A 56,322-nucleotide genomic window follows, 5' to 3' on the forward strand; every position below is an offset into this window, starting at 1 on the left:
CATGGCGTGCGGCCCGCTGCTGGGCGCGCTGCTCGGTGACGCCAGCTGGCGCTACCCGTTCTTCGGCACGGCGTTCCTGATGGCCGTCGGCTTCCTGTGCATCACGGTGTTCCTGAAGGAGCAGCCGAAGCCGGCCCGCAAGACCTCGGTGCTGGACCCGATCAAGGCCCTCGGCCACGGCGGCCTGGCCTCCGCGGCGGTCTCGGCGTTCTTCTACAACTACACGTTCTTCACCGTGCTGGCCTTCACCCCGTTCGTGCTGAACATGAGCCCGTACCGGTCGGGTGCGGTGTTCTTCGCCTGGGGCGTGCTGCTCGCCGTGTTCTCGGTGATCGTGGCACCGCGCCTGCAGAAGCGGTTCGGCTCGCTGAAGGTGCTCGGCGGTTCGCTGGTGCTGCTCGCGGCCGACGTGCTCGTGCTCGGCTACGGCTCGCACACCACGGCCGTCGTCTGCACGATCCTGTCCGGCGCCTTCATCGGCGTGAACAACACCGTCTACACCGAGCTGGCCCTCGGCGTCTCGGACGCGCCCCGGCCGGTGGCGAGCGCGGGCTACAACTTCGTCCGCTGGTTCGCGGCGGCGGCCGCCCCGTACTTCGCGCCGAAGATCGAGGAGTGGACCGACCTCCACATCCCGTTCGTGGTGGCGGCGGTCACCGCGCTCGTGGGCGCCGGCGTGGTCGTCGTACGGCGCAGGGCACTCACGCTCCCCCAAGCTCTCGACTCCGCTCGAGCAGGGGGGACCCCCACCCCGGAGGAGACGGAGCCGAGGCACGCCACCGAGGACAGCGTCACCGTCTTCGCCAACTGAGGCTTTCCGGCCTGGTGTTGGTGAGCTTCCTCACTCCAGCGGGACGGACTTCCGGGACGGATCCCGAAGGTCCGTCCCCTGGTTCAGCCACCGTTCCTGGAGCGCCTGGGCGCCGTGCACGCGCTTCCACGCGGCCTCGTTCGGGGTCATGGGAAGCAGCGGCAGGAACCGTACGGGGTCGAGGGGTTCGTCGAGCTCCAGGTCCTCGACCAGGCCGCCCGGCTCGGCCACCAGGACCGAGGTGAACGGCGCGCCGGGCCACAGGGGCTCACCGACGTCGAGGGAGGCACCGGGGGCCACGACCAGCCCCTCCACCTGCGGAGACGCGGCGAGCACGGCGAGCGGGCGGAGCACCTTGCCGGTGTCGGCGAGCCCGGCGCGCACGGAGAGGACCAGCTCGGCGCGCGGGCCCTTGACCGGGTCGGCGACGACCGCCGTGGGGTCCGTCATGGGGTGCGCGGACATACCGAGCGTGGCGTAGCGGACGATGTCGCCCTCCTGGAAACGGAGCACCTCGATGCGGTCCGTGCCCAGGAAGGTGACCGCCGCGCGCGCGTCCGGTTCGCCCAGCGCGGTACGCAACCGGGCCTCGACCAGAGGAAGAACATCTGCCATGCGGCGAGCATAGAACTCGCCAGTAGCGGGCAAAGCAGCGCCTTGACACGTCGGGCGGCTGTTACTCTTACCCGGTGGTTCGGGGCAGCACGCATCAGCGTCGCGATCAGGCCCCGACGCCGATGGAACTCCCTTACGAGGGACCGGCCGGAGGAGGTGGGACTGCAATGGATCGAAGTCGACCGTGCAGTAGCACCACGCTCTTCCCGCCGCTGACGTAGCTGTTCTGGCTCCGGCTGACTGCCACCTCTCGCACTCGCTCCACCGCGGAAGAGCGCTTCGTTTCGCTTTGCCTGATCTGCCTCAGTAGCTGAATCAGTAACGAGACTCGCCACCATGACGGTGCGGTGCTCCCCGCTTTGTGGACGTGCCAAACATCCTCGGTCCCAACGTCCTCATTCCGGGTAGTTCCACCCGTCGCCGGCGCCTTTCGTTGCACGCCCGCGAAGGAGCCCGCCATGTCGATGATCCGCGACCTGCGCGCCGTCGTCCGTCCGTCCCGCGTGTCGCTGCGCAAGGACGGCGGGACCTACGACGCCACCCGCAGCCCCGCGACCCCCTCGGCCGTCGTCGACTGCGCCGTCTACCGGGACGGCCGCCGCATCGAGACCGAGACGCCGCTGACCCCGCACGAGGCGGTGCTTCTCGCGCGCCGTGACGGGGGCTTCGTGTGGATCGGCCTGCACGAGCCGACCGAGGCCGAATTCGCCGGGATCGCCGGGGAGTTCGGGCTGCACCCGCTGGCCGTCGAGGACGCCGTCCAGGCCCACCAGCGCCCCAAGCTGGAGCGGTACGACGACTCCCTGTTCACCGTGTTCAAGACCATCCACTACGTGGAGCACGACCAGCTCGACGCCAACAGCGAGGTCGTCGAGTCCGGCGAGGTCATGTGCTTCACCGGACGGGACTTCTTCATCACCGTCCGGCACGGCGGAAAGGGCTCCCTGCGGGCGCTCAGGCACCGCCTCCAGGACGACCCCGAGCTGCTGGCCAAAGGCCCCTCGGCCGTGCTGCACGCCATCGCCGACCACGTCGTCGACGGGTACATCGCCGTCGCAGACGCGGTGCAGGACGACATCGACGAGGTGGAGACCGAGGTCTTCTCCCCGGGCCGCCGCAAGGGCACACCGCGCGGCACGGACGCCGGCCGGATCTACCAACTCAAGCGCGAGGTACTGGAGTTCAAGCGGGCCGTGTCGCCGCTGCTGCGGCCCATGCAACTGCTGAGCGAGCGGCCGATGCGGCTGATCGACCCGGACATCCAGAAGTACTTCCGGGACGTGGCCGACCACCTGGCCCGCGTGCAGGAGCAGGTCCTCGGCTTCGACGAACTGCTCAACTCCATCCTCCAGGCCAACCTCGCGCAGGCCTCCGTGGCCCAGAACGAGGACATGCGGAAGATCACCTCGTGGGCCGCGATCATCGCCGTGCCGACGATGGTGTGCGGGGTGTACGGCATGAACTTCGACTACATGCCGGAGACGCACATGAAGTACGGCTACCCGGTGATCATGGGCATCACGGTGACCATCTGTGTGGGCATCCACCGCATGCTGAAGCGGAACGGGTGGCTGTGAGCAGCCTGGATAGGCTGGACCCCATGACGGATGAGCTGCTCGGCCGCGCCCTCGTCGAGGAGGCCACGAAGAAGTCCGGCCTCGTCTGGGTCCAGGGCCCCGACGGCCCGGCGCGTGCGCTGTGGCACGTGTGGCACGAGGGCGCCGCGTGCCTGGTCGGCGACGGGCCCGGCGAGCAGCCGCTGCCCGGTCTGGCCGACGGGGCCGAGGCCCGGGTGACGGTCCGCAGCAAGGACAAGGGCGGCCGGCTGGTCTCCTGGACCGCGCGGGTCACGCAGCTCGAACCGGGCTCCGAGGCGTGGGACGCGGCGGTCGCCGAGCTCAAGGGCAAACGGCTGAACGCGCCCGACGGCGAGGCCATGCCCGACCGCTGGGCCCGCGAGTGCCGGGTGCTGCGGCTGGAGCCGACCGGCGCGAGGGCACCGATGCCCGACGGCTCCCTGGCCGAGGCCCCGCTGCCGTCCCCGGCGATCACCCGCCGCCCGGTCCCGGCAGGGCTGCACCGGCTGCTGCTGAAGAAGCGCAAACGCCCGTGACACGCGACGGGCGCGCGGCGGCCGAACGCGCGTAGCGGGCGCTACGACGTCGGCAGCTGCTTGCCGTAGTCCACCGTCTCGTTCCGCTCCGGCTCACGCAGGCCGAAGTCCTCCCCCCAGGCGGAGAACGTGAGGGTGCCCGCGCCGCCGGCCCGCTCCAGGCGCAGCGGATACGGCTTGCCCTCCAGGGAGACCTCCAGGGCCCCGCCGGAGCCCTTGTCACCGGTGATGCGGATGGTGCGGACGCCCGCCTGCTCGTCGTGGCCGTCCGTCGCGAGTGTGCCGTGCAGGGTCAGCAGACCGTCGAGGAGGACTCCCTTGTCCGTGAAACCGCTGAACTTCTGGTACGAAGGGTCGCCCTGCGGCACCTTCACGAACTTGCCGCCGAGCTTGGAGGCCGCGGCCGCGTCCGCCTTGCCCTCGCCCTGGCCCTCACCGTGACTCCAGAACTCCGCGTCGGCCTTGACGAAGAGCTGCTCGCCCACGCGCAGCAGCTGGAAGGTCGTGCCCTCCGTGGTGACCGACCCCTCGCCGCCGTCGTCCTTCAGACGCATGTCGAGCGCGTACGTACGCTCGCCGCTGACGACGTTGCCGTGCACCCGGACCGCCCCGGCGGACTCGGCGGCCGTGCGGGTCTTGGCCTGGATCTTCGCGGCGGGGAGTCTGCCGACCCCGTTGGTGCCCTCGTTCGGATCCTCCGAGCAGCCCGTGAGCACCGTTCCCGTCACGAGCAGTGCGCACATCGCGCTCGCGAGTGCGGCACTGCGGCTACGGACCTGGCGAATCGGAGTCACAGGTGGGGCTGCCTCTCTGACGGGAGACCTGAATGGCGTACCGCAGGGTACCGGGGTCGTAGAGGCCGGTCGGAGCCAGTCCTTCCGGACCGTCCGCCGACGCACCCCCGATCGGGACGGGCTAGCCTGAAGCCCACCCGAGCGGGCAATTCGGAAACAACAGGCACGCAGACAGGCACAGAGACAGGCAGCACGGAACACCCCGCACGAAAAGGAGCCGCGGCCATGGCAGCGGGCGCCCCCCGGATCTTCGTATCGCACCTCTCCGGTGTCGCCGTCTTCGACCCCACCGGCGACCAGGTGGGGCGGGTGCGCGATCTGGTCGTCATGCTGCGAGTGGGACAGCGACCGCCGAGGCTGCTCGGCCTGGTCGTGGAACTCGCCACCCGCCGCCGCATCTTCCTGCCCATGACCCGGGTCACCGCGATCCAGTCCGGGCAGCTCATCACCACCGGCGTGCTCAACGTCCGGCGCTTCGAGCAGCGGCCCACCGAGCGGCTGGTCTTCGGGGAACTGCTGGACCGGCGGGTCACGCTCACCGAGACCGGCGAGGAGGTCACCGTCCTCGACCTGTCGGTGCATCAGCTGCCGGCCCGCCGGGAGTGGGAGATCGACCGGGTCTTCGTCCGCAAGGGCAGGAAGGGCAGCGCCTTCCGGCGGGCCAAGGGCGAGGCGCTCACCGTCGAGTGGACCGCCGTCACCGGCTTCTCGCTGGAGGAGCAGGGGCAGGGCGCCGAGAACCTGCTCGCCACGTTCGAGCAGCTGCGCCCCGCCGACCTGGCCAACGTCCTGCACCACCTCTCCGCCAAGCGCCGGGCCGAGGTCGCCGCCGCCCTGGACGACGACCGGCTGGCCGACGTCCTGGAGGAGCTCCCGGAGGACGACCAGATCGAGATCCTCGGCAAGCTGAAGGAGGAGCGCGCCGCCGACGTCCTGGAGGCCATGGACCCGGACGACGCGGCCGACCTGCTGGGCGAGCTGCCGACGGACGAGCAGGAGCGGCTGCTGAGCCTGATGCAGCCGGGCGACGCGGCGGACATGCGGCGCCTGATGTCGTACGAGGAGCGCACGGCGGGCGGTCTGATGACCACCGAGCCGATCGTGCTGCGCCCGGACGCCACGGTCGCCGACGCCCTCGCCCACATCCGCAACCCCGACCTCTCCCCCGCCCTCGCCGCCCAGGTCTACGTCTGCCGGCCACCCGACGAGACGCCGACCGGGAAGTACCTGGGCACGGTCCACTTCCAGCGCCTGCTGCGGGAGCCACCCCCGTCCCTGGTCAGCTCGATCCTGGACAGCGACCTGCAACCGCTCGATCCCGAGGCGGAGCTGCCCGCCATCGCCGGGTTCTTCGCCACGTACGACATGGTCGCGGCCCCCGTGGTCGACGAGGCCGGGGCGCTGCTCGGCGCGGTGACCGTGGACGACGTGCTGGACCACATGCTCCCCGAGGACTGGCGGGAGTCCGAGTTCCACCTGGACGAGGAGGTGACCACTGATGGTTCCTGAGCGCGAGAACTCGCGGGAACGCACGCCGTCCGGCGCCACGGCCGCCTCCCGGCCGCGCACCCGCCTCGACCAGCCGCTGCCGCCCCGGCGCCGGTTCCTGCCCGAGTACGACCCGGAGGCCTTCGGACGGCTCTCGGAGCGCATCGCGCGCTTCCTGGGCACCGGGCGGTTCATCGTCTGGATGACGGTCGTCATCATCGTGTGGGTCGCCTGGAACAGCCTCGCCCCGGGCCACCTGCGCTTCGACGAGTACCCGTTCATCTTCCTGACCCTGATGCTGTCCCTCCAGGCCTCCTACGCCGCCCCGCTGATCCTGCTCGCGCAGAACCGGCAGGACGACCGCGACCGGGTCAACCTCGAACAGGACCGCAAGCAGAACGAGCGGTCGATCGCCGACACCGAGTACCTGACCCGCGAGATCGCCGCCCTGCGCATCGGCCTGGGCGAGGTCGCCACCCGCGACTGGATCCGCTCGGAGCTCCAGGACACGATCAAGGAGCTGGAGGAACGGCAGAACGGTCACCGTCACGACCCCGTCGTATTCCCGGCGGAACGGTCACGGGGACGTGACGCAGACGACCGCTGAGACGCTTTCCTACGCACCGGTACGGCGCCGTACCATCGTCCTTATGGCTACGGAAGACGCGGTGCGCGAGGCACTGGCGACGGTGAACGACCCCGAGATCCACAAGCCCATCACCGAACTCGGGATGGTCAAGTCCGTCGAGATCGGTGCTGACGGGGCCGTCGCGGTCACCGTGTACCTGACGGTCTCGGGCTGCCCGATGCGGGACACGATCACGCAGCGCGTGACCGAGGCGGTCTCCGGCGTCGAGGGCGTCACCAGCGTCGACGTCACACTCGACGTGATGAGCGACAAACAGCGCAAGGAGCTGGCGTCCGCCCTGCGCGGCGGCCAGACCGAGCGCGAGGTCCCCTTCGCCAAGCCCGGCAGCCTCACCCGCGTCTACGCCGTCGCCTCCGGCAAGGGCGGCGTGGGCAAGTCCTCGGTCACGGTGAACCTGGCGGCCGCGATGGCGGCGGACGGCCTCAAGGTCGGTGTCGTCGACGCCGACATCTACGGCCACTCCGTGCCGCGCATGCTGGGCGCCGACGGCCGTCCGACCCAGGTCGAGAACATGATCATGCCGCCGTCGGCGAACGGCGTGAAGGTCATCTCCATCGGCATGTTCACCCCGGGCAACGCCCCGGTCGTCTGGCGCGGCCCGATGCTGCACCGCGCCCTCCAGCAGTTCCTGGCGGACGTGTACTGGGGCGACCTGGACGTCCTGCTGCTGGACCTCCCGCCGGGCACCGGCGACATCGCGATCTCCGTGGCCCAGCTGGTCCCGAACGCCGAGATCCTGGTCGTGACGACCCCGCAGCAGGCCGCCGCCGAGGTCGCCGAGCGGGCGGGGTCCATCGCCGTGCAGACCCACCAGAAGATCGTCGGCGTGGTCGAGAACATGTCCGGCCTGCCCTGCCCGCACTGCGACGAGATGGTCGACGTGTTCGGCACCGGCGGCGGCCAGGTGGTGGCCGACGGCCTGACCCGCACGACGGGCACGTCCGTCCCCGTCCTGGGCAACATCCCGATCGACGTCCGCCTCCGCGAGGGCGGCGACGACGGCAAGCCGGTGGTCCTGACCGACCCGGACTCCCCGGCGGGCTCCGCACTCCGCGCCATCGCCGGCAAGCTGGGAGGCCGCCAGCGCGGCCTGTCGGGCCTGTCCCTGGGAATCACCCCGAAGAACAAGTTCTAGCCCTGACGTCCCTGGGGGCAGCGTCCCCCAAGGGGCGCGGGGAACTGCGCGAACAACCACGAACGACCCGCGGCCGCCGGACGGCATGAATCGCTACGACGAAGGGGCGCCGAAAATCAACCGGCGCCCCACAACTCACGCGTACGCGGCGATGTCCTTCACCACGGCGAACCCGAGACCATACGCACTCATACCTCTGCCGTACGCCCCGACATGCACCCCGGCCGAGGTGGACCCGGCCAGCACCCACCCGAACTCAGACTCGCGGTAGTGAAACGCCGTCGGCACACCGTCCACGGGAAGCGACAACGTCGACCAGTCCGCCCCGTCGAGGTCGTCCGCCAGCACCCACGCCGTCTCCGTCTGCTGCTCCAGCCAGTCGTCCCGCAGGGAGTGGTCCATCTGCCCGGGCCAGGTGAAGGACAGCAGCCCCACGCCCGCGAGCCACGCCGCCGAGGACACCGACGTCGCCTCCAGCAGTCCCGTGCCGTCCGCGCTGCGCCGTGAGGGACTCGCCGCCACGGTCACCACGACCGCGAACTTCTCCTTGGCGTCCTGATCGGCCCCGGCGGCATACTCGTTGCGCACCGTGGGCTCGTCACCGTGCCCGATCGACCCGTGCTCCACGACCCCGTCGGCCGTCGTGCCCACCTGCATCAGCCAGCGCGGCCCCGTGAAGGCCTCGTCGAGGCCGTACCACGGGAAGGGCGCGCGCAGGTAGCCGTCGACCGTACGCCGGGCGGAAGGGACCTGTTGTCCTCCCTTCGCGGTCGGCGCCTGCGCGACTCCCCGACTCGTCGTCTCCATGTTCCCGGACGCCTCCTCGCTCTAGTCGGACCGGGACGGCCCGCCCCCCTTCGGGCGGTGCCGCTGGTTCAGTACGGCCCGCCCAACAACTCGGCAGCATAGCCACACCGCTGCGAGCAGCAGGGAAAACGCCCGGCGCGTGGGCCGCACGGGCGCCTGGATCAGGCCGTACGCAGCCCGACCGGAGTATGAAACGCGTCACGCCCGCCGGAGGCGTGCGCCCCGGCGGGTGTCGCTCGGCCGAATGTCGCTCAGGTGGCGTCCGCGTCGAAGGGCGGACGGTCGTCCCGGTCGGGGGTCTCGGGCTTCTTCGTCATGTCGACGCGGCCGCCGGAGGAGCCGGAGGACGACGAGGACGACGTGTCGGAGTCACGGCTGTGGACGGCGTCGGTGACCTCGGCCATCTCCTTCTTCAGGTCGAAGCCGTTGCGGATCTCCTTGAGCCCCAGGTCCTCGTTGTCCAGCTGCTTGCGGATGAACGTCTTGGGGTTGAGGTCCTCGAACTCGAAGTCCTTGAACTCCGGGCCGAGTTCCTCCCGGATGTCGTTCTTGGCGCTCTCCGAGAACTCACGGATCTTCCGGATCGTGCGCGTCACGTCCTGGATGACCTTGGGGAGCTTGTCCGGACCGAAGACGAGCACGGCAAGGACGATGAGCGTCACCAGCTCGAGCGGTCCTATGTCATTGAACACCTGAAGCTCCTTGCGATGTCCTCGGTCCTCGGCCCTCGGTGGTCATGGGGTCTTGCCGTGGTCCGGGCCGGCTCCACGGTACCCGGCGATCCTGTCCGACCGGTACCGTCCCGAGACTTCCGAGTGCGGGGAGTGGGAGCGCTTTCCCGATTGTTTGCCTTCTTCGTCCTGTACATCCCGGACCTCACGTCTCATCCGCCGGAGGACCCGAGGACGAGCGTGACCGTCCGTTCCTTGCCACCGCGCTCCAGGGTCAGTTCCAGGCGGTCGCCGGGGCGGTGGGCGCGGGTCTTGACGATCAGTTCCTCGCCGGAGTGGACGCGCTGCCCGTCGACCTCGGTGATGACGTCACCGGACTTGATCCCGGCCTTGGCGCCCGGCCCGGCCACGGTGACCGGCGGTCCGCCCTCACCGCCCTCGGCGGCGACTCGGGCGCCGTCGCCCGTGTAGTCCATGTCCAGGGTGATGCCGATCACCGGGTGGGTGGCCTTGCCGGTGTTGATCAGCTCCTCGGCGACGCGTTTGCCCTGGTTGATGGGTATGGCGAAGCCGAGGCCTATCGAGCCGGCCTGGCTGCCGCCGTCCGGGTCGGAGCCGCTGTCCGCCGACCGGATGGCCGAGTTGATGCCGATGACCCGGGCCCTGGCGTCGAGCAGGGGCCCGCCGGAGTTGCCCGGGTTGATGGGCGCGTCGGTCTGGAGCGCGTCGACGTACGAGACGTCGCTGCCGTCGCCCTTCTCACCGCCGGCCGTGATGGGCCGCTGCTTGGCACTGATGATGCCGGAGGTGACGGTACCGGCCAGGTCGAAGGGCGCGCCGATGGCCACGACCGGGTCGCCGACCTGGACGTTGTCCGAGTTGCCCAGGGGCAGGGGGGTGAGTCCGCGCACGCCCTTCACCTTCACGACGGCGAGGTCGTAGCCGCTGTCGCGGCCCACGAGTTCGGCCTGGGCGGTCTCTCCGCCGTCGAAGGTCACGGTGATCTCGCCGCCGGAGCCGGCGGACTGCACGACGTGGTTGTTGGTGAGGATGTGACCCCGGGTGTCGAGCACGAAGCCGGTGCCGGTGCCCTGCTCGCCGGAGCCGCTCACATGCAGGGTGACCACGCTGGGCAGTGCGTGTCCGGCGATCCCGGCCACGCTGTCCGCGTCCCGGGCGGCGGGCTCCTTCCCGGCCTGCGGCAACTCGACGGTCCCGACGCCTCCGTTCCGCTCCAGATACGTCCCCATGAGCCCGCCGACGCCCCCGGAGACCAGCGCGATCAGCACGGCACCGACGACCAGCGTCGTCCTGCCCCGCCGTCGCCGCTGCTCCGTGCTGAGCACACCGGCGCCGTTCTGCTGGAGCGGGCCGACGGCGCCGGGAACCGCCGGAGCGGCCCAGGGGTCGTACCGCTGCCACGGGTCGGCGGCCGGGGCGGGAGCAGGTATCGAGGCACCGGGGGACGGCACCAGTACCGCCGGCGCCGGCGCCGCAGGAGGCGGAACGGGCCCGGCCGGCGTGGCCTGCGGTGCCGGTGCCGCCACGCCGTGCGCGGGGGTCGCCGCCGGATGCTGGACGGGCGGCGCGGGCGCCCAGGGCCCCGGTTCGCCGTAGGGCGGGGTGCTGTAGGGGTCGGGGTCGTGCAGCGGCTTGGGCCCACTCTCGACCGGCGCACCGGCCGCGACCGTCACACCGTCCCCGGCCCCCGCGTCACCGGAAGCCGACCCCAGCGCACCCTGCGCACCGGCTCCGCCGACACTCGGCACCGCCGACACGACGGTCCCCTCGTCGACGGCCTGCCGGGCTACGGGCACCAGGTCGTGGGCCTGCCCGGCAGGTGCGCCTGCGGCGCCGACGGTCTCGCCGGCCGTCGGCGCCGGCTCGGGGCGCCTCAGCTCGTAGTCGCCCTCGTCGTCGATCCGCCGGGCGGCGGGCCGTGCCAGCTCGAAGTCGCCGTCGTCGGTGGCGGACGGCCCTGCGATCTGCCCCGCCGGCACCCGGGCCTCGTCCACGCCCTGCCCCGCCTCCGCGGCACCTGCCGTCTCCTCCGGTTCCCCGGAGGGGCCCTGCGGCCGAGGACGGCTCCACCACTTGGCCTTCGTGGGCTTCCCCTCGTTCATGCTCTCCCCACAGCCGCGGCACGGCTCGACGACGTGGCCGCAGTTCGTCGAATCGGCGCCCGGCCACACCTAGGCCGCGGGCGCCACCCCCGGATTCAATCAGGTTCGCGCGCCGCTGCGCAGAGGCCGGTCAGCGGGCCGTACGCGAGGAGGCGGATGGAGAGGCGGACGCGGTCGTCTCCGGGAGCGGCACGGCCAGCAGGGGCGCCGTGATCTCGGGGATGGCGGACCACGAGGTCAGGGCTGCCGACGGGGCCGTCTCGAGCGGACGTACCAGCGGGGACACGGCCGCGGCACCCGCCAGCACCGGGGCGGTCAGCGCATGCACCGCGGTCTGCTGCGCGGCGGGGTGCGCGACCCCGGGCAGCAGCGGTGCGGACACCTCGGTCGGGGCTGCCGGGGTGCTGCCGAGTGTGCTCTGCCCCTGCAACTGCCCGAGCAGCGGTCCGGTACCGCGGCGCCGCTGGGTTTCGGGCTGTGTCGCCGCGCCCGCGCCCTGCGTGCGCATCGGCGTCACGTTGCTCCCCGTGCCGGAGCCGCCGCGGGCCTCCGTGTCGGCCGGGGTGCCGACGGTGACGCCGCCCAGCGCGACCGCGGCCAGGGACACGGCCCCGGCGGCCGCGAACGCGAACCGCAGCCGCGAGGAGGACCGGTCGCCCTCGTGCCGGCTGACGTCATGGATGCGGAAGCCCCGGCCGGCCGCGGGAAGGCCACGCTCGCCGGAGGGCAGGATCCGGTTGCCGGAAGGCGGCAGCACGGGGACGTGCGACCGGGACGGTGCGTACCCGAACTCGAACCGGTCGCCGCGCTTCATCCCGAAGGCCCCGGACGATCCGAACCGTCCGGACAGCCCCCCGGGCAGCCCTCCCCCACCCAGCGGCGTGCCATCACCGTCCGGGTCACCTCCGCCGGGTAGTCCCTGCAAGCGGGCCAGGAAACTCTCGGACGGGGGCGGCGGGGCCGCCTCGGCGAAGACGTTCTTCAGCCGGCGCTGGGCGTCCACCTCCGCCTTGCACTTCGGGCAGGTGGCCACGTGCGCCAGTACGCGTTCACGCGCGTCATGACCGAGCTCTCCGTCCACCAGGGCGGAGAGTCGGTCTCCCAGGTGCTGCTCTGCGAGGTGTCCCTCGGAAGGCTTCGGCCGTGATCCGCTCACGCGCTCGCGCCCCCTCCTCCCAAGGCGGGAACACGAGGCACGAAGGAGCGGCGCTCGGCGCGTGCCTCCGGGGAGCGGTGCGCGAGGGCCTTGCGCAGCTGGGAGCGGCCACGGTGGATCCGCGAGCGGACCGTGCCGAGCTTCACTCCGAGGGTCGCGGCGATCTCCTCGTACGACAGTCCTTCGATGTCGCACAGGACGACCGCGGCGCGGAACTCGGGGGCGAGGGTGTCGAGGGCCTGCTGGACGTCCGCGTCGAAGTGGGCGTCGTTGAAGACCTGCTGCGGGGTGGGCTCCTTGCTGGGCAGCCGCTCGGCCGCGTCCTCGCCGAGCGCGTCGAAGCGGATGCGCTGCTTGCGGCGGACCATGTCCAGGAACAGGTTCGTGGTGATGCGGTGCAGCCAGCCCTCGAACGTGCCCGGCGTGTAGGTCGACAGGGAGCGGAAGACGCGGACGAAGACCTCCTGCGTGAGGTCCTCGGCGTCGTGCTGGTTGCCGGTGAGGCGGTAGGCGAGCCGGTAGACCCGGCCGCTGTGCGTGCTGACGATCTCCTCCCAGGTGGGCGGAGTCCACGCCTGCCCGTCCGCGTCGGTGGTGAAGGTCGCGGTCTGGGCGAAGTCAGCGGCGTGACTGTGGTCAGCAGCGGTGTCGTTCACGGATGTCGGCCTGCCCGCTGATCCGAAGAAGCGCCGGAGCACTCCTCCTCGATCCACAGGCGCAGCCGCACCTCCCCTGTCAGCTCTGGTGGTGTCCAGTGGAGCCCCTACCATAGCCACCTCGCCCGTTAGGACCGGATAAGCGGTTTTACGAGAAATTGATCTGTGCTGATACGCCTCGTACTGCTGCGTCGGCACTTGCTCGGCATCCTGGCCCACTGCCTGCCCCCCGTCCCGGCCCGCGCCTCTTGCTCACCCCTTTAAACGACCGGTCCCATCTGCGGGTTCCCGCGCCCAACGGATACAGTCACGCCCAGGCATTCACGGGGACAGGAGAGGGTCATTACCGGCAACCGGCAGACGAGCTGGGCGTTCGCCGACGCCTATGTCGCCGAGGACGAAGCGCTGCGCTGGGCCCGTGACCGGGCCCGCGACGCAGGGCTGCGCTCGGTGTCGCCCGGCACGGGCGCCGCGCTGCGGCTGCTGGCCGCCTCCGTCGACGCGAAGGCCGTCGCGGAGATCGGCACCGGCTGCGGTGTCTCCGGGATCCACCTCCTGCACGGTATGCGCCCCGACGGTGTCCTCACGACCGTGGACTCCGAGCCGGAGCACCAGCAGTTCGCCCGCCAGGCCTTCCGCGCCTGCGACTTCGCCAGCAACCGGGCCCGTTTCATCCCGGGGCGCGCCCTGGACGTGCTGCCCCGCCTCGCGGACTCGGGCTACGACCTGGTGTTCTGCGACGGTGACCGTCTGGAGGTCATGGAGTACCTCGCTGAATCGTTGCGGCTGCTGCGCCCCGGCGGGCTCGTGGTCTTCGAGGGCACCTTCGCGAACGGCCGGACCGTGGACTCCGGTCCGCAGCCCACGGAGGTGCTGCGGCTCCGGGAACTGCTGCGCGCGGTGCGCGAGAGCCCGGAGCTGGTGTCGTCCCTGCTGCCGGTCGGCGACGGTCTGCTGTGCGCGGTGAAGCGGTAGCCGGGTGGCACGTTAGCGGAATGCCGGCCGGGGCAGACGGAGGACAGCGGTGAGAAAACAGCCGCCCCGGCATCTCATGTGATGCCGGGGCAGCTGAAAGGGTATGGTCGCTTGCGCGTCAGCCGACGACCTTCTTGAGGGCGTCGCCCAGCGCGTCGGCCTCGTCCGGGGTCAGCTCGACGACGAGCCGACCGCCGCCTTCGAGCGGAACGCGCATGACGATGCCCCGCCCCTCCTTGGTCACCTCGAGCGGGCCATCACCCGTCCGCGGCTTCATGGCCGCCATGCTCGTTCCCCTTCCTGAAACCCAGCTCATCGTCAAAGCCGCCGGCCCTGAGAAGGACACACGTGCGGTCCATGAGACAGGACACGCGCCACCGGCATCGAACACATTGCTTCCAGGCCATTATCCCGCATCCCAGGACCCGATGACCAACATCAGTAGGCATCGCTTGGGCAACGCACGCGAGCAAAACCACTCAATTCGGCGATGAGACTGCGATACTCCGCCACCGCACACACATCCGCCGGACGGATCCGGACGGGATTTGTTTGACGCAGGTCACACGTCAGGTCCGGTCCCCCGTCGGCGATCTCCGTCATGCTGTGCTCCAGAGCGGGACCTACCGACCGGTACGCCCCGGAGCCGCGACGCGGAGGGGATACGCCATGGCCGACACCGTGCTCTACGAGGTGAGCGACGGACTCGCGACGATCACGCTCAACCGCCCGGAGGCGATGAACGCGCTGAACGTGGAGACCAAGGTCGCTCTGCGGGAGGCGGTCGAGTCCGCGGCGGGCGACACCGCCGTGCGGGCGGTGCTGCTGACCGCCGCCGGCGACCGGGCGTTCTGCGTGGGGCAGGACCTCAAGGAGCACATCGGGCTGCTGGTCCAGGACCGGGAGACCGGCTCGGGGCAGACCATGAACACGGTCCGGGAGCACTACAACCCGATCGTGCGGGCGCTGGCCGGGGCGGCCAAGCCGGTCGTCGCCGCCGTGAACGGGGTGGCGGCCGGGGCGGGCTTCGGTTTCGCGCTCGCCGCGGACTACCGGATCGTGGCGGACACGGCCGCCTTCAACAGCTCGTTCGCCGGGGTGGCGCTGACGGCCGACTCGGGGATCTCGTGGACGCTGCCTCGGGTGGTCGGACCGGGTCGGGCCGCTGACCTGCTGCTCTTCCCGCGGAGCATCAGCGCCCAGGAGGCGTACGAGCTGGGTATCGCGAACCGGCTGGTGCCTGCCGGTGAGCTGCGGGCGGAGGCCGAGAAGGTGGCGCGGGGGTTGGCCGAGGGGCCGACGGTGGCGTATGCGGCGTTGAAGGAGTCGGTCGCGTTCGGGCTGACGCACTCCCTGGAGGAGACCCTGGAGAAGGAGGACGAGCTGCAGACCCGGGCCGGGTCCTCCGAGGATCACGCCATCGCGGTGCAGGCCTTCGTGAACAAGGAGAAGCCGAAGTACCTGGGCCGGTGAGCTCGGGGGTGTAGCGCCGTCGGGGGCTGCGGGTTCTCTGTGGTTGATCGCGCCCCCCGCGGCGGAGCCGCACATCGGCTCAGCCCCGCGCCCCTTACGGGGCGCTTCTCGCCACGCAGGTTGCCAGGTGATCGTCCACCAGGCCGCATGCCTGCATCAGGGCGTACGCCGTCGTCGGGCCCACGAAGCGCAGGCCCCGTTTCTTCAGGGCCTTGGACAGGGCCGTCGACTCGGGTGTGACGGCGGGGACGTCGGAGAGCGCCTTCGGGACCGGGCGGGTGCCCGGCTCGGGGGCGTGGGACCAGATCAGGGCGTCCAGTTCGCCCGGGGCCCACTCGGTCAGCACGCGCGCGTTGGCGAGGGTCGCGTCGATCTTGGCGCGGTTGCGGATGATGCCGGTGTCGGCCAGGAGGCGCTCGCGGTCCTCGTCGGTGAAGGCGGCCACGGACGCGATCTTGAAGTCGGCGAAGGCGGCGCGGAAGCCCGGGCGGCGGCGCAGGATCGTGATCCAGGACAGGCCGGACTGGAAGGCCTCCAGGCTGAGGCGTTCGTAGAGCGCGTCGTCGCCGTGGACCGGGCGGCCCCACTCCTCGTCGTGGTAGGTCACGTACTCGGGGGCGGACAGCGCCCAGGGGCAGCGCAGCGCCCCGTCCGGGCCGGCGAGGGCGGTGCCGTCACTCACGGCCGGTCCTCCGGGCGCGGGGCGGGCTTGTCCATGGACACATGGTGCTCCGGAGAATGCGTGGCTGCCGCTCGGGCGCCGGCCAGGGCCGACTCCAGGTCGGTGATACGGGCGTCGCGCTCGGCGAGCTCGGCGCCCAGGCGGCTGAGGGCCTCGTCCACGTCCGCCATGCGGTAGCCGCGCGCCGCGAGGGGAAAGCGCAGGGCCTCCACGTCGGCTCGGTCGACCGGGCGGTCCGGGGGCAGCGGGTCCCGCAGCCGCTCGGGGGCGGCCTCGGGCAGCGGGCCGTTCTCGCCGCCGCCCACCACGGCGAGGGTCACCGCGGCGACCACGACGGCTAGCGCGACGACCAGGAACAGGAACATAACCATCGCGGAGCCCCCACGGTCGGATGTGTCGGTGTCTTCGAAGGCCAGGAGTCTGCATCATCCCCGGAGCCCTCGGAGTCGGATGTTGTCAGGCTCCGATCGTGCCATGCGAGTCCGACCGTTAGGGTCGCAGGCGGCGGAAGACGGGTCGTATCAGGAAAGGTCACAGGGGATGCTCAGGCTGGGCAGGCGGGAATTCGAGCCGCACGAGCCGGTGATCATGGCGATCGTGAACCGGACGCCGGACTCCTTCTACGACCAGGGGGCCACCTTCCGTGACGAACCGGCCCTCGCGCGCGTGGAGCAGGCGGTGGCCGACGGGGCCGCGATCATCGACGTCGGCGGGGTCAAGGCCGGGCCGGGCGAGGAGGTCACGGCCGAGGAGGAGGTCCGGCGGACGGTCGGCTTCGTGGCGGAGGTGCGGCGGCGCTTCCCGGACGTGATCATCAGTGTGGACACCTGGCGGGCCGAGGTCGGGGCGGCCGTGTGCGAGGTGGGGGCGGACCTGCTGAACGATGCGTGGGGCGGGGTGGATCCGGGGCTCGCCGAGGTCGCCGCGCGCTATGGAGTCGGGCTGGTGTGCACGCACGCCGGGGGCGCGGAGCCGCGCACCCGGCCGCATCGGGTGCGGTACGACGATGTCATGGCCGACATTCTGGATGTGACGGTCGGGCTGGCCGAGCGCGCGGTGGAGCTGGGGGTGCCGCGGGAGTCCGTGCTGATCGATCCCGGGCACGACTTCGGGAAGAACACGCGGCACAGTCTGGAGGCGACCCGGCGGCTGGACGAGATGGTCGCCACCGGGTGGCCCGTGCTGGTGTCCCTGTCCAACAAGGACTTCGTGGGAGAGACGCTGGACAAGCCCGTCAAGGAGCGAGTGGTGGGGACGCTGGCGACGACCGCGGTGTCCGCGTGGCTGGGGGCGCAGGTGTACCGGGTGCATGAGGTCGCCGAGACGCGGCAGGTGCTGGACATGGTCGCGGCGATCGCGGGGTGGCGGGAGCCTGCCGTTGCCCGGCGTGGGCTGGCCTAGGGCGTTGACCTGAGGTACCAGGGGGCTCCGCTCCGCCCCCTGGACCCCCGGGCCTGTGCCCACCCGCCACCCGAAGCTGTCGGACAGGAGGCTGAGCTCGAAAGGCCTCCTACCGCCCCGCCTCCTTCGACACCAGGGCCACCGCCTCGTCCACGTCGTCCGTGACGTGGAACAGGAGGAGGTCCCTTTCCGCGGCCTTGCGCTGGGCGATGACCGTGTCGCGGAGCCAGTCGACCAGGCCGCCCCAGTACTCGCTGCCGAAGAGGACGATGGGGAAGCGGGTGACCTTCTGGGTCTGGACGAGGGTGAGGGCCTCGAAGAGCTCGTCGAGGGTGCCGAGACCGCCGGGCAGGACCACGAAGCCCTGGGCGTACTTGACGAACATCATCTTCCGGACGAAGAAGTAGCGGAAGTTCAGGCCGATGTCGACGTACGGGTTCAGGCCCTGCTCGAACGGCAGCTCGATGCCGAGGCCGACCGAGATGCCGCTCGCCTCGACGGCACCCTTGTTGGCCGCCTCCATCGCGCCAGGGCCGCCGCCCGTGATGACCGCGAAGCCCGCCTCCACCAGACCCTTCCCCAGCCGGACACCCGCCTCGTACTCGGGTGAGTCCGGCGAGGTCCTGGCCGAGCCGAAGACGCTGATCGCCGGGGGGAGTTCCGCGAGCGTGCCGAAGCCCTCGATGAACTCCGACTGGATACGCAGCACGCGCCAGGGGTCGGTGTGCACCCAGTCGGAGGGGGCCCGCTCGTCCAGCAGCCGCTGGTCGGTCGTGCTGGCCTGCACCTGGTCCCGCCGCTGAAGGACCGGGCCCAGGCGCTTTTCCTCCGGCGGCTGCTTCTTCCCCTCGGGGTTGCCGGTCGCCATGTGCGCTCCCTCCGTCGTGCGGGTCGTTCCACCTCAGCGTAGATCTACGCGGGTTACGAACGAGGGACGTGAGCATGTCCGCGATGGAGCGGCGTAAACACGACGGTGTCCCGGAGGGGTCAGGCGGTCAGCCAGTTCCGCAGCCGCTCCTCGCCCGCGAGGATCTTCGCGATCTCCACGCGCTCGTCCCGCTTGTGCGCCAAGTGGGGGTTGCCCGGGCCGTAGTTGACGGCCGGGACGCCGAGGGCCGAGAAGCGGGAGACGTCGGTCCAGCCGTACTTCGGCATCGGGGTGCCGCCCACCGCCTCGATGAACGCCTTCGCCGCCGGGTGGGACAGGCCGGGCATCGCCGCGGAGCTGTGGTCGACGACCTCGAACTCCTCCACCCCGCAGTCCGCGAAGACCTCACGGACGTGGGCGACGGCCTCCTCCGGTGTGCGGTCGGGGGCGTAGCGGAAGTTGACGGTGACGACGCACTCGTCGGGGATCACGTTGCCGGCCACTCCCCCGGTGATGCCCACCGCGTTCAGGCCCTCGCGGTATTCCAGGCCGTCGATGACCGGCCAACGGGGTTCGTAGGAGGCGAGGCGGGCGAGGATCGGGGCGGCCTTGTGGATCGCGTTGGAGCCCATCCAGCCGCGTGCCGAGTGGGCCCGCTCGCCCGTGGTCTTCAGCAGCACCCGCAGGGTGCCCTGGCAGCCGCCCTCGACCTGGCCGTCGGACGGTTCCAGGAGCACCGCGAAGTCGCCCTGGAGCCACTCGGGATGCGCCTCGGAGACGTGCTTGAGGCCGTTCAGCTCCGCGGCGACCTCCTCGTTGTCGTAGAAGACGAAGGTCAGGTCGCGGTTGGGTGCGGGGACCGTGGCCGCGATGCGCAGCTGCACCGCGACGCCGGACTTCATGTCACAGGTGCCGCAGCCCCACAGCACACCGTCCTCGTCGAGCCGCGAGGGGACGTTGTCGGCGATCGGGACCGTGTCGATGTGGCCGGCCAGGATCACCCGCTCCGAGCGGCCCAGGTTCGTCCGGGCCACGACGTTGTTGCCGTACCGGTCGACCGTCAGGTGGGGCAGCGCGCGCAGCGCGGTCTCGACCGCGTCCGCGAGCGGCTTCTCGGTGCCGCTCTCGGAGCGGAAGTCGACGAGCCGGGCGGTGAGCTGCGCGGCGTCCAGCGTGAGGTCGAGCGAGGTGTGCGCCATGCCGTCGACCCTAACGCGCCAGGTCCGGTGCCCAGTGTCCCCATCCGGCCCAAGGCACTCAGTACTCTCCAGTATTTTGTACGACGTGCCAGAGCCGTCCCCCACCCCCAAGCGCCGTGGCCGTCTCCTCCGATGCGGATCCGCTTTCGTGATCCTGCTCGCGGTCGCCGGTTACCTCGTCGTGCAGTACGTCACCGGAGGCACGGGCGAACCGGGCTGCAAAGTCGTCTCCGGCAAGGGAGACGGGGCGTCGTACGAGTTCTCGCCCGAGCAGGCGGTGAACGCGGCGACGATCACCGCCGTGGGCACCGGCCGGGGTCTGCCGGAGCGGGCCGTGACCATCGCGCTGGCGACCGCGCTGCAGGAGTCGGCCCTGCGCAACATCAAGCACGGCGACCGGGATTCGCTCGGCCTGTTCCAGCAGCGGCCCTCGCAGGGCTGGGGCACGCCGGAGGAGATCCTGGACCCGGCGTACTCGGCCGGCGAGTTCTACGACCACCTGGTCAAGGTGCCCGGCTACACGCGGCTGCCTCTCACCGTCGCCGCGCAGCGCGTGCAGCGCAGCGGCTTCCCCCAGGCCTACGCCAAGCACGAGCCGGACGCCGCACTGCTCGCCGCGGCCCTCACCGGGCAGTCCGCGGCCACGCTGACCTGCGAGGGCCGTCCGGCCGCGACCCGGGCGACGGGCCCCGACGGGGTGCGGGCCGCGCTCGTGCGGGACTTCGGGCGGGACGTCCTGGAGCCGGCCGGCGCCCAGGTGGGTGACGCGCCGACGCCCACCCCGACGCCGTCCCCGGGCGGCACCGACGGCCGGACCGTGACGCTGCCCGTGACCGCCGACGCCGGTTCCGCCACGGGGCGGAACACCGAGCGGCGCGGCTGGCAGCTGGCGCACTGGTCCGTGGCCAACGCCTCCGAGCTGCACATCGCGCGCGTCACGTACGCGGGGCGGGAGTGGGTCGCCGGGAACACCGCCAGCGAGTGGCGGGCCTCCACGGCGAAGGGCGGCTCGGGTGCGGAACGGGACGTGAACGCCGTCCGTATCGTCACGATGCGCTAGCTCGCGCAGGGGTACGGGGCCTCACCCCTGGGGGTTACGCGCGCGGCTCGGCCGTGACGGTGGGCGCAGGTTTTCGCGTCCTCACCCGGGACTCCACGAGACCCTTGGGAGCAAAGGGCGGGAAGGATTCGGCGGGCTTTCTCCCGCTGGTCTTTTCGCCCGTATGCCCGCAACCGATTATGCGACGCATTACCAATTCTTTACGTTACGCCACCGCAACCTTCGCGGGCTTCGAGCGGTAGTCACTGCGCCCGAGCCGGGCCGATCGGCAACCAGCCGATCAAGTCCCGGACCCGGCCGGACACTTCACGAAGCTCACCGTTCTCTCCCGTCGAAGGAGCACCATGTCCCTCCCCCTGACCCGCCGGATCGCCCGTGCCGCGCTGATCGTCGCTGCGGGGGCGGCTGCCGGGGTCGGTGCGGCCGGCTCCGCCAGCGCGGCCCCCGAGCTGCCGGCCTCCCCGAACCTCGGCGGCCTGACCGCCCTGGACGGGGCGAGCGTCGGCAACACCGTCGACAGTGCGGCGCAGGAGGTCACCAAGTCCGCGGGTGACACCGGCGGCAAGTCCGTGAAGAAGGCCGTGCCGACCGCGGGCAAGCTCGGCGGCGGAGTGGTCAAGAAGGCCACCCCCGTCGCGCAGAAGGCGGCGGGTGACGCCGCGGGCTCCGCCGGGCAGCTCGTCGGTGACACGGCCGGTTCCGCGAAGGGGGGCCTGCCGACGGGCGCCCTGACGAAGGGCGGAGTGCCGGCCGCGGGCTCGCTGCCGACGAAGGGGCTGCCCATCGGCTGAGGCCGGGCTCGAACACCGACGGGGTCCAGGGAGCTTCCCTGGACCCCGTCGCCGTGTGCCTGCGGGCCTGTGGGGGCCGGTGCGGCCGGTCGGAAGCCGCCGCCCCCGGGCGGTCACAGCCGGCGTACCGCCGCCATCCCCGGCGGTCACAACCGGCGTACCGCCGCCGCGATCCGCTCGTCCGTCGCCGTCAGGGCCACGCGGACGAACTCCGCGCCCGCCGGGCCGTAGAAGTCGCCGGGAGCCACGAGGACGCCGCGTTCCGCGAGGTGGGCGACCGTGTCCCAGCAGGACTCGCCCCGGGTGGCCCACAGGTAGAGGCTGGCCTCGCTGTGCTCGATGCGGAAGCCGTGGGTGAGCAGGGCCTCGCGCAGGAGCTCGCGCCGGGAGGCGTAACGCGCGCGCTGGACGCGGACGTGGTCGTCGTCGCCCAGGGCCGCCACCACCGCCGCCTGCGTCGGCGCGGACGTCATCATGCCGCCGTGCTTGCGGATCTCCAGGAGCGGGCCGAGGACGGCCGGATCGCCCGCCAGGAAGGCCGCGCGGTAGCCGGCGAGGTTCGAGCGCTTGGAGAGGGAGTGGACGGACACGATGCCGTCGTACGAGCCGCCGTTGACGTCCGGATGCAGCACCGAGACCGGGTCGGCCTCCCAGCCCAGCTCCAGGTAGCACTCGTCGGAGAAGACCAGGACGCCGTGCTCGCGGGCCCACGCCACGATCCGGGTGAGGTCCGCCTTCGACAGGACCTTGCCGGTCGGGTTCGACGGGGAGTTCAGCCAGAGCAGCCTCAGGCCCTCGGGGTCCAGCTCCGTCGGGTCGTCGTAGACCTCGTACTCCGCACGGGCCAGGCGGGCGCCGACCTCGTACGTCGGGTAGGCCAGGCGCGGGTAGGCCACCCGGTCGCCGGGGCCGAGGCCCAGCTGGGTCGGGAGCCAGGCGACGAGCTCCTTGGAGCCGACGATCGGCAGGACGTGGCGGTGGGTGACGTCCCGGGCGCCGAGGCGGCGCTCCACCCAGCCGGTGATCGCGTCGCGCAGCTCGGGCGTGCCCCAGACGGTCGGATAGCCCGGCGAGTCCGCCGCGGCAACCAGTGCTTTCTGGATCAGCTCGGGGACCGGGTCGACCGGGGTACCGACGGACAGGTCCACGATGCCGTCCGGGTGGGCGGCGGCCGTGGCCTTGTACGGCGTCAGCTTGTCCCAGGGGAAAGTGGGGAGACGGTCGGAGACTGCGGACACGGGATCTGGCTCACTTTCTGGTACGCACGAGCCGGTGGCGGGAAACGCCTCGGTCCCGTACGGCGATCAGGGCGTGATCGGGCCGTACGGGACCGAGGCGGCACGCTGTGCGGGCCGCTTGCGGTGACTAGGCCTGCGGCGGCAGCGCGGCGATGAAGGGGTGGTCGCGCTCGATCAGTCCCAGCTTGCTGGCGCCGCCGGGCGAGCCGAGCTCGTCGAAGAACTCGACGTTCGCCTTGTAGTAGTCCTTCCACTCCTCCGGGGTGTCGTCCTCGTAGAAGATCGCCTCGACCGGGCAGACCGGCTCGCAGGCACCACAGTCGACGCATTCGTCCGGGTGGATGTACAAGGACCGGGAGCCCTCGTAGATGCAGTCGACCGGGCACTCCTCGATGCACGCCTTGTCCTTCACGTCGACACAAGGCTGCGCGATGACGTAGGTCACGCTGTCGTTCCTCCTCGATAGGGCGCTGGCGGGCCTCCTCAGGCTCCGCCGCCTGGCGCGCGGGAGCGCGGCGTCGTCGATGCCCGCCCCTAGTATCTCCGTTCTTGGGCATGATCCGAACAGGAGGGGTGAACTGACCTGTGGAAATCTCTGCCGCCGGGCGACTCGAGGTCCGTATCACCGCTGCTGACGTGGGCAAACGGGTTTCAGTGCGGAGCTTGATCGAACATCCGGCTCCGGGTGAGAAGTTCACCGACACGGTCGGTGTTCTCACATCATGGGACAAGGGTGTGCTGCTGATCACACGGAAGGACGGCCAAAGCGTCCGCATCGCGGAATCCGCGCTGGTCGCGGGCAAGGTCGTGCCGTCCGTCCCGGCGCGTCGCCGTGGTCCGGCCGCTTCCTACGACGAACTGGCCCGGGTCGCCGCCCGCGCCTGGCGGCCCGTGGAGAGCGAGCGGCTCGGAGAGTGGGAGCTGCGGGCCGCCTCCGGGTTCACCCGGCGGGCCAATTCGGTGCTGCCGCTCGGCGACCCCGGAGTGCCGCTCGACGAGGCGCTGGGGGCGGTGCGGCGGTGGTACGCCGACCGCGGCCTGCCCGCCTACGTCCAGACCGCGACCGGCGCCGAGGGCACGCAGGAGTCGCTGTGCGCCGAACTCGAGGCGCGGGGCTGGGTGCGGGAGGTGACCGCCGAGATGTGGATCGGACCGCTCGCGCCGATCGCCGACCGTGCCGATCCGTCGGAGGTCGTGCTGTCCCGGACCGCCGACGAGGCGTGGCTGGCCCGGTATCAGCGCAAGGGCGTGAGCGAGGTGGCGCTGCGGGTGCTGGGGAGCGGTCCGTCGGTGTGGTTCGCGACCGTGCCGGGTGCCACCGAGGGGGCCGCTCCGGCCGCCGTCGGGCGGTGTGTCGTCGACGGGCGGTGGGCCGGGTTCGCCGCCGTGGAGGTCGATCCGGCGCTGCGGAGGCAGGGGCTGGGCACGGCCGTGATGGCGGCACTGGCCCGGCAGGCCCTCGACGAGGGGGCGTCGGCCGCGTGGCTCCAGGTCGAGGACGAGAATGAGGGAGCGCGGGCGTTGTACGCCGGCATGGGCTTCGCCGCGCACCACGCTTACCACCACTACCGGGCGCCGGAGGCCGGCGGCACGGGCCGCCGGTGACGGATCGCGATGTCAGATCGCGATGTGGGATTGCGATGTCGGATCGCGATGTCGGATCTCGATGACGGATCGTTGTGAGAGGGCACGAGTCAGTTATGCGTCCCCCGTATCCCCCTTCCCCGGAGCGTTCCGCCGAGCTGCGGCGGAGGTTCTCCGAAGAGGCCCGGTCCGAGCGGCCCGACCTGTCGACGCTGTGCCTGCTGGTGGGCGCGGAGGCGGACCGGGAGCTGGACGAGGGCGGTCTGGACGAAGCGCAGGTCGAGCTCGACCGGCTGGCCGGGCTGCTGCCGCACCGGCCCGGAGGGCCGCGCGCGTGGGCCGTCGCCCTGCGGGAGCTGCTCGGCGAGCGCATGGGGTTCCACGGCACTCCGGCCGACTACCAGCGGCTGGAGTCCTCGCTGTTGCACGAGGTGCTGGTGCGGCGCAGGGGGCTCCCGATCCTGCTGTCCGTGGTGTGGATGGAGGTGGCCCGGCGGGCCGGTGCGCCGGTGTGCGGGGTGGCTCTGCCGGGGCACTTCGTGGTCGGGTTCGGGTCCGGTGCGGAGCAGGTGCTCGCCGATCCGTTCGACGGGGGGCGGGTGCTGACCGGGGCGGACGCCGAGTTGCTCGTCGTGGGGGCGACCGGGGCACGGCTGGATCCGGCGATGTTGCGGCCGGCCGATCCGCTGGACGTGGTGCTGCGGATCCTGAACAACGTACGGGCGTGGGCGGTCGCTCGGCCGGAGCGGTCGGATGTGGCGTTGTGGGCGGTCGAGTTGTCGCTGCTGCTGCCGTCGCATCCGGCACGGTTGCGGTACGAGCGGGCGCAGTTGCTCGTTCAGCGGGGGGATTTCGTCGGCGGAGCCGTGGAGTTGGAGGCGTACGCGGACGTCGTCTCGGCGGTGGATGAGGCCGCCTCGAAGCGGGTGCGGGGGGAGGCTGCGGCGGCCCGGGCGATGCTCAACTGACGCCTTCTCGCCGTATGGCTTCGCATCGTGGCGCGAGTGCCGGTGCGTTGTGGCTGGTCGCGCCCACGCGGCGGAGCCGCATATCGATAACAGCCCCGCGCCCCTTCGGGGCCCGTTCTACAACCAGCCTTTTTCGCGCGCCACTCGGACCGCCTCCGCGCGGTTGCGGACCGCCAGCTTCTGGATCGCCGTGGAGAGGTAGTTGCGGACCGTGCCCTGGGAGAGGTGCAGGGTCGCCGCCAGTTCCGCGTTCGTGGAGCCGTCGGCGGCCGCTCGCAGGACTTCTCGTTCCCGGTCCGTCAGCGGGTTGGCGCCCTCCGCCAGGGCCGCTGCCGCGAGGGTGGGGTCGATGACGCGTTCGCCGGTGAGGACCTTGCGGACCGCCTCGGCGAGCTGGGCGGCGGGGGCGTCCTTGACCAGGAAGGCGTCGGCGCCGGACTCCATGGCGCTGCGGAGATAGCCGGGGCGGCCGAAGGTGGTGAGGATGACCAGCTTCACGGCCGGGAGTTCGGCGTGCAGCAGGGCCGCGGCCTCTATGCCCGTCGCACCGGGCATCTCGATGTCCAGCAGGGCCACGTCGACGGCGTGTGCCCGGGCCGCCGGCAGGACCTCGTCGCCGCGGGCCACCTGGGCGACGACCTCGATGTCCTCCTCAAGGCCGAGCAGGGCGGCCAGGGCCTCGCGGACCATCGACTGGTCCTCGGCGAGCAGGACCTTGATCGTGCGGCTCATGCCGGGGATCCTACGTCCGCCGGTCCGGCCGTGGGCACGCGGGCGACCAGGCGGAAGCCGTGCTTGAGCGGAGCGGCCTCCAGGGTGCCGCCCGCCTTCGTCAGGCGTTCGGTGAGGCCCGTGAGGCCGTTGCCGTGGCCGCCCCGGCCGCCCGAGCCGTTGTCCTCGACGGTGAGTTCGAGCACAGGGCCGTCGAGGGTCTGGCGGCGCAGCAGCTCGACCGTGCAGCGGCGGGCCCCGCTGTGCCGTACGACGTTGGTGACCGCCTCGCGCAGCGCCCAGGCCAGGGCGGACTCGCTCTCCTCGCCGACGTCGGCGAGGTCGGTGCCGGCGGGCAGCTCGGCGGTGACACCGGCGGCGGTGAGGGCGACCCGGGCACCGGCGAGTTCGGCGCTCATCCGGGGGCGGCGGTAGCCGGTGACGGCCTCGCGGACGTCGACCAGGGCCTGTCGGCTGACCTGTTCGATGTCGGCGACCTGCTGGGCGGCCTTGCCGGGATGGTCGGGGAGCATCCGGCCGGCCAGCTCGCTCTTGAGGGTGATCAGGGAGAGCGAGTGACCGAGCAGGTCGTGCAGGTCCCTGGCCAGGCGCAGCCGTTCCTCGTTGGCGGCGAGCTGGGCGACGGTGGCGCGGGCCTCTCGCAGCGCGATGGTCGTCCGGACGAGTTCGCGTACCCCGGTCATCGCGAAGCCGCCCAGCAGGGCCGGTATGAGCAGGCCGGCCAGGAAGGAGTGGCCGTCCGGCACCGCGAGCGCCACGGCGGTCAGCAGCGCGCAGGTGGCCGGGATCGTCCAGCGCGCCATGCGCAGCGGCAGGGCCGCCCCGGACGCGATCGAGACGTACACGAAGAGCACCAGCCACTCGCGGCCCAGGGTGAGGGCGAGGAGGGTGGACTGGGCCGCGAGGACCCCGAGGGAGCCGAGCACCAGGCGCTCGCGCTCGCCCCGGCCGGTACGGAAGACCAGCGCCATGTACCAGGCGACGAACGCGGCCAGGCCGAGCCAGCCGAGGATGCTCACCCCCGTGCTGTGGCCACCGTGCAGCAGGTCGGTCACGGGTGCGCTCAGGTAGACCAGCCAGATGCCGGTCCACAGCGACTTCACCGCCCGCTGCTTGCGGTTGACCGGGCGCTGCCCGATGCCGATCCTCACGCCGCTCACGCCTTCAAGGTGTCCTTCCGGTACAGCCAGGCCGCGCCGCCCGCGAACAGGGCGAAGGACACGACGAGGACCGCGAGGTCCTGGACGTGCGGGGCGCGGCTCTGCTCGATGGCCTGCCCCAGGGCAGCGTACGCGTGCGTGGGCAGCCATTCGGCGATGTTCTGGAGCCAGTCGGGGAACGTCGTCGTCGGCATCCACAGGCCGCCGAGCATCGACAGGCCGAAGTAGGTGATCATCGTGATCGGGCGGACCGCGTCGCCGCTCGCCAGGTAGCCGAGGGCGACGCCGAGCGCGGCGAAGACCAGGCTGCCGGCCCAGATCGCGCCGGTGAGGGCGAGCCACTGCCAGGCGTCCAGGGTCACGTCCTTCACGGCCGCCGCGACGACGAAGACGATGACGATGGACGGCAGGCTGACGACGGCGGCGCTCGCGGTCTTGGCGAGGACGTATCCACGGCCCGGCAGGGTGGTCAGGCGCAGTTGCCGTACCCAGCCGCCCTCGCGCTCCTTGGCGATGCGCTCGGCGTTGCCCATGAGGACGGCCGTGAGGGCGCCGAAGGAGGCCATGGAGACCATCATGTAGGTCGGCAGGGTCAGGGCGCTGCCGGGCACCTTCGTGGTGCTGTCGGCGTTGCCCGCGATGATCAGGAACAGCACCGACGGGTAGATCACGGAGAAGAACAGGAACTTGCGGTTGCGCAGGGCGCGCGCGAGTTCCAGCTTGATCAGGCTGTTCACTTCGACTTCGCCTCCTCGGCGGCCGTGATGGCGACGAAGGCCTGCTCGAGGCCGAGTCCGGCGACTTCGAGATTGCGGGGGTGGACACCGAGGCCGTACAGGGCGTGGACGGTGGCGTCGGCGTCGGTGGACTGGATGCGGACGGTCCGGCCGGAGACGGCCAGGGAGGTCAGGAAGGGCAGGCCGCGCAGGGCCGCCTCGTCCACGGGGTCCGCCAGGTCGAAGGAGACGCGGCGGGCGCCGGCCTTGGCCTTGATCTCGGCGGCGGTGCCGTCGGCGAGGAGCCGGCCGCGGTGCAGGACCAGGACCCGGTCGGCGACGGCGTCGGCCTCTTCGAGGTAGTGGGTGGCGAACAGCACGGTCCGGCCCTGGCCGGCCTGCTCGCGCATGGTGGCCCAGAAGGCCTGGCGGGTGGTGACGTCCATGCCGGTGGTGGGCTCGTCCAGGACGATGAGGTCGCTGTCGCCGGCGGTGGCGAGGGCGAAGCGGACGCGCTGGGCCTGGCCGCCGGAGAGCTTGTCGACCTTGCGGTCGGCGAGCTGCGTGATGCCCGCGCGGGACAGCACCTCGGAGGGCCGGTACGGCTTCGGGTGCAGATCGCAGGCGAGCCGCACCAGTTCGGCGACGGTGACCTCGTCCATCAGCCCGCCGCTCTGCAGCATGGCTCCCACCCGCCCGGCGACGATGGCGTCCCGGGGGCTGGTGCCGAACAGGCGGACCGTGCCGCGGTCCGGATTCTTGAGGCCGAGGAGCAGGTCGAGGGTGGTGGACTTGCCGGCGCCGTTGGGGCCCAGCAGCGCCACCGTCTCGCCGGGGCGGAGGGCGAGGGTCAGTCCGTCCACGGCCCGGACGGTGCCGTACGCCTTGCTCACCTGGTCGAACGCGACCACCGAGGCTGTCGTTGTCATGCGGTCATGGTGGCTTCCAAGGCGCCGGCGGAGGCAGTGTCGGGCGTCCCGAGTGCCGCGTGACAGTTGTCATGCCGGGGTCGCGCGGGGGTGGCCGACGGGTCGCGCGGTGCCGACGGCCCGTTCGCCAAGTCGACCAGCTCGGCCTCCCTCGGGCCCGGTACTGCGTCACGCGTCCGTGACGGCAGCACGCCCGTGACGACGAAGCCCCTGCCCGGTCCGGGCAGGGGCTTCGTCGTCCACGCCGGGATCAGTTCGGGGTGGTGTCGATGACCGCGGTGCGCTCCGCCGTCGTCTTGCCGCGCAGCGCCTTGCGCAGCGCGGTGACGACGTCCTGGGGCAGCACGTCACGCTTGCCCGTGGCGGTCTCGATCTGCACGCCGTCGAAGGTCTTGCCGTACGCCTCCTTGAGCGCTTCCAGGTCGTACGTCTCCACGAGCTTGCCGTCGACGGCCTTGAACCCGAGGATCTTCGGCAGTGACAGCGCTCCGAACGGGATGCTGTGCGCCGCGTCGGTCTGCACGATGGCCTTGGCCGACATCGCGGGCTGGGCGAAGTCCTTCAGCACCCGGTCGACCTCGGCGTTCGAGACGGTCGGCTGCCGGGTGGTGGTCGGGAGGTTCACCGGGCCGGCCGTGCCCGTCTCCACCTGCGTGCGGTAGGCCTCCTCGATCGCCGCGGTCGACTTGGCGACGTCGATGCCCTTGCCCGTCTTGCCGTACACGGGGACGGCCTTGCCGCCCTGGAACTTGATGGTGCCGTCGGACGCCGAGCCGGAGCCGCCGGCGGCACCCTCCAGGGACGCGTGCAGCTTCTCCTCGTCCACGGGCATGACGGGCGTGACGACACGGTGGTTGCCGAAGAGCGAGCCGATCACGGAGACCGGGTTGTAGTCGCTCTTCGCCGCCGCGTCGGCCGTGGCGTCCATGTCGAACTGGAGTCCGGCCTTGTCGGGGTCGAGGGACACGGTCTTGCCCTCCACCGAGAGCTTCAGCGGCTTGCCCGCGTTGGCGTCGAAGGCCTCGTCGAGCTTCTTGACCGCGCCGTCACGGGTGGTGCCGCCGATGTCGACGCCGAGCACACTGGTGCCCTTGGGCACGTCGGTGCGGTTCATCAGCAGCCCGGCGCCGTAGACGCCACCGGCGACGACCACCACACCGGCCGCGAGCAGCACGAGCTTGTTGCGGCCCTTCTTCTTCGGCGCCTTCGAGGAGTTCGCCGGGGGCGGGGAGACCGGCTCGGGCAGCTTCGGGGCCGTGTGGGGCACCGGGCCGTCGCCGGGCGCGCCCGGGCCGTACTGCGAGGCCGCGCCGGGCGGTACGACGGGGATGCCGCTGGTGACGGTGTGCCCGGAGACGTTGTCGTGGCGTGCGCCGGCGTAACCCTGGCCCTCCGGGGGTTCGGGGGCAGGCTTCTGCGGGGTCAGGATGGCGGTGTCGTCGCTCATACCGCCGCCGGGGCCATGACCCGGAGCGCCCGGGGCGCCGGGGGTGGCGGGTGCGCCGGGGGCGGCCGGAGAAGCGGCGTTACGGGCTCCGGTGGGGCCGCCCGGGGCGCCGCCCCTCGGACCGGGACCGCCAGGACCGCCGGGACCGCCGGGACCGCCAGGACCGCCGGGACCGCCGGGACCGCCGAGGCCGCCTGGACCGCCGGGGCCGGTCGGGGCGCCGGGGCCTCCGGGGCCGGAGGGCGCGCCGGGGCCGCCAGGGCGGCCGGGGTCGTTGAAGCCGCCGGGGGCACCGGGCGCACCGGGCCTGCCCTGCTCGGCGAAGCCGCCGGGCCCACCGGGACCGCCCGGGCGACCGGGCTCGTCGATACCGCCGGGACCGCCAGGACCGCCGGGACCACCGGGTCGCCCGGAGTCGCGGAAAGCACCGGGTCCGCCGGACGGCGGGAGCATCGGGCTGTCACCGGTGACCGGACCGCCGGTGGGGCCCGCCGGGCCCGGAGTGCCCTGCCCGCCCCGGCCGCCGGGTCCACCGGCGCCGTTGGGCGCGCCCGGGCCCCCCTGACCACCGTAGGCGCCTTGTCCGTTCTGCCCGTTCTGCCCTCGGTCGTTCTCCGAGAAGAACGGCAGGTCGTCCCGGCGCGGTTCGCCACTGCCCGGGGCGGGACGCGAACCGTTGCCCAGCGGGCCCGCCGCCAGAGCCTCGGTGACGTCGAAGGAGCCGGTACCGCCGCCGTGCCCGGGAGCGACGGGTCCGCCGGTCGCACCGCCCGGCAGCCCGGAGCCGTTGGTGCCGCCGGGCCGGGAACCGCCCGGAGCGCTCATGGAGCCGACCACGCCGCCCGGACGCCCGGCACCCGACGCGCCGGTACCGGGAGCGGCCGTACCCGGTCCGCCCGTTCCGGAACCGCCCGCAGCGGGGCCCGAACCGCCCGGCAGACCGGCGCCGTTGGTGGAGCCGCTCTGCTGGCCCGGCTTGCCCGAGCCGGACTTGCGGGGCGCGAACCAGTCGCTGGTGGGCTTGTCGTCGCCCGGCCGGGCAGGCTCGGCGGGAGGCTCGGCCGTGGCCGCACCCGGGCCCGTGGACGTGGCGGCACCCGGCGCCGTGGCTTCGTCGCCGGGCCCGGCACTCGCACCGGCCCCGGTGTCGTCCGCGCCCTGTGCCCCGGTGACGGGCTTGCGCACCACCACCGGCGGAATGGGCCGCGACCCGGGGATGTTGATCCGGATCCGGGTCGTCAGCGTGGTCTCGGTCTTGCGTTCCTCCGGCCGCGTGGACGAACGGGCCGCGTCCGCACCGGCGTCGGAGACCGTCGGGGTCCCGTACGGCGGCGTACCCGACGGGTAGGCGGCTCCGCCGCGCCCGTTGGGCCCGGAGGACGGAGTGTCAGTTTCACGACTCAAGGCAGGTTCTCCCGGTTGGCTCCGCCGCCCGTCACAACCTCACGCGGGCAGCTCGGCGGCGCGCACCACCATACTGGCCACTTCTCGCCCGTATCCCGTGACCGCCGGGGAAACCCACACCGGACCCCCACGCCCACGTTCTGGCGAAGTGGTACGTCACTTGCCAAGTCGGACGGGGTGGCCGTCCGGTTGCCGCCCCGGACCGAGGGTGGCACACATCACAGCCACGGCGATGCCGCCGAGCAGGAAGAGGTAGGAGCCGCTCCCGGCGGCGAAGAGGAAGTCTCCCTCGGGGCGGCCGGCGGTGAGCAGGGTGACGGCGAGGATCCAGCCTCCGGCGGCCGCGACGCCCCCGACCCGGCTGCGGGTGAGGCGCGCGGCACCGAGGACGAGACCGGCCTCACCGGCGAGCGCGAGCAGCAGTCCGCCCGGGAACCACCCGGGCTGCACCAGCGCCCCGGCCACGCAGACCACGGCTCCCAGCACGAAGAGCCCGAGGAAGGCGGCGGCCCGTGAGACGGACGGCGGCCGCAGCGGCTGGGCGAGCATCGGGGTCCGGTCGTTCATGAGGCCTCCTCGACGCCGGCGAACAGGTCCGTCTCCCGCTCCCCGGGGCCCCCTTCACCCCGCACCAGCTCGTAGTACTCCGTGGTGAGGATCGGCTGGGCGAGCTCGTTGGACAGCACGAAGTACGGCGCGGCCACGGTGATCTGGGTGGCGTGGGCGCGCATCGCGGCGGCCTTGGCGGCGGCGTGGGCGGTGCCGTCCACGGCGGTGGTGACGCGCTCGTCGGCCACGACGCCCGGCACGTCGTCGACGGCGGCCGACTTGGCGAAGGGCAGCCCGGGCAGGTCCTCCTGGAGCCGGGCGAAGGACTGCTCCACAACGGACCGGGGGACCCGGTTCCAGTAGACCTTCGGGATCTTCCAACCGGCCTCGGCGGACAGTTCCGCTGCGCGCATGGCGACGCGGTGCGCCTGGATGTGGTCGGGGTGGCCGTAGCCGCCGTCGTCGTCGTAGGTGACGAGGACCTGCGGGCGTACCTCGCGGATCACCTCGACGAGGTGAGCGGCAGCCTCGTCGACGTCGGCCTGCCAGAAGCAGGCGGGGTCGTCGTTGTCGGGCAGGCCCATCATCCCGGAGTCGCTGTAGCGTCCGGCGCCGCCGAGCAGACGGACGTCCTGGACACCGAGCTCGGCCATGGCGGCGCCGAGCTCACGGCGGCGGTGCCGGCCCAGGGCGGCACCGGTCAGGTGGGCGAGCTCCGGCGGGATGACCTCGCCGCGCTCCCCCAGGGTGCAGGTGACCAGGGTGACGTGGGCACCCTCGGCCGCGTACCTGGCCATGGTCGCGCCGTTGTTGATCGACTCGTCGTCCGGGTGCGCGTGCACCAGCAAAAGACGCCGGTCGGGCAGTTCCGTCATGGGGCCAGCCTACGAGGTCCCAGGACGGTCAGAACTTGATGCTGCCGATCATGCCCGCGATGTTCGTCGTCAGCTCGCTGATCGTGGGAGCGACGGTCGAGGAGGCCAGGTAGAAGCCGAGCAACATGCAGACGATCGCATGACCCGCCTTCAGCCCTGATTTCTTGATCAGCAGGAAGACGATGATCGCCAGCAGCACCACCGCCGAAATCGAGAGTGCCACGGCGGTTCACCTCCAAAGATCCACAGGGGCGCGGGGGGTCGGACTATGGGGGCATTAAATCCGTACAGCAGCCAGCAGGTTCATACCCACTATGCGACATTGATCATAACTATCCGTCCGTGCGCATCGATCGGCGCACGGCCGCACAAGGGGGCGCATGGCCAATATGGTCAGGGCATGACGACCGAGCCTGACTCCTTCCCCCGACGGCACGCCCGTACCCAGCGCTTCACGCTCGGCGCGCCGCGTTCGTTCACCGTGGCGCCCGACGGTTCACGTGTCGTGTTCCTTCGCTCCAGTTCCGGAACGGACCGGGCGAGTTCCCTGTGGGTCCTCGACACGGAGCAGGGCAGGGAGCGCGTGGCCGCCGACCCGCGCGCGCTGCTGGGCGGCGCCTCGGAGGATCTCTCGCCCGAGGAGCGTGCCCGGCGTGAACGCAGTCGGGAGGGCGGGGCCGGCATCGTCGGGTACGCCACCGACACGGCCGTCGAGTTGGCGTCTTTCACCTTGTCAGGGCGGCTTTTCGCGGCCGAGCTGCGGGCCGGGACGGCGCGTGAACTGCCCGTTCCGGGGCCGGTGATCGACCCGCGTCCGTCGCCCGACGGGCGGCACATCGCCTACGTCGCCCAGGGGGTTCTGCGCGTCGTGGACGCCGAGGGGGACGGCGACCGGGCGCTCGCCGAGCCGGATTCGGAGAATGTCTCATTCGGACTCGCCGAGTTCATCGCCGCCGAGGAGATGGCGCGCTCGCGTGGTTTCTGGTGGGCCCCGGAGTCGGACCGGCTGCTCGTGGCGCGCGTGGACGACACACCGGTGCAGCGGTGGTGGATCTCCGACCCGGCGCATCCGGATCGCGAGCCGCAGCGGGTGGCGTACCCGGCGGCGGGCACCGGCAACGCGGACGTACGGCTGTTCGTCATCGGTCTGGACGGGGTGCGCACGGAGATCGCCTGGGACCGGGCGCGGTACCCGTATCTGGCGCGTGTGCACTGGTCAGCGGCGGGCGCACCCTTGCTGCTCGTACAGGCGCGCGACCAGCGCAGCCAGCTGATCCTGGCCGTGGATCCGGAGTCGGGCGCGACGCGGATGGTGCACGCCGACGAAGATCGAACATGGCTTGATCTTTTCCCCGGGGTGCCGTGCTGGAGCCCGGCCGGGCAGTTGGTCCGGATCGCGGACGAGGGCGGTGCGCGGGTGCTGGCGGTCGGGGAACGGCCGCTCACGGGAGCGCAGTTGCACCTCCGGGCCGTGCTGGACGTCTCCGAGCACGACGTGCTGGTCTCGGCGTCGGCGGGCGAGGAGGCCGCGGAGCCGGAGACGGGCCAGGTGCATGTGTACCGGGTGAACGAGCTGGGCGTGGAGCGGGTGTCCCAGGAGCCGGGCGTGCACACGGCGGCGCGCGCCGGGGGCGTGACCGTCCTGGTCTCGGCGACGCTGGATCGGCCAGGTTCGCGGGTGCGGGTCCTGCGTGACGGAAAGCCGATCGCGACTGTCCCCTCATACGCCGAAGATCCTGGTATGTCCCCCCGCGTGACTCTCACCGAGGGGGGCGCACGCCGCATTCCGTGCGCCGTGCTTATGCCTCGGGACTACGCCGGTGACACCCCCCTGCCGGTGCTCATGGACCCGTATGGCGGGCCGCACGGACAGCGGGTGCTCGCGGCCCACAACCCGTACCTCACCTCGCAGTGGTTCGCGGACCAGGGGTTCGCCGTGATCGTCGCGGACGGCCGGGGCATGCCGGGCCGCTCGCCCGCCTGGGAGAAGGGGATCCACCACGACTTCACCCTGGCTCTGGACGACCAGGTGGAGGCCCTGCACGACCTCGCGAAGAGGTATCCGCTGGACTTGAATCGGGTGGCGATCCGCGGCTGGTCCTTCGGCGGCTGGCTGGCGGGCCTCGCGGTGCTGCGCCGGCCGGACGTCTTCCACGCGGGGATCGCGGGGGCGCCGGTGACGGACTGGCGTCTCTACGACACGCACTACACGGAGCGGTACCTCGGCGACCCGGCGCGGAACCCGGAGTCGTACGCCGGGAGCTCTCTGGTGACCGCCGACGGGCTGTCCTCCCCCGCCGAGCCGCACCGCCCCCTGATGGTCGTGCACGGCCTCGCCGACGACAACGTGGTCGTGGCCCACGCCCTGCGCCTGTCGTCGGCGCTCCTGGCCGCCGGCCGCCCGCACGAGGTCCTGCCGCTGTCCGGGGTCACCCACATCACCCCGCAGGAACAGGTCGCGGAGAACCTGCTGCTCCTCCAGGTCGACTTCCTGAAGCGCTCGCTGGGCATCAGCCGTCCCGCCTGAGCACGGCAACGGGCCGGGGCGCATGATGCGCCCCGGCCCGCTTACGGCACCCGCACGGCCGTACGCTGACCAGCCTGACGCGTCCGTATATCGGGACCGGGTCGGCGAAGTTGCCTGCGTGTTAACGCAGTTCGCGCGGGTTTGTGCAGCTGCGCGACCTCGTGGGTCAGGCCGCGTGGACCACGTCCTTCTCCTCCGCGAAGTGGCAGGCCGACTCGTGGGCCGCCGGGGTGTCGGAGGCCTGGAAGCGCTCCGGGATGGCCAGGAGGGGGGTTTCCTGGGCGCACTTGTCCTGGGCCTTCCAGCAGCGGGTGCGGAAGCGGCAGCCCGAGGGCGGGTTGGCCGGGGACGGGACGTCGCCGGTGAGGATGATGCGCTCGCGGCCCTCGCGGGACTCCGGGTCGGGGACCGGGACCGCCGACAGCAGCGCCTGGGTGTAGGGGTGCGTCGGGTGGTCGTAGATCTCCGTGTCCGTGCCGATCTCGGCCATCTTGCCGAGGTACATGACCCCGACCCGGTCCGAGATGTGCCGGACGATCGACAGGTCGTGCGCGATGAAGAGGTAGGAGAGGTTGAACTCGTCCTGGAGCTTCTCCATCAGGTTGATGACCTGCGCCTGGACGGACACGTCCAGTGCGGAGACCGGCTCGTCGCAGATGATGATCTCGGGGTTGAGTGCGAGGCCCCGGGCGATGCCGATGCGCTGGCGCTGACCGCCCGAGAACTGGTGCGGGTAGCGGTTGATGTACTCGGGGTTGAGGCCGACCACGTCCAGCAGGTCCTGGACCTTGCGGCGGCGGTCGCCCTTCGGGGCCACCTCGGGGTGGATCTCGAAGGTCTCCCCGATGATGTCGCCCACCGTCATACGGGGGTTGAGCGAGGTGTAGGGGTCCTGGAACACCATCTGGATGTTCCGCCGGACCGCCTTCAGCGCACGCCCGGACAGCTTGGTGATGTCCTGGCCCTTGTAGAAGATCTCGCCCGCGGTCGCCTTCTCCAGCATCATCAGCAGCTTGGCGACGGTGGACTTGCCACAGCCGGACTCGCCCACGATGCCGAGGGTCTCGCCCTGGTAGAGGTCGAAGGAGACCCCGTCCACGGCCTTGACCGCGCCGATCTGACGCTTGAACAGGATGCCCTGGGTCAGCGGGAAGTGCTTGACCAGGTTGCGCACCTGAAGGATCGGCTCACCGCGCTCGACCGGCGCCTCGATGGCGGCGACGGCCTCCTCGTCGGTGGCGGCCTCCACCGTCTCGACCTCGGTGACGTTGGGGGTGGCGTCCATGGACTCGTCCGTCTTCTCCAGGTCAGCCATGGATCGTCTCCTTCCAGAAGTGGCACGCGCTGCCGCGGCCGGCCAGCTCGCCGCCGTCCCGCTCGGTGACCGGGTGCAGCGGCGGGACGTCCGTACGGCAGATGTCCTGGGCCTGCGGGCAGCGCGGGTTGAAGGCGCAGCCGGAGGGGATGCGCGTGAGGTTGGGCGGCAGGCCCTTGATCGCGTAGAGCTCGTGGCCCTTCTGGTCCAGGCGCGGGATCGACTCGAGCAGTCCCTTGGTGTAGGGGTGTGCCGGCCGCTTGTACAGCTCGTGCACCGGCGCGGTCTCCACGATCCGGCCCGCGTACATCACCGCGATCTTGTCCGCGACGTCGGCGACGACGCCGAGGTCGTGGGTGATCAGGATCAGGCCCATGTTGTACTCGCGCTGCAGATCCGCGAGCAGGTCCATGACCTGTGCCTGGACCGTCACGTCGAGGGCCGTGGTCGGCTCGTCGGCGATGATCAGGTCCGGCTCCAGGGCGAGCGCCATCGCGATCATGATGCGCTGGCGCATACCGCCGGAGAACTGGTGCGGGTAGTCGCCGACGCGCTCCTTCGCGGCCGGGATCTTCACGCGGTCCATCAGCTCGATGGCCTTGGCCTTGGCTTCCTTCTTGCTCAGGCCCTGGTGGACGCGGAACATCTCGCCGAGCTGGTAGCCGACGGACAGCACCGGGTTCAGCGCGGAGAGCGCGTCCTGGAAGATCATCGCGATCTTGCTGCCCCGGATCTTGCGCCGGGCGTCGCCGGACATGGTGAGCATGTCCTCGCCCCGGTACAGGATCTGGCCCTGGGGGATCCGCCCGGGCGGCATGTCGAGGATGCCCATGATCGCCTGCGCGGTCACGGACTTGCCGGAGCCGGACTCGCCCAGCACGGCGAGGGTCTCGCCCGACCGCACGGTGTAGTTGACGCCGTTGACGGCCTTGGCCACGCCGTCACGGGTGTGGAACTCGACGTGCAGGTCGCGCACTTCGAGCAGGGGGACGTCACCCTCGGCCGCGCCGCGCGGCTCGGGGACGTTCCGGGTCTTGTCGATGGTGGTCACGTACGCCCTCCTCAGCGCAGCTTCGGGTCAAGGGCGTCGCGCACCGCGTCGCCGAGCATGATGAACGCGAAGACCGTGAGGCTGAGCATGCCCGCCGGGAACAGCAGCGCGTGCGGGTTGTCCCGGATCACCTTGCTGCCCTCGGAGATGTCGATGCCCCACGAGATCGTCGGGTCGCTGAGGCCGAGGCCGAGGAACGACAGCGTCGCCTCCGCCGAGATGTAACCGCCGAGGGCGATCGTGGCCACGACGATGGTCGGCGCGACGGCGTTCGGCATCACGTGCCGGAACAGGATCCGCGTGGTGCCGGCGCCGAGCGCGCGGGCCGCCGTCACGTAGTCGGCCTGCTTGGCCGTGATGACGGAGCTGCGCGTGACGCGGGCGATCGAGGTCCAGCCCAGGCAGGCCAGGGCCAGGATGACCACGTACACCTTGCGCTCGGCGAAGGCGTTCAGGACGACCATGGTGCCGAGCAGGAACGGCAGACCGAAGAAGATGTCGACGATCCGGGAGATCACCGAGTCGACCCAGCCGCCGAAGTAGCCCGCCAGCATGCCCAGCAGACCGCCGAGCAGCGTGACCGCCGCGGTCACGAAGACGCCGACGAGGATCGAGGCGCGGGTGCCGTGGATGACACGCGAATAGATGGAGCGGCCCTGCTGGTCGTAGCCGAACCAGTCGGGCTGGAAGAAGTGGCCCAGCTGGGGCTGGCCCAGGTAGTGGTGGACGAGGTCGCCGTCACGCGGGTCGGCGCTGGTGAACCAGCCGGGGAAGACGGCGATCACCACCAGCAGGACCAGCAGCACCGAGGAGACCCAGAACATGGGACGGTGCCTGAGGTCGTACCAGGCGTCACCCCACAGCGAGCGGGCCTTCTCGCTCTTCTTGCCGCTCCCCTTCTCGGGCGCGTCGACGGCCGGCGGGGCCACGGCGTCCACCCGGGCGGAGTCGGTGGTCTCGGCCTTGGTCACGTCAGGCATACCGGATCCTCGGGTCCAGGACCGCGTACAGCAGGTCGATGAGCAGGTTGATCAGGAGGATGACGAGGACGAGGACCGTCACCACACCCGTGACCGTCGAGCCCTCGCTCGTCTGGATCGCCCTGTAGAGGAGGTTGCCGACACCCTGGATGTTGAAGATGCCCTCGGTGATGACCGCGCCGCCGATGAAGCCGCCGACGTCGGTGCCGATGAAGGTCACCACCGGGATCAGCGAGTTGCGCAGCAGGTGGACACCGATGATGCGGCGCCGGGGCAGGCCCTTGGCGAGCGCGGTGCGCATGTAGTCGGCCCGCAGGTTCTCGGCGAAGGTCGTCCGGGTCAGCCGGGCCACGTACGCCATGGACAGCATGGCGAGGACGAAGGCCGGCAGGAACAACTGTGAGAAGTCCGTGGAGTCCTGGACGTTGGGCGGTAGCCAGCCGAGTTCGTCCGCGAAGATGAACCGGGCGATGAAGCCGAGGACGAAGACCGGGATGGAGATCACGGTCAGCGTGAAGACCAGGACACCGGTGTCCGCGGCCTTGCCGGCCCGCAGACCGGCCCACGCGCCGAGGCCGACACCGATGATGATCTCGATGGTGATGGCCAGCAGCGTCAGCCGCAGTGTCACCGGGAAGGCCTCGGACATGAGCTCGGTGACCGGACGGCCCGCGAGGTTCTTGCCGAAGTCTCCCTGGAGGAGATTCCACATGTAGTGGACGTACTGCTCGAGGACGGGCTTGTCGAAGCCGTACTCGCGCTTGATCTGCGCGATCTGTGCGGGATCGGGAGCCTTGTCCCCGTAGATGGCCCGGACCGGGTCGCCCGGCAGGATGTGGACCATCAGGAAGATCAACAGAGTTGTCCCGATGAAGATCGGGATCATCTGGAGCAGTCGCCTGGCGGCGTAGCGCCCCATCTTGCGCCTCCATGCCGTGAGGGGTCGGCGAGGCCTGCGCACTCATCTCTACCGCAGGTCGGGGGGTGAGGTGGAGGCCTGTGCCTACGGACCGGTGCCGCCGCTCCCCTTTTCCGGGAGGGGCGGCACCGGCCTGCGGTCGTCTTGTTACTTCTGCTTGACCTGGATCTGGTCGAAGATCGGGTCACCGTCCTGGCCGTACTTGATCTTGCCCAGGATGTTGACCGACTGACCGCTGTTGACCTTGTAGAACCAGAGCGGGATGGCCGGCATGTCCTTGGCGAGGAGCTGCTCCGCCTCCTGGTACTTGGCCACCGTCTCGTCGATCGAGCCGGCCTTGTCCGCCTCGGAGCTCAGCTTGTCGAACTCCTTGTTGGAGTAACCGCTGGTGTTACCGGCCGACGTGGTGCCGTACAGGTCGCGCATGAAGTTCGAGTTGACCGGGTAGTCGAGCACCCAGCCACCGCGGTACATGGACTTGACCTGGTCCTTGTCACGGGCGTCGAGGTCGGCCTGGAAGGTCGGCTTCGGGTCGCCGGTGCACTCCACGCCGGTGGCCTTGCGGATCGAGTTGCAGACCGCGTCGACCCACGGCTTGTGGTCCTGGTCGGCGTTGTACTGGATCTGGATCTTGTTGCCCGGGACGCCGCCGCCCTCCTGGACGAGCTTCTTGGCCTGGGCCGGGTCGAACTTGACGATGTCGCCGAGCGCGCCCTTCTTGTAGCCGAGGACGCCCGGGGCGACGTAGGAGTCGGCCGGGGTACGCGTGCTCTGGAGGACGGTCTTGGTGATCGTCTGGCGGTCGATCGCCATGGACAGACCCTGGATGACCTTGGGGTCGATGTCCTTGAACTGCTTGGTGTAGAACGCCGGGACGATCGACTGGACGGCCGAGTACGGCTGGTCGATGGCGCGGTCGCCGAGGTCCGACTTGTAGTTCGTCAGCGCGGTGGTCGGGACCTGCTCGATCCAGTCCACGTTGTTGGAGCGCAGGTCGGAGTACGCGGCGTCGGCGGTCGTGTAGTTCTTGAAGTCGATGCCGCCGTTCTTGGCCTTGTTCGGGCCCTGGTAGTCCGCGAACTTGCGGACCTTGATGAGCTTGTTGTGCTCCCAGGAGACGAACTTGTACGGGCCGTTGCCGATCGGCTTCTGGCCGAAGCCCTTCGGGTCCTTGAAGAAGGCCTCGGGCAGCGGGGCCCACACGTCGTAGCCCAGCTTGTACGCGAAGTACGAGACCGGCTGCGTCAGCTTGATGGTGAAGGTGTTGTCGTCGACGACCTTCAGGCCCGACATCTTGTCGGACTTCGGGGCACCCTTCTCCGGGTGCACCTGGTCGAAGCCCACGATGTCGGCGAACCAGCTGGAGTTGGTCTGGTTGTTCTTGATGTTGGCCGACCAGTTCCAGGAGTCCACGTAGGACTTGGCGGTGACCGGGGTGCCGTCGTGGAACTTCCAGCCCGGCTTGAGCTTGACGGTCCACTCGGACGAGTCGTCGTTCGGCGTGACCGACTCGGCGTTGACGTACTCGAGCTTGCCGGTGCCGGGCTCGTAGTCGACCAGACCCGCGAAGATCGTGCGCAGGACACGGCTGCCCTGGCTCTCCTTGGCGTTGGCCGGCTGCAGCGGGTTCTGAGGCTCGCTCAGCTGCGCAGTGACGATGCCGTTCGGGTCGGCCTTCCCCTTGTTCATGTCGTCGCCGGCGCTGTCGTCGCCGCCGCCGCAGGCGGTGGCGGCCAGGGCGACGACTATCGCCCCCGCGACCCACTTGGCGCTCTTGGCACCGCGCATGGGTTCCTCCTATGAAGTCATTGGTTCACCGCGAAGGGAGCACAGGACAGATCACCGCCACCGCCCGTCGCCGGTGCCGGATTTCGTCAGGTGCCCCCGCGCTCGTGAGTCGGCGCCGCCTCCAGCGCATGACCCGTTCATCCGAGCTCTACGCGCCTAACTATCTGCCAAACGCCAGGAGCGAACCACACTCTCGAGGTCTCGGTTCGATCACAGCTCTCGCCTACATCTTCCAAAATCCGGACAAAGGGTTTGGTGAAAGATCCCTGCGAAACGGACTTGTTACACATCTATCGGTGGTGACTGTCCGCATTCCGGACGCGAGAGTGAGATAAACCGTTTGCGACGGGGCAGGTTCCCGTGCAAGGGGCCCTCGATGCGTGTCGCGCGCTCAAGAAGCCTGTGTTTCAAGGCCGTTGCGCGAACCCCGGAGCCGGGGTGGCGGGGCGCTTCCGCAGAAGCGTAGTGGGGACAGGGCGTTCCGGACGCCGGTCCCGGGCAAATCGAGGGTTTTCCCTACCCCTGCCCTCGGCGTTTCCTCTGCTCAACACGACACCGGGCACCCCGCCGCGCGGGGTGCCCGGTGTCGTCGTGGTGGGCGTCAGCCGTGCTTGGCGCGGCTCGCGGCGCGGGCGCGCTCGCGGGCGTCCAGGTTCACCTTGCGGATGCGCACGGCCTCCGGGGTGACCTCCACGCACTCGTCGTCGCGGCAGAACTCCAGGGACTGCTCCAGCGACAGCTTGCGCGGCGGGACGATCGACTCGGTCACATCGGCCGTCGAGGACCGCATGTTGGTGAGCTTCTTCTCCTTGGTGATGTTGACGTCCATGTCGTCGGCGCGGGAGTTCTCGCCGACGATCATGCCCTCGTACACCTCGGTGCCCGGCTCGACGAACAGCACGCCGCGCTCCTGGAGGTTGGTCATCGCGAACGCGGTGACCGCACCGGCGCGGTCGGCGACCAGGGAGCCGTTGTTACGGGTCTGGAGGGTGCCGAACCAGGGCTCGAAGCCCTCGTGGATGGAGTGGCCGATGCCCGTGCCACGGGTCTGGGTCAGGAACTCCGTGCGGAAGCCGATGAGACCGCGGGAGGGCACGACGAACTCCATGCGGACCCAGCCGGAGCCGTGGTTGGACATGTTGTCCATGCGGCCCTTGCGGACGCCCATGAGCTGCGTGACGGCGCCCATGTGCTCCTCGGGCACGTCGATCGTCATGCGCTCGACGGGCTCGTAGGTCTTGCCGTCGACCTCCTTGGTGACGACCTGCGGCTTGCCGATGGTCAGCTCGAAGCCTTCCCGGCGCATCGTCTCGACCAGGATGGCCAGCGCCAGCTCACCGCGGCCCTGCACCTCCCAGGCGTCCGGCCGCTCGGTGTCGAGCACGCGGAGGCTGACGTTACCGATCAGCTCGCGGTCGAGGCGGTCCTTGACCTGGCGGGCGGTGACCTTGCGGTCCTTGACGGCCGCCTTGTTGTCGGCGCCCTTGCCGGTGGCGCCGCGGCCGACCAGCGGGGAGGTGTTGGTGCCGATGACCATGGAGATCGCGGGCTCGTCGACCGTGATCAGCGGCAGCGCGACCGGGTTCTCCGGGTCGGCCAGCGTCTCGCCGATCATGATGTCCGGGATACCGGCGACGGCGCAGATGTCACCGGGGCCGGCCATCTCGGCCGGCTTGCGGGTGAGCGCCTCGGTCATCATCAGCTCGGAGATGCGGACGTTGCTGACGGATCCGTCGCGCTTCATCCACGCGACCGTCTGACCCTTGCGCAGCTCGCCCTGCTCGACGCGGAGCAGCGCGATACGGCCGAGGAAGTTGTCGGCGTCCAGGTTGGTGACGTGCGCCTGGAGCGGGGCGGCCTCGTCGTAGGTCGGGGCCGGGATGTGCTCCAGGATGGTGGAGAAGAACGGCTCCAGGCTGGTGGAGTCGGACGGGACCGTGCCGTTGTCCGGCTTGGTCAGCGAGGCGATGCCGTCGCGGCCGCAGGCGTAGACGATCGGGAACTCGATCTGCTCCTCGTCGGCGTCCAGGTCGAGGAAGAGGTCGTAGGTCTCGTTGACGACCTCGTCGATCCGGGAGTCCGGGCGGTCCGTCTTGTTGATACACAGGATGACGGGCAGGCGCTGCTGGAGGGCCTTGCGCAGCACGAAGCGGGTCTGCGGGAGCGGGCCCTCGGAGGCGTCCACGAGCAGGACGACACCGTCGACCATCGACAGACCGCGCTCGACCTCACCGCCGAAGTCGGCGTGGCCGGGGGTGTCGATGATGTTGATGGTGATGACGTCCCCCCCGTCCTTCGGGTGGTACTTCACCGCCGTGTTCTTGGCCAGGATCGTGATGCCCTTCTCACGCTCCAGGTCGTTCGAGTCCATCATGCGGTCGTCGACCGAGTCGAGCTGGTGCGCGGCGAAGGCGCCGGCCTGCTTCAGCATGCCGTCGACGATGGTGGTCTTGCCGTGGTCGACGTGGGCGACGATGGCGACGTTGCGGATGTCGTGGCGCGTGGCCATATTGAGGCGTACTCCCGGAGTGGTGAGGAATGCCCTGCGCGTACGTCACTGGTGCGCGGGCCCTGCCGGGCTCAACATGCCACGGCCTCACCCCATGGTACGGGTCCGCTGCCGCTGGGGTTAGCCGGGATGCGTCGGTGCAGGTCAGGCATGCTTCTGAGGTACTCGGCGGTGCTCGGCGGGTCGCTGGGGGCTGCCGCCCCCGGACCCCCGCTCCGGCCTGAACGGCCTCGTCCTCAATCGCCGGACGGGCTGGGAGTGCCCGACGGGCCTCCGGCCGGCTTCATGCCCTTCTTCAGGAAGCCCATGTCCTCGAAGGCCGGTGTGCCGAGGCCGAAGGCGCCGGTGTTCACCAGGTTCTTGCGGGCCGCGATGAGCTGGGGGCGCTGGTAGAGGGGGATCGAGCCGGCCGCGGCCCAGATCCTGGAGTCGGCCTTGCGGATCAGGGAGCGGGACTCGCCCTCGTCGAGGGTGGCCACGGCCGCGTCGAAGAGCTGGTCGACCTGGTCGGTGCCGACGCGGGTGTAGTTCTGCTCGATGTTCAGCGAGCCGTCGGCGGCCGGGACCGGCTTGGCGTAGACGGGACGGGCGTCGGTGGCGGGGAAGGCGGTGGTGGGCCAGGAGTACAGGGCGAGGTCGTACTGGCCGGACGCGATGTGGTCCTTGAAGTAGGACTCGTCGGAGACCTTGGAGATCTCCGTGCCGATGCCGACGTGCTCCAGCATGCGGGAGATGCGGTCGGCGACCGTGCGCAGCGTCTGGGAGCCGGGCCCGGAGGGCAGGACGAAGCGGAGCGTGAGGGCCTTGCCGTTCTTGGCGAGCGGGGCGGCCTCACGGCCGGCCGGGGCGGCGGTGCCCTCGGGGGCGTACGCGCCGGGGGCGCCGCCCTGGTGCGGCTGCTTGTACTGCTTGCCGTCCTGGTCGGGGTGGCCGGCCGGGTCGTGGCGCCGGTGTGCCTTGTTGTCCTCGCCGCTGTCGCCCTTGCCGACGATGTACGTGCCGTCGTCGCCGTCCGACTCCTCGTCGGAGGACTTGCCGGCCTTCTTGCCCTCGGCGCCGGCCGCCTTCTCCCCCTTCTTCTTCTCCTCCTTGACGGGGCCGCCCCGTACCCATCCGGCATCCGCGAGCAGGGCCTGGGCCTCCTTGGTGTCCTGGTCGCCGAGGGCGCCGCTGTTGTCGGCGTAGGCGGCCTGGCCGGACAGGGCGAGGTGGCTGCCGACCGGGACGGCGGGCAGGCCGAGCGGCTTGAGGACGGTGGCGACCAGTTCCTTGCGGTCCAGGGCGCGGGCGACGGCCCTGCGGACGCGCTCGTCGGCGAGCGGGCCCTCGGCGCCGTTCAGGGCGAGCTGGGTGTAGGCGGGCTCCAGGGACTTGCGCACCTCGAAGCCGCGCAGGGCCTGCTGTTGCCGGGCATACCGTGCGGCCGCCTTGCTCAGCTTCTTGTTCTTGCCGGAGGCGGTCTTCTCGTCGGAGCCCTTCTCCCCCTCCGCGGCGGAGGGGGAGGCGCTGGAGCCCATCAGCGGGCTGCCGGAGCTGCGGGGCTGAGCGGTGACGGTGATACGGCGGGCCGCGGTGGGGTCGATCTCGGCCAGGTCGAGGGTGCCGGCGGCCAGTTCGTCGGCCCGCTTGTCGCGCGGGACCGTGCGCAGCACGATCTCGGAGAGCTTGGCCGGCTGACCCCACCAGCGCGCGTTGCGCGCGAGGGTGATCTCGTCGTCCTTGCGGTCGACCTTCTTCACGGTGAAGGGACCGGCGGTGACCTTGAGCTTCTTGCGCGCCCCGTCGTTGAAGGCGTCCGGGGTGCCCATGACGTCCTTCGGGTACAGGGGCGAGAACAGCGACCGCCAGTCGGCGTAGGGGCGGCTGAAGGTGACCCTGACCTCCAGGGCGTTGTCGCCGCGCTCGATCTTCTGGATGCGGTCGTAGCCGGCGTTGCGGGCGGTCCAGTAGGCGGTGTCCTTGCCGGACAGGGCGCGCCACTGGGCGGCGAAGTCGGCGGCGCCGATCTCCCGGCCGTCGCTCCAGACGGCCTGCTGGTTGAGCTTGTACAGGACGACCTGCTTGGGCTCGGTCTCGACGACCTCGGCGGACTCCAGGTAGTCGGGGTTGCGCTCGGGGCGGCCCTCGGCGTTCATCCGGAACATCGACGGCAGGACGGCCTGGGCGACACGGGTGGTGGTGGCGTCGGCGTCGGACTGGAACGTGTTCAGGGTGTCGGGCACGGAGTCCACGGCCCAGCGCAGGGTGCCGCCGTCGGCGATCCGGTCGCGGGCGGCGGGCTGGATGTCGGGGGCGGCGAGCGGCTTGCCGGCCGGGTCCTCGGAGCTACATCCGGCGAGCGCGGGCACCGCGAGCACTCCCGCGGTGAGGAAGGCGACCGAGCGCGAGACCGCACGCGGGCCGACGCCGTGCTGGGACATCTGTGCTACCTCCGGGAAGCCGCGGGCGTTACGATCACTTTTGGCGGTATTTGGCGTTCATCTGATGTATGCCGCCACTGAAGAGGAAAGGGTTCGGCAACACAGGGCGACACGGCGGCCACAGGCGGGAAGTCACCCGACCGGCGCAACGCACCGGGCGGTGCACCCATACGCCTCGGCCAATCGATGCACATCCCCTTCACAGCACAAGGTGTGACGCGCAACACTCGCAGGCGCATGAACGTTGCCACCTTGGGCCTCGAAGGACCTGCGGAAGTGAGGGCAAGTCATGTCCGTTCACGACGAACTGACGTCAGTCCAGCGCAGTCTCGACGATCTGTTCCGGTCGCTGGGACGCCTGGAGAAGCAGCTCGGCACCGGCGGCCTGGAGATGCGCCGCGTCCGCGCCGACGCCAACCATCTGCGCGAAAGCGTCGCCCTGCTGCGCGACGCCGCCGCACCCGCCGCACAGAAGCGCCCCGAGCTCGTCACGATCTCGGACACGCCGTACGACTCCGCCCTGTGGCGTGACTCGGACGACGAGGGTCTCGGCGCCCGGGACCGGCGCGCTCCCTGACCGGGGAGGAGTCGAGCGACCGGCACCTCCCCCGAACCCGACCGGAGTCGTCAAGTGGCCACTGGTACGGAACCCCCTGCCACAGAACCCGCACAGAGAGGCGGCGGCGTACGGGCAGGTACGCGCGCCGCGATCGACGCCCCGCACCTGCGTACCGACCGGTGGTGGCTGGCTCCGGCCTGCACGGCCGCCGGCCTGCTGGCCTTCATCGTCTACTCGACCTGGCGGGCCTTCGCCAACGCCGACTACTACGCGGCGCCGTACGTCTCGCCCTTCTACTCCCCGTGCCTGGCGGAGAACTGCGAGACGATGAGGGGCGGCCCGAACTGGGAGATCTTCGGTGGCTGGTGGGGTATCTCCCCCGCCATCATCATCCTGATCTTCCCGCTGGGCTTCCGCCTGACCTGCTACTACTACCGCAAGGCGTACTACCGGGGCTTCTGGGCGTCCCCGCCCGCGTGCGCGGTGGCCGAGCCGCACAAGAAGTACACCGGTGAGACCCGCTTCCCGCTGATCCTGCAGAACATCCACCGCTACTTCTTCTACGCCGCGCTCCTCGTCGCCGGGATCCTCACGTACGACACCGTGCTGGCCTTCCGCGACGAGCACTACGCGTGGGGCCACATGGGCCTCGGCACCCTCGTGTTCCTGGTCAACATCGTGCTGATCTGGGCGTACACGATCTCCTGCCACTCCTGCCGGCACATCGTCGGCGGCAAGCTGAAGCACTTCTCCAAGCATCCCGTGCGCTATCGGATGTGGCAGTGGGCGGGGAAGCTCAACGCCCGGCACATGCAGCTCGCCTGGGCGTCGCTGGTGAGCGTGGCGCTCGCCGACTTCTACGTCTACCTGATCGCGTCCGGCGCCTTCGACGATCCGCGGTTCTTCTGATGAGTGGAGCGTTCTGATGTCCGTGGTCGACCGGCAGGAGTGGGACGTCGTCGTGGTGGGCGCGGGCGGCGCGGGTCTGCGCGCCGCCATCGAGGCCCGCGAGCGGGGCGCCCGTACGGCCGTGATCTGCAAGTCGCTGTTCGGCAAGGCGCACACGGTGATGGCCGAGGGCGGCATCGCCGCGGCGATGGCCAACGTCAACGAGAAGGACACCTGGCAGGTCCACTTCCGCGACACCATGCGCGGCGGCAAGTTCCTCAATCAGTGGCGGATGGTCGAGCTGCACGCCCAGGAGGCGCCGCAGCGGGTGTGGGAGCTGGAGACCTGGGGGGCGCTGTTCGACCGCACCGAGGACGGCCGGATCTCCCAGCGCAACTTCGGCGGCCATGAGTACCCGCGTCTCGCCCACGTCGGCGACCGCACCGGCCTGGAGCTGATCCGCACCCTCCAGCAGAAGATCGTCTCCCTCCAGCAGGAGGACTTCAAGGAGACCGGCGACTACGAGTCGCGGCTGAAGGTCTTCCAGGAGTGCACGGTCACCCGGGTACTGAAGACTGTGTCCGACAGCGGCTCCGCCGCGGACCCCCGGGTCTCCGGCGTCTTCGCCTACGAGCGCGAGTCGGGTCGCTTCTTCGTCCTGGAGGCGCCCGCCGTGGTGATCGCGACGGGCGGTATCGGCAAGTCCTTCAAGGTGACGTCGAACTCGTGGGAGTACACGGGGGACGGCCACGCGCTGGCCCTCCTCGCGGGCGCTCCCCTGCTGAACATGGAGTTCGTGCAGTTCCACCCGACCGGCATGGTCTGGCCGCCGTCGGTGAAGGGCATCCTCGTCACCGAGTCGGTGCGCGGCGACGGCGGTGTGCTGCGCAACTCCGACGGCAAGCGGTTCATGTTCGACTACATCCCCGACGTCTTCAAGGACAAGTACGCGCAGACGGAGGACGAGGCCGACCGCTGGTACGACGACCCGGACCGCAACCGGCGCCCGCCCGAGCTGCTCCCCCGCGACGAGGTGGCGCGGGCGATCAACGCCGAGGTGAAGGAGGGGCGCGGCTCCCCGCACGGAGGCGTCTTCCTGGACGTGTCGACGCGTATGCCCGCCGAGGTCATCAAGCGCCGGCTGCCCTCGATGTACCACCAGTTCAAGGAGCTGGCCGACGTCGACATCACCGCGGAGGCGATGGAGGTCGGGCCGACCTGTCACTACGTGATGGGCGGGGTCGCGGTCGACTCCGACACGGCGGCGGCGCGCGGGGTGCCGGGCCTGTTCGCGGCCGGTGAGGTGGCCGGCGGCATGCACGGCTCCAACCGGCTCGGCGGCAACTCCCTCTCCGACCTGCTGGTCTTCGGGCACCGGGCGGGCTGGCACGCGGCCGAGTACGCGGCGGGAGCGGCCGGGGCACGCCCCGTCGTGGACGACGTCCAGATCGACTCCGCCGCCGCGGAGGCGCTGCGGCCCTTCTCGGCCGAGGCGGAGATCGAGGAACCGGCGGGCGGCCCGCCGGAGAACCCGTACACGCTGCACCAGGAACTTCAGCGGACGATGAACGACCTGGTCGGCATCATCCGCCGCGAGCCGGAGATGAAACAGGCCCTGGAGAAGCTGGCCGAGCTGCGGGTACGGGCGCGGCGGGCCGGGGTCGAGGGGCACCGGCAGTTCAACCCGGGCTGGCACCTCGCCCTGGATCTCAGGAACATGCTGCTGGTCAGCGAGTGCGTGGCGCGTGCCGCGCTGGAGCGCACCGAGTCGCGCGGCGGGCACACCCGCGAGGACCATCCGGCGATGGACCGCAAGTGGCGCCCGGTCAACCTGCTGTGCGCCCTCACCGACCCGACGGGCGGGCTGGCGGCGACGGACCCGGTCCGTGGCCAGATCACCCTCACCCGTGAGACCACCGAACCCGTCCGTGCGGACCTGCTCGCCCTCTTCGACAAGGAGGAGCTGGTCAAGTACCTGGCCGAAGAGGAGCTCTTCGAGTGAGCAGCTACGAGGCCCGCTTCAAGGTGTGGCGGGGCGATGTGAGCGGCGGCGGCCTGGAGGATTTCGAGGTCGAGGTCAACGACGGCGAGGTGGTGCTCGACATCATCCACCGCATCCAGGCCACCCAGGCCCCCGATCTCGCCGTGCGCTGGAACTGCAAGGCGGGCAAGTGCGGTTCCTGCTCGGCGGAGATCAACGGCCGGCCGCGGCTGATGTGCATGACGCGCATGTCGGTGTTCGACCGGGAGGAGACGGTCACGGTGACGCCGCTGCGGGCGTTCCCGGTCGTCCGCGACCTGGTCACCGACGTCGGCTTCAACTACGCCAAGGCCAGGGAGGTCCCGGCCTTCGTGCCGCCGGCCGGTGTGGCTCCCGGCGAGTACCGCATGATGCAGGAGGACGTGGACCGCTCGCAGGAGTTCCGCAAGTGCATCGAGTGCTTCCTGTGCCAGGACACCTGCCATGTGGTGCGTGACCACGAGGAGAACAAGCAGGCGTTCGCGGGTCCCCGGTTCCTGATGCGGGTGGCGGAGCTGGACATGCATCCGCTGGACGCGGCGGCGGAGTCGGGCCTGGACCGCAAGACCACCGCCCAGGACGAACACGGCCTGGGCTACTGCAACATCACCAAGTGCTGTACGGAGGTCTGCCCCGAGGGCATCAAGATCACGGACAATGCGCTGATCCCCCTGAAGGAACGGGCGGTCGACCGCAAGTACGACCCGCTGGTGTGGCTGGGCTCGAAGATCAGGAGGCGCTCTTCAGGTCACGGCACCCAGTCTTCCTTGTAGGACCGCCAGTCCGCCTCCGTCGCGGCGAAGTCGATGTACAGCGCGACGCCGAAGTTGGCCCGGTCCGCATCCGTACGGGACAGGCCGAGTCGGACGCCACGCACGGCGGCGGGGACGGTCTCGGCGTGGCCCCAGTGGTCGAAGTTGCTCTCCCAGTAGAAGGGCAGGCCCATCAGCAGGTCGGTGGTGGGCGGGGTGACTTCCAGGGCGAGCGAGGTCTGCTGGGCGACGTAACCCCCGTAGGTGCTCTCCAGGGGCTGTGCGGTGTCGTACGACATCACGGCGATCTGGTCGACGCGGCGGGCGACCTGGCCGAAGAACTCCTGCGACCACCACTTGGGGTGGTCGGTGAAGAAACCGAACACGGTATGGAGGGCTGGGAGCGGGTCGATCTGGTGTGCGGCGACGGAGAGTTGCGCGTCCCGGGAGCGGGTCTCGCGGCGCAGGGCGTCGAGAAGGGTGAGGTAGTTCCGGTCGCCGGAGTGCATGGGCTCCAGGTCGAGGTGGATGCCCTCGTAGCCGGTGTCCAGGACCTGGCGGGCGGAGCGGACGACCGCGGCCCGGGTCCCGGGCTTCTCCAGGCGCATGCCGTCGGGGGTCTCGGTGGCCAGGACGTCTCCGAGGAAGGCCTGGACACGGATGCCGGGGAGTTCCTCGTGTACGGCGTCGATGAACCAGCGGGCCTTCGGGTAAACCGACTTGGGGAGCGTGCCGTCGTGTTCCAGCGGGCCCGAGTGGACGTACAGGTCACGGATGCCGGTCCCGCGCAGGCGGCGGGCGAGTGCGGCGACGTCGGCGTCCTTCTTACGGCCGTCCACCCAGGCGTGGCCGAGCCAGAGGGCGTCGCGGTTCCTGGTGTACGTGCCGTCCGCCGGATCGCCCGCGTAGTTGACGCGGAGAGCTGTCAGGGCGGCCAGGAGCGGGAGCAGCAGAACCAGCGGCAGGGCGATCGCCGTACGTCTGACCCAGCGCCGGCGGCCCCTCTTGGGAGTCGTGTCCTCCGTGTGCTCCGTGTCCTCCGTGTGCTCCGTGCCGTCCATGCCGTCTCCCCCGGTGGTGCGATCGGTGTTGCCGGGGATGACGATCAGCACGAACGTTCGGTTGCGGTCGGCTGGGCTCCTGGCGGTCGCACGCGGCCGCCGACCGCGCTCAGAACAGGCTCAGCAGCGCCTCCGCCGGGTCCGTCAGGGTCGTTTCGCCGCCCGGTAGCGGGAGTTCGAACCAGACCGTCTTGCCCCGGGGGGTGCGGCGGGAGCCCCACGCGGCGCTGAGGAGGCCGACCAGCTGGAGGCCGCGGCCGCCCTCGTCCGTGTCGCGGGCGCGGCGGCGGCGGGGCTGGACCAGGCCGGAGTCCCACACCTCGCAGACCAGCGTGCGGTCGAGCAGGAGACGGAGGCGGATCTCTCCCTCGCCGTACCGCAGGGCATTGGTGACCAGTTCGCTGACCAGGAGCTCCGTGGTGTCGACCAGGGGTTCCATGTCCCAGCTGAGCAGTTGGGCACGCGCGTACTCGCGGGCCCGGCCCACGCTGCGGGGCTCGCGCGGCAGGGTCCAGTCACCGACGGACTCGGTGGGCAGGCCCTGTACACGTGCCATCAGCAACGCGATGTCGTCCTCGCCGTGATGGGTGTCGAGGGTGTTGAGGACGTGGTCGCAGACGTCCTCCAGCGGCTGGGCCGGGTCGGACAGGGCGCTGACGAAGGCCTGGAGGCCCTCGTCCAGGGGGTGGTCGCGGCTTTCGACCAGGCCATCCGTGTAGAGCGCGAGCAGGGCACCCTCGGGGAGTTCGACCTCGACCTCCTCGAAGGGTTCGCCGCCGACGCCGAGCGGCATGCCCGGCGGCACGTCCAGCATCAGCGCCGGTTCGCCCGGCTCGACCAGGACGGGCGGCAGATGGCCGGCGTTGGCGAAGGTGCAGCGCCGGGTGACCGAGTCGTAGACGGCGTAGACGCAGGTGGCCAGGTAGACCTCGGAGAGGTCCGCCTCCCGGGGGCGGCGGGCCGCCCTGGTCGCCTGCTGGACGCCGCCGGGGGCGCCGAGGCCGCGGGCGATCTCGTCCAGCTGGGAGAGCACTTCGGCCGGTTCGAGGTCGAGCTGCGCCAGCGTGCGGACCGCCGTGCGGAGTTCGCCCATGGCGACCGCGGCGCGCAGGCCACGCCCCATGACGTCGCCGACGACGAGGGCGGTGCGGTGCCCGGGGAGTTCGATGACGTCGAACCAGTCGCCGCCGACCTCGCTGGGCCGGCCGGTGTTGGCATTGCCGGGCAGGTAGCGGCAGGCGATGTCGAGGCCGGAAGCCTCCGGGTCGCCGGGCGGGAGCAGGGACCGTTGCAGTATCAACGCGCGTTCGTGCTCGCGCCGGTAGAGGCGGGCGTTGTCGATGCAGACGGCCGCGCGCGCCGCCAGCTCCACGGCGAGGTCGCGGTCCCGCTCGCCGAACGGCTCGCTGCCCTTCGTACGGGCGAACTGCACGAGCCCGACGACGGTGTCGTGGGCGACCATCGGCACGGCGAGCGTGGACTGCACGAGCCCGCCGTCCTCGGGCGGAACGGTCTGCGGCCGGGCCGTGCGCAGGGCGTCCGCGCAGGACGAGTTGAACGGATAGTGGTGGACGGCGCCGACCGAGACGGGCACACCGGCACCGGCGAAGGGCGCGTCGGAGACGGCACTGGCGAAGGCCACCCGGCGCAGCTCGGCACTGCCGTCGGCGAGCCCGGGCGGGGTCTCGTCGCCGGCCAGCAGCCCCTGGTAGAGGTCGACGGTGGCCAGGTCGCAGAAGCCGGGGACGACGACGTCGAGGAGCTGACGGGCCGTGGTCTCCAGGTCGAGCGAGTTGCCGATGCGGGCACCGGCCTCGTTCAGCAGGGCCAGATTGCGCCGGGCGGCGGCGGCCTCCCGGGCGGCGGCGCGGCGGGCGGTGATGTCGATCCCCAGCCAGGCGATCCCGATGGGACGACCCGAACCGCTGTGCACGCGATAGAGGTTGACGGACCAGTGGCGGCGCTCGTCGGAACCCGGCACGAAACCGGTGACGTGCATGTCGGTGATGGAACTGCCGGTCTCCAGCACCCGCCGCAGCGTGGCGGCGACCCGCTCGGCCTCGCCGCGCTGGAGGTAGTCGTGAACGCCCTTGCCACGGTGGTCGTCGACGTCACCGCCGAAGATCGACGCAAACCGCTGGTTGACGCGGCGGACCCGCAGGTCGGGGTCGATCAGCAGGAATCCGAACGGGGATTGACTGAAAATGGCCTGCGAGGCGGCGAGGTCGGTCTCGATGCTGCGCAGGGTGCGGACGTCGACGACGATGCAGACGGCGGCCTTCTCGCCCTCCTCGGTGCGCGTCGGCATGACGTACACCTCGGCCAGTCCCTCGCGGCCGCACTCGCCCTCGGCGTCCTTCGGCATCCGGAAGGGCACCACGCCGGTCCACTCGCGGCCGTCGAGGATCTCGGCCATCTTGCGCATGCCCCGCTCGCGCAGGTGCGGGTCGATGAAGGCCTCGATGGGGTCCATGCCGACGGCGCGTTCGGCCGGGATGCCGAAGAGGTGCTCGGCGCGCAGGCTCCACTGGTCGACGAGACCGTCCGGGCCGATGGAGAAGGACGCGACCTTGATGTAGTCGTAGATGGATCCCGGGGGACTGCTCTGCCACATGGCGTCCCCGGTCTGGACCCCGTCGGCCGCGAGCGCACCCCCCACGGTGGAGGCCAGGCCGTCCACGGCCCTCGTCCTCGCTCCCTCCGACGGGTCCTCGGACTCCGAGGCCTTCGCTGGTATCTCGCTCACGCGAACCGTCCCCTCCAGCTCACCGCGTCCGGCACCGGTCACCGGGGGCGGCTGCCCGCAGTATCCAGCACTACGGTGCCGCACAACACGGTGTTCACGATCACAGCACGGTCCCGATGGTTTTCGGTCCGGACCGTGAGAACACTTCCAGTCTTCTAACCAGCGGACACGTCGTCGAATCCCGTCCACCCGCAACCGCCACTGGCCTGAACCAGTCGCTCTACAGCGGTGGGCGGTACGTACACCGTTTTTTCACTCCGGTACCGCGAGTTCGAACCACACGGTCTTGCCCGCGGTGCCCGGCCGGGTGCCCCAGCGGCGGGAGGAGGAGGCCACGAGTTGCAGTCCGCGGCCGCTCTCGTCCTCGGGCCGGGGGATGCGCTCGCGGGGCGGGTCCGGGAGCGGGTCGGAGACCTCGACGAGGAGGACGCCGTTCAGTTCGGAGGGGCGGACCAGGCGGACACCGATGGGGCCCGTGGCGTGCCGCAGGGCGTTGGTGACCAACTCGCTGACCAGCAGGGCCGCGAGGTCGGTGAGGCTGTCGAGGCGCCAGCCTCGGAGTTGGCCGCGCACGGCCTGACGGGCGGTCCGCACAGCGTCCGGCTCGGCCGGGAAGGTCCACTCGGCGCGGTCACCATCGGGGTCGATCACGCCGATCACCAGCCAGACTGCGGGCCCACCCATGTCCGGTTTCATGGGGTTAATTGGCACATACCCGATATTCAGGGCGGAGTATCGCGCGGGGCAGCGCACTGTGGCACGAAAGGCGTACGCGGCGCCCGTACGGAAGTCGGCCGACTCCGCACGCCCCGGGCCCACCTCAGGCGCCGGGCGCTTCCTTCCTGCCGGGTACTTCCTTCGCGCCGGGCGCTTCGTTCGCGCCGGGCCCGAGGCCTCCCAGATGCGCGAGAGCCTGCCGTACGGCGGGCACGTCCTGATCGAGCCAGTCCACGTCCCAGATCTCGCCGGGGCCGAGCCAGCGCAGGGCGTCGTGGTCCTGGAGGGGCTTGGGGGCGGCGGAACCGGGCAGCAACCGCGCGGCCCACACGTGCAGGACGTAGGGCGGCCTCAGGGGCCACTCCCCCGGAACGCGCTCGCCGGCCTCGGCGTCGACCCCGAGTTCTTCACGCAGTTCGCGCACGAGCGCGACGTCGGCCGTCTCGCCCGGCTCGACCTTGCCGCCGGGCAACTCCCAGCGCCCGGCCAGCTCGACGGGCGCACTGCGCCGGGCGGCCAGCAGCCGCCCGTCGTCGACCAGCGCGGCACCCACGACGACGATCCGCTCACTCATGCGGGGAGCCTACGGGACCACCCCGCGGGCATCGGGGGCCGGCTGAAGGCCGCATCCGCACCGGAGGTCAGTCGTGCACGGCGGCCGCCCCGTTCGACCCGAGTCGCTCGACCCAGTACAGCTGCTTGTGACCGCGGCCGTCGAGGCTGTCCGCGATCTTCTGGGCCTCGGCCCGGGTCGCATACCGGCCTACCCGGTAGCGGTTGCCGTTGTCGTCCTCTCGTATCACGAGCCAGGGAAGAGTGATCGTGCTGTCGTTCATCGCGCCCCTCCACTTCCCACCCGCGGCCTGTGCCGCGCCCCACCCGCTAAGGAAACCGCAATGCGCATATGCCCGACCCTACGCCTAACCTTCACGCAGCGAATACGCCTTTACACAAAGAGGTACGCAACCAGCCAGAACACAGGGGGCGCACGGCAAGGAACG

At 70.9% G+C, this 56,322-nt stretch carries 52 protein-coding genes and 1 pseudogene (1 of these 53 only partly in view); 18 read left to right on the forward strand and 35 right to left on the reverse strand.

The window, feature by feature from the left end:
- Positions 1-811, forward strand: the 3' portion of a protein-coding gene (locus tag ABEA82_RS06415) for an MFS transporter (RefSeq protein WP_345660389.1). 452 nt of this gene lie to the left of the window's left edge; the window shows 811 of its 1,263 coding nt (coding positions 453-1,263); its start codon lies beyond the left edge, outside the window; it ends in the stop codon at positions 809-811.
- Positions 812-841: 30 nt separating this feature from the next.
- On the opposite strand, the gene ABEA82_RS06420 is transcribed toward ABEA82_RS06415, so the two are convergent.
- The gene (locus ABEA82_RS06420; RefSeq protein WP_003992770.1) at positions 842-1,426 is read right to left on the reverse strand and encodes a suppressor of fused domain protein; all 585 of its coding nucleotides are present in this window, start codon (positions 1,424-1,426) and stop codon (positions 842-844) included.
- A 458-nt stretch (positions 1,427-1,884) separates the two neighbouring features.
- Here ABEA82_RS06420 and ABEA82_RS06425 point away from each other — a divergent pair, with 458 nt between their 5' ends.
- Together ABEA82_RS06425 and ABEA82_RS06430 are read left to right on the forward strand one after the other, a co-directional pair.
- Entirely contained in the window at positions 1,885-3,003 is a 1,119-nt protein-coding gene (locus ABEA82_RS06425) for a magnesium and cobalt transport protein CorA (protein ID WP_345660390.1), read from the forward strand.
- Between the two features lie 23 nt (positions 3,004-3,026).
- Positions 3,027-3,539: a hypothetical protein gene (locus ABEA82_RS06430; RefSeq protein WP_345660391.1), complete on the forward strand. Its 513-nt coding sequence runs from the start codon at positions 3,027-3,029 to the stop codon at positions 3,537-3,539.
- 41 nt (positions 3,540-3,580) lie between these two features.
- Here ABEA82_RS06430 and ABEA82_RS06435 read toward each other — a convergent pair whose 3' ends face one another.
- The gene (locus tag ABEA82_RS06435; RefSeq protein WP_345660393.1) at positions 3,581-4,333 is read right to left on the reverse strand and encodes a hypothetical protein; all 753 of its coding nucleotides are present in this window, start codon (positions 4,331-4,333) and stop codon (positions 3,581-3,583) included.
- Positions 4,334-4,558: 225 nt separating this feature from the next.
- Between ABEA82_RS06435 and ABEA82_RS06440 the strand changes: the two genes are divergently transcribed.
- From ABEA82_RS06440 to ABEA82_RS06450, 3 genes are read left to right on the forward strand one after another with little or no spacing between them, the layout of a single operon-like run.
- Positions 4,559-5,842: a magnesium transporter MgtE N-terminal domain-containing protein gene (locus ABEA82_RS06440; protein WP_345660394.1), complete on the forward strand. Its 1,284-nt coding sequence runs from the start codon at positions 4,559-4,561 to the stop codon at positions 5,840-5,842.
- Positions 5,832-6,428, forward strand: a complete 597-nt coding sequence (locus ABEA82_RS06445) for a DUF1003 domain-containing protein (protein WP_345660395.1) — start codon at positions 5,832-5,834, stop codon at positions 6,426-6,428. Before ABEA82_RS06440 ends, ABEA82_RS06445 begins: the two co-directional genes overlap by 11 nt.
- Positions 6,429-6,471: 43 nt before the next feature.
- Positions 6,472-7,605, forward strand: coding sequence for an Mrp/NBP35 family ATP-binding protein (locus ABEA82_RS06450; protein WP_345660396.1), 1,134 nt, complete (start codon positions 6,472-6,474; stop codon positions 7,603-7,605).
- A 135-nt stretch (positions 7,606-7,740) separates the two neighbouring features.
- Here the strand turns inward: ABEA82_RS06450 and ABEA82_RS06455 are convergent, their stop codons facing one another.
- The 5 genes from ABEA82_RS06455 to sigE all read right to left on the reverse strand — a co-directional run bounded on the left by ABEA82_RS06455 (position 7,741) and on the right by sigE (position 13,132).
- A complete protein-coding gene (locus ABEA82_RS06455) occupies positions 7,741-8,412 on the reverse strand; it encodes a hypothetical protein (protein WP_345660397.1) in 672 nt (223 codons plus the stop codon).
- Positions 8,413-8,663: 251 nt separating this feature from the next.
- Positions 8,664-9,104: a sec-independent translocase gene (locus ABEA82_RS06460; RefSeq protein WP_345660398.1), complete on the reverse strand. Its 441-nt coding sequence runs from the start codon at positions 9,102-9,104 to the stop codon at positions 8,664-8,666.
- A 191-nt stretch (positions 9,105-9,295) separates the two neighbouring features.
- Positions 9,296-11,206 (reverse strand): trypsin-like peptidase domain-containing protein, encoded by a 1,911-nt coding sequence (locus ABEA82_RS06465; protein WP_345660399.1) that lies wholly within the window; start codon positions 11,204-11,206, stop codon positions 9,296-9,298.
- A 130-nt stretch (positions 11,207-11,336) separates the two neighbouring features.
- Complete coding sequence (locus ABEA82_RS06470) at positions 11,337-12,362, reverse strand: anti-sigma factor family protein (RefSeq protein ID WP_345660400.1); 1,026 nt, start codon at positions 12,360-12,362, stop codon at positions 11,337-11,339.
- Positions 12,359-13,132, reverse strand: coding sequence for an RNA polymerase sigma factor SigE (sigE, locus tag ABEA82_RS06475; RefSeq protein WP_345660401.1), 774 nt, complete (start codon positions 13,130-13,132; stop codon positions 12,359-12,361). The genes ABEA82_RS06470 and sigE overlap by 4 nt, the downstream gene beginning before the upstream one ends.
- 162 nt (positions 13,133-13,294) lie before the next feature.
- Between sigE and ABEA82_RS06480 the strand changes: the two genes are divergently transcribed.
- The gene (locus ABEA82_RS06480) at positions 13,295-13,993 is read left to right on the forward strand and encodes an O-methyltransferase (protein ID WP_345660986.1); all 699 of its coding nucleotides are present in this window, start codon (positions 13,295-13,297) and stop codon (positions 13,991-13,993) included.
- 118 nt (positions 13,994-14,111) lie between these two features.
- Here ABEA82_RS06480 and ABEA82_RS06485 read toward each other — a convergent pair whose 3' ends face one another.
- Positions 14,112-14,279 (reverse strand): DUF3117 domain-containing protein, encoded by a 168-nt coding sequence (locus ABEA82_RS06485; protein WP_003966491.1) that lies wholly within the window; start codon positions 14,277-14,279, stop codon positions 14,112-14,114.
- Positions 14,280-14,431: 152 nt separating this feature from the next.
- A complete protein-coding gene (locus ABEA82_RS06490; RefSeq protein ID WP_345660402.1) occupies positions 14,432-14,596 on the reverse strand; it encodes a hypothetical protein in 165 nt (54 codons plus the stop codon).
- Between the two features lie 66 nt (positions 14,597-14,662).
- Between ABEA82_RS06490 and chcB the strand changes: the two genes are divergently transcribed.
- Positions 14,663-15,466, forward strand: a complete 804-nt coding sequence (chcB, locus tag ABEA82_RS06495; RefSeq protein ID WP_345660403.1) for a 2-cyclohexenylcarbonyl CoA isomerase — start codon at positions 14,663-14,665, stop codon at positions 15,464-15,466.
- Positions 15,467-15,560: 94 nt separating this feature from the next.
- Here chcB and ABEA82_RS06500 read toward each other — a convergent pair whose 3' ends face one another.
- Together ABEA82_RS06500 and ABEA82_RS06505 are read right to left on the reverse strand one after the other, a co-directional pair.
- On the reverse strand, positions 15,561-16,148 hold the full coding sequence (locus tag ABEA82_RS06500; RefSeq protein ID WP_345660404.1) for a DNA-3-methyladenine glycosylase I: 588 nt from the start codon (positions 16,146-16,148) through the stop codon (positions 15,561-15,563).
- Positions 16,145-16,519 carry a DivIVA domain-containing protein gene (locus tag ABEA82_RS06505; RefSeq protein ID WP_345660405.1) on the reverse strand — a complete coding sequence of 125 codons (375 nt, stop codon included), beginning with the start codon at positions 16,517-16,519 and terminating at the stop codon, positions 16,145-16,147. The genes ABEA82_RS06500 and ABEA82_RS06505 overlap by 4 nt, the downstream gene beginning before the upstream one ends.
- A gap of 169 nt (positions 16,520-16,688) precedes the next feature.
- Here ABEA82_RS06505 and folP point away from each other — a divergent pair, with 169 nt between their 5' ends.
- Positions 16,689-17,549, forward strand: coding sequence for a dihydropteroate synthase (gene folP / locus ABEA82_RS06510; RefSeq protein ID WP_345660406.1), 861 nt, complete (start codon positions 16,689-16,691; stop codon positions 17,547-17,549).
- A gap of 109 nt (positions 17,550-17,658) precedes the next feature.
- On the opposite strand, the gene ABEA82_RS06515 is transcribed toward folP, so the two are convergent.
- Positions 17,659-18,417: an LOG family protein gene (locus tag ABEA82_RS06515; protein WP_345660407.1), complete on the reverse strand. Its 759-nt coding sequence runs from the start codon at positions 18,415-18,417 to the stop codon at positions 17,659-17,661.
- A gap of 119 nt (positions 18,418-18,536) precedes the next feature.
- On the reverse strand, positions 18,537-19,616 hold the full coding sequence (gene dapE, locus ABEA82_RS06520) for a succinyl-diaminopimelate desuccinylase (protein WP_345660408.1): 1,080 nt from the start codon (positions 19,614-19,616) through the stop codon (positions 18,537-18,539).
- 85 nt (positions 19,617-19,701) lie between these two features.
- On the opposite strand from dapE, the gene ABEA82_RS06525 reads away from it, so the two are divergent.
- Positions 19,702-20,676 carry a heavy metal transporter gene (locus ABEA82_RS06525; protein WP_345660409.1) on the forward strand — a complete coding sequence of 325 codons (975 nt, stop codon included), beginning with the start codon at positions 19,702-19,704 and terminating at the stop codon, positions 20,674-20,676.
- Between the two features lie 344 nt (positions 20,677-21,020).
- On the forward strand, positions 21,021-21,467 hold the full coding sequence (locus tag ABEA82_RS06530; RefSeq protein ID WP_345660410.1) for an ATP-binding protein: 447 nt from the start codon (positions 21,021-21,023) through the stop codon (positions 21,465-21,467).
- Between the two features lie 146 nt (positions 21,468-21,613).
- Here the strand turns inward: ABEA82_RS06530 and ABEA82_RS06535 are convergent, their stop codons facing one another.
- Positions 21,614-22,705: a bifunctional succinyldiaminopimelate transaminase/glutamate-prephenate aminotransferase gene (locus tag ABEA82_RS06535; RefSeq protein ID WP_345660411.1), complete on the reverse strand. Its 1,092-nt coding sequence runs from the start codon at positions 22,703-22,705 to the stop codon at positions 21,614-21,616.
- 127 nt (positions 22,706-22,832) lie between these two features.
- Positions 22,833-23,150, reverse strand: a complete 318-nt coding sequence (fdxA, locus tag ABEA82_RS06540) for a ferredoxin (RefSeq protein ID WP_010047804.1) — start codon at positions 23,148-23,150, stop codon at positions 22,833-22,835.
- Between the two features lie 140 nt (positions 23,151-23,290).
- Between fdxA and ABEA82_RS06545 the strand changes: the two genes are divergently transcribed.
- Positions 23,291-24,310, forward strand: a complete 1,020-nt coding sequence (locus ABEA82_RS06545) for a GNAT family N-acetyltransferase (RefSeq protein WP_345660412.1) — start codon at positions 23,291-23,293, stop codon at positions 24,308-24,310.
- Positions 24,311-24,405: 95 nt separating this feature from the next.
- Positions 24,406-25,257, forward strand: coding sequence for a transglutaminase family protein (locus ABEA82_RS06550; protein WP_345660413.1), 852 nt, complete (start codon positions 24,406-24,408; stop codon positions 25,255-25,257).
- A 117-nt stretch (positions 25,258-25,374) separates the two neighbouring features.
- Here the strand turns inward: ABEA82_RS06550 and ABEA82_RS06555 are convergent, their stop codons facing one another.
- The 8 genes and pseudogenes from ABEA82_RS06555 to ABEA82_RS06590 form a co-directional block, all read right to left on the reverse strand.
- A complete protein-coding gene (locus ABEA82_RS06555; protein ID WP_345660414.1) occupies positions 25,375-25,989 on the reverse strand; it encodes a response regulator transcription factor in 615 nt (204 codons plus the stop codon).
- On the reverse strand, positions 25,986-27,149 hold the full coding sequence (locus ABEA82_RS06560) for a sensor histidine kinase (protein ID WP_345660415.1): 1,164 nt from the start codon (positions 27,147-27,149) through the stop codon (positions 25,986-25,988). Before ABEA82_RS06560 ends, ABEA82_RS06555 begins: the two co-directional genes overlap by 4 nt.
- On the reverse strand, positions 27,146-27,886 hold the full coding sequence (locus ABEA82_RS06565) for an ABC transporter permease (protein WP_345660416.1): 741 nt from the start codon (positions 27,884-27,886) through the stop codon (positions 27,146-27,148). Before ABEA82_RS06565 ends, ABEA82_RS06560 begins: the two co-directional genes overlap by 4 nt.
- Positions 27,883-28,731: pseudogene (locus ABEA82_RS06570) on the reverse strand (ABC transporter ATP-binding protein); the annotation flags it as partial. The gene ABEA82_RS06565 and the pseudogene ABEA82_RS06570, both read right to left, overlap by 4 nt.
- A 313-nt stretch (positions 28,732-29,044) precedes the next feature.
- Entirely contained in the window at positions 29,045-31,645 is a 2,601-nt protein-coding gene (locus ABEA82_RS06575) for a hypothetical protein (RefSeq protein WP_345660418.1), read from the reverse strand.
- Positions 31,646-31,801: 156 nt separating this feature from the next.
- Positions 31,802-32,212, reverse strand: a complete 411-nt coding sequence (locus ABEA82_RS06580) for a DUF6113 family protein (protein ID WP_345660419.1) — start codon at positions 32,210-32,212, stop codon at positions 31,802-31,804.
- Positions 32,209-33,069, reverse strand: coding sequence for an N-acetyl-1-D-myo-inositol-2-amino-2-deoxy-alpha-D-glucopyranoside deacetylase (gene mshB, locus ABEA82_RS06585; protein ID WP_345660420.1), 861 nt, complete (start codon positions 33,067-33,069; stop codon positions 32,209-32,211). Before mshB ends, ABEA82_RS06580 begins: the two co-directional genes overlap by 4 nt.
- Positions 33,070-33,097: 28 nt before the next feature.
- The gene (locus tag ABEA82_RS06590; protein ID WP_003992731.1) at positions 33,098-33,292 is read right to left on the reverse strand and encodes a hypothetical protein; all 195 of its coding nucleotides are present in this window, start codon (positions 33,290-33,292) and stop codon (positions 33,098-33,100) included.
- A 177-nt stretch (positions 33,293-33,469) separates the two neighbouring features.
- Between ABEA82_RS06590 and ABEA82_RS06595 the strand changes: the two genes are divergently transcribed.
- Positions 33,470-35,596 carry a prolyl oligopeptidase family serine peptidase gene (locus ABEA82_RS06595; protein WP_345660421.1) on the forward strand — a complete coding sequence of 709 codons (2,127 nt, stop codon included), beginning with the start codon at positions 33,470-33,472 and terminating at the stop codon, positions 35,594-35,596.
- 166 nt (positions 35,597-35,762) lie between these two features.
- On the opposite strand, the gene ABEA82_RS06600 is transcribed toward ABEA82_RS06595, so the two are convergent.
- The 7 genes from ABEA82_RS06600 to ABEA82_RS06630 form a co-directional block, all read right to left on the reverse strand.
- Complete coding sequence (locus ABEA82_RS06600; RefSeq protein ID WP_345660422.1) at positions 35,763-36,911, reverse strand: ABC transporter ATP-binding protein; 1,149 nt, start codon at positions 36,909-36,911, stop codon at positions 35,763-35,765.
- On the reverse strand, positions 36,904-37,962 hold the full coding sequence (locus tag ABEA82_RS06605) for an ABC transporter ATP-binding protein (RefSeq protein ID WP_345660423.1): 1,059 nt from the start codon (positions 37,960-37,962) through the stop codon (positions 36,904-36,906). Before ABEA82_RS06605 ends, ABEA82_RS06600 begins: the two co-directional genes overlap by 8 nt.
- 11 nt (positions 37,963-37,973) lie before the next feature.
- On the reverse strand, positions 37,974-38,942 hold the full coding sequence (locus ABEA82_RS06610) for an ABC transporter permease (protein ID WP_345660424.1): 969 nt from the start codon (positions 38,940-38,942) through the stop codon (positions 37,974-37,976).
- Positions 38,935-39,861 carry an ABC transporter permease gene (locus ABEA82_RS06615; RefSeq protein WP_345660425.1) on the reverse strand — a complete coding sequence of 309 codons (927 nt, stop codon included), beginning with the start codon at positions 39,859-39,861 and terminating at the stop codon, positions 38,935-38,937. The genes ABEA82_RS06610 and ABEA82_RS06615 overlap by 8 nt, the downstream gene beginning before the upstream one ends.
- 147 nt (positions 39,862-40,008) lie before the next feature.
- Positions 40,009-41,649 (reverse strand): peptide ABC transporter substrate-binding protein, encoded by a 1,641-nt coding sequence (locus ABEA82_RS06620; protein ID WP_345660426.1) that lies wholly within the window; start codon positions 41,647-41,649, stop codon positions 40,009-40,011.
- Between the two features lie 601 nt (positions 41,650-42,250).
- Positions 42,251-44,158, reverse strand: a complete 1,908-nt coding sequence (gene typA / locus ABEA82_RS06625; protein ID WP_003992723.1) for a translational GTPase TypA — start codon at positions 44,156-44,158, stop codon at positions 42,251-42,253.
- Positions 44,159-44,394: 236 nt separating this feature from the next.
- Positions 44,395-46,578: an ABC transporter family substrate-binding protein gene (locus ABEA82_RS06630; RefSeq protein ID WP_345660427.1), complete on the reverse strand. Its 2,184-nt coding sequence runs from the start codon at positions 46,576-46,578 to the stop codon at positions 44,395-44,397.
- A 289-nt stretch (positions 46,579-46,867) separates the two neighbouring features.
- Here ABEA82_RS06630 and ABEA82_RS06635 point away from each other — a divergent pair, with 289 nt between their 5' ends.
- The 4 genes from ABEA82_RS06635 to ABEA82_RS06650 are packed head-to-tail and all read left to right on the forward strand — an operon-like array spanning position 46,868 to position 50,818.
- Positions 46,868-47,155: a hypothetical protein gene (locus tag ABEA82_RS06635; protein WP_345660428.1), complete on the forward strand. Its 288-nt coding sequence runs from the start codon at positions 46,868-46,870 to the stop codon at positions 47,153-47,155.
- A gap of 54 nt (positions 47,156-47,209) precedes the next feature.
- A complete protein-coding gene (locus tag ABEA82_RS06640; protein ID WP_345660429.1) occupies positions 47,210-48,046 on the forward strand; it encodes a hypothetical protein in 837 nt (278 codons plus the stop codon).
- Between the two features lie 16 nt (positions 48,047-48,062).
- Positions 48,063-50,027, forward strand: coding sequence for a fumarate reductase/succinate dehydrogenase flavoprotein subunit (locus ABEA82_RS06645; RefSeq protein WP_345660430.1), 1,965 nt, complete (start codon positions 48,063-48,065; stop codon positions 50,025-50,027).
- Positions 50,024-50,818 (forward strand): succinate dehydrogenase/fumarate reductase iron-sulfur subunit, encoded by a 795-nt coding sequence (locus ABEA82_RS06650; protein WP_345660431.1) that lies wholly within the window; start codon positions 50,024-50,026, stop codon positions 50,816-50,818. The genes ABEA82_RS06645 and ABEA82_RS06650 overlap by 4 nt, the downstream gene beginning before the upstream one ends.
- Here ABEA82_RS06650 and ABEA82_RS06655 read toward each other — a convergent pair.
- The 5 genes from ABEA82_RS06655 to ABEA82_RS06675 all read right to left on the reverse strand — a co-directional run bounded on the left by ABEA82_RS06655 (position 50,794) and on the right by ABEA82_RS06675 (position 56,157).
- Positions 50,794-51,909: a glycoside hydrolase family 18 protein gene (locus ABEA82_RS06655; RefSeq protein ID WP_345660432.1), complete on the reverse strand. Its 1,116-nt coding sequence runs from the start codon at positions 51,907-51,909 to the stop codon at positions 50,794-50,796. The two genes, ABEA82_RS06650 and ABEA82_RS06655, sit on opposite strands and share 25 nt — an antisense overlap.
- 58 nt (positions 51,910-51,967) lie before the next feature.
- Complete coding sequence (locus ABEA82_RS06660; protein WP_345660433.1) at positions 51,968-54,604, reverse strand: SpoIIE family protein phosphatase; 2,637 nt, start codon at positions 54,602-54,604, stop codon at positions 51,968-51,970.
- A 252-nt stretch (positions 54,605-54,856) separates the two neighbouring features.
- Positions 54,857-55,288 (reverse strand): ATP-binding protein, encoded by a 432-nt coding sequence (locus ABEA82_RS06665; protein ID WP_345660434.1) that lies wholly within the window; start codon positions 55,286-55,288, stop codon positions 54,857-54,859.
- Between the two features lie 136 nt (positions 55,289-55,424).
- Positions 55,425-55,895 (reverse strand): (deoxy)nucleoside triphosphate pyrophosphohydrolase, encoded by a 471-nt coding sequence (locus ABEA82_RS06670; RefSeq protein WP_345660435.1) that lies wholly within the window; start codon positions 55,893-55,895, stop codon positions 55,425-55,427.
- Between the two features lie 67 nt (positions 55,896-55,962).
- The gene (locus tag ABEA82_RS06675; protein ID WP_345660436.1) at positions 55,963-56,157 is read right to left on the reverse strand and encodes an SPOR domain-containing protein; all 195 of its coding nucleotides are present in this window, start codon (positions 56,155-56,157) and stop codon (positions 55,963-55,965) included.
- Positions 56,158-56,322: the final 165 nt, after the last annotated feature.

Source organism: Streptomyces venetus, from assembly GCF_039540295.1.
GTDB classification, from domain to species: Bacteria; Actinomycetota; Actinomycetes; order Streptomycetales; family Streptomycetaceae; genus Streptomyces; species Streptomyces venetus.

Excerpts from the sequence above, each read along its gene's own strand:
- ABEA82_RS06595 (WP_345660421.1), top strand. The coding sequence starts at position 33,470 with ATGACGACCGAGCCTGACTCCTTCCCCCGACGGCACGCCCGTACCCAG.
- ABEA82_RS06550 (WP_345660413.1), top strand. The coding sequence starts at position 24,406 with ATGCGTCCCCCGTATCCCCCTTCCCCGGAGCGTTCCGCCGAGCTGCGG.
- ABEA82_RS06645 (WP_345660430.1), top strand. The coding sequence starts at position 48,063 with ATGTCCGTGGTCGACCGGCAGGAGTGGGACGTCGTCGTGGTGGGCGCG.
- folP (WP_345660406.1), top strand. The coding sequence starts at position 16,689 with ATGCTCAGGCTGGGCAGGCGGGAATTCGAGCCGCACGAGCCGGTGATC.
- ABEA82_RS06620 (WP_345660426.1), bottom strand. The coding sequence starts at position 41,649 with ATGCGCGGTGCCAAGAGCGCCAAGTGGGTCGCGGGGGCGATAGTCGTC.
- ABEA82_RS06450 (WP_345660396.1), top strand. The coding sequence starts at position 6,472 with ATGGCTACGGAAGACGCGGTGCGCGAGGCACTGGCGACGGTGAACGAC.
- ABEA82_RS06485 (WP_003966491.1), bottom strand. The coding sequence starts at position 14,279 with ATGGCGGCCATGAAGCCGCGGACGGGTGATGGCCCGCTCGAGGTGACC.
- ABEA82_RS06600 (WP_345660422.1), bottom strand. The coding sequence starts at position 36,911 with ATGGCTGACCTGGAGAAGACGGACGAGTCCATGGACGCCACCCCCAAC.
- ABEA82_RS06530 (WP_345660410.1), top strand. The coding sequence starts at position 21,021 with ATGTCCCTCCCCCTGACCCGCCGGATCGCCCGTGCCGCGCTGATCGTC.
- ABEA82_RS06635 (WP_345660428.1), top strand. The coding sequence starts at position 46,868 with ATGTCCGTTCACGACGAACTGACGTCAGTCCAGCGCAGTCTCGACGAT.
- ABEA82_RS06420 (WP_003992770.1), bottom strand. The coding sequence starts at position 1,426 with ATGGCAGATGTTCTTCCTCTGGTCGAGGCCCGGTTGCGTACCGCGCTG.
- ABEA82_RS06665 (WP_345660434.1), bottom strand. The coding sequence starts at position 55,288 with ATGGGTGGGCCCGCAGTCTGGCTGGTGATCGGCGTGATCGACCCCGAT.
- ABEA82_RS06505 (WP_345660405.1), bottom strand. The coding sequence starts at position 16,519 with ATGGTTATGTTCCTGTTCCTGGTCGTCGCGCTAGCCGTCGTGGTCGCC.
- ABEA82_RS06455 (WP_345660397.1), bottom strand. The coding sequence starts at position 8,412 with ATGGAGACGACGAGTCGGGGAGTCGCGCAGGCGCCGACCGCGAAGGGA.
- ABEA82_RS06430 (WP_345660391.1), top strand. The coding sequence starts at position 3,027 with ATGACGGATGAGCTGCTCGGCCGCGCCCTCGTCGAGGAGGCCACGAAG.
- ABEA82_RS06490 (WP_345660402.1), bottom strand. The coding sequence starts at position 14,596 with ATGACGGAGATCGCCGACGGGGGACCGGACCTGACGTGTGACCTGCGT.
- ABEA82_RS06580 (WP_345660419.1), bottom strand. The coding sequence starts at position 32,212 with ATGAACGACCGGACCCCGATGCTCGCCCAGCCGCTGCGGCCGCCGTCC.
- ABEA82_RS06445 (WP_345660395.1), top strand. The coding sequence starts at position 5,832 with ATGGTTCCTGAGCGCGAGAACTCGCGGGAACGCACGCCGTCCGGCGCC.
- ABEA82_RS06670 (WP_345660435.1), bottom strand. The coding sequence starts at position 55,895 with ATGAGTGAGCGGATCGTCGTCGTGGGTGCCGCGCTGGTCGACGACGGG.
- sigE (WP_345660401.1), bottom strand. The coding sequence starts at position 13,132 with ATGGTAGGGGCTCCACTGGACACCACCAGAGCTGACAGGGGAGGTGCG.
- ABEA82_RS06515 (WP_345660407.1), bottom strand. The coding sequence starts at position 18,417 with ATGGCGACCGGCAACCCCGAGGGGAAGAAGCAGCCGCCGGAGGAAAAG.
- chcB (WP_345660403.1), top strand. The coding sequence starts at position 14,663 with ATGGCCGACACCGTGCTCTACGAGGTGAGCGACGGACTCGCGACGATC.
- ABEA82_RS06440 (WP_345660394.1), top strand. The coding sequence starts at position 4,559 with ATGGCAGCGGGCGCCCCCCGGATCTTCGTATCGCACCTCTCCGGTGTC.
- ABEA82_RS06615 (WP_345660425.1), bottom strand. The coding sequence starts at position 39,861 with ATGGGGCGCTACGCCGCCAGGCGACTGCTCCAGATGATCCCGATCTTC.
- ABEA82_RS06675 (WP_345660436.1), bottom strand. The coding sequence starts at position 56,157 with ATGAACGACAGCACGATCACTCTTCCCTGGCTCGTGATACGAGAGGAC.
- mshB (WP_345660420.1), bottom strand. The coding sequence starts at position 33,069 with ATGACGGAACTGCCCGACCGGCGTCTTTTGCTGGTGCACGCGCACCCG.
- ABEA82_RS06630 (WP_345660427.1), bottom strand. The coding sequence starts at position 46,578 with ATGTCCCAGCACGGCGTCGGCCCGCGTGCGGTCTCGCGCTCGGTCGCC.
- ABEA82_RS06425 (WP_345660390.1), top strand. The coding sequence starts at position 1,885 with ATGTCGATGATCCGCGACCTGCGCGCCGTCGTCCGTCCGTCCCGCGTG.
- ABEA82_RS06555 (WP_345660414.1), bottom strand. The coding sequence starts at position 25,989 with ATGAGCCGCACGATCAAGGTCCTGCTCGCCGAGGACCAGTCGATGGTC.
- ABEA82_RS06610 (WP_345660424.1), bottom strand. The coding sequence starts at position 38,942 with ATGCCTGACGTGACCAAGGCCGAGACCACCGACTCCGCCCGGGTGGAC.
- dapE (WP_345660408.1), bottom strand. The coding sequence starts at position 19,616 with ATGGCGCACACCTCGCTCGACCTCACGCTGGACGCCGCGCAGCTCACC.
- ABEA82_RS06465 (WP_345660399.1), bottom strand. The coding sequence starts at position 11,206 with ATGAACGAGGGGAAGCCCACGAAGGCCAAGTGGTGGAGCCGTCCTCGG.
- typA (WP_003992723.1), bottom strand. The coding sequence starts at position 44,158 with ATGGCCACGCGCCACGACATCCGCAACGTCGCCATCGTCGCCCACGTC.